Here is a 54,622-nt window from a genome sequence, read left to right as displayed (position 1 = left end):
CCTACTCAACTGTGCGGAGGTGGGACGACGAAATCGAATTCTAACGAATTACCGATTTCTGTCCCACTCTCTTTTTTCGGGCCTCTTCTTGGGAAAAATGAAAGGGATTTCTTTTTTCCACTGAAATTCAGAAAAATCGTCTAGAAATCAAAAAAGCGCTTTTCAAGCACCTATTTTTTTTGTATAATAGAGTCAGATAGTTATATATAAAAAAAGAAGTGAACCACATGATTACATTATTTTTATCGCCGAGTTGTACATCATGTCGAAAAGCTCGGGCTTGGTTAAAAAAGCACGATGTTCCATTTAAAGAACACAATATTATGACAAGTCCTTTGAGCAAACAGGAGTTGACAAGTATATTGGCCTTGACCGAAAACGGAACAGACGACATTATTTCAACTCGTTCAAAAATTTTTCAAAAATTGGATGTTGATGTTGAAGATTTATCCATCTCAGCCTTGATCCATCTGATTGAGGAAAATCCAAGTCTCTTGCGGAGACCGATTATTTTAGATAACAAACGCATGCAGATTGGCTTTAACGAAGATGAAATTCGGGCCTTCTTGCCACGGAGTTATCGCAAACAAGAGTTACGCTCTGCCACTCTAAGAGCAGAAATAAACTAAGAAGTATGTCGAATGCAAAAAAATTATAGTTACCCACTGGACTTATCGTGGAGCACTGAAGAGCTTGCTTCAGTGCTTTCTTTTTTCAATAAAGTTGAAGAAGCCTATGAAAGTAAGGTAGAAGCCAAAGAATACATGGAAGCCTACCGCGCTTTTAAGAAGGTCGTGCCTAGTATCGGAGAAGAAAAGCGTCTTGGACGGGAGTTCGAAGAAGTGAGCGGTTATTCTCTCTATCGTGCGACCCAGGCTGCAAAGCAAAAAGAGGAAGGATGGTTTTCTCTTGAAGAATAAATTAGAGTTTGCCAAACAAATCGTTTTAGAGGCTGGAGACTACTTGCGTCTTCATCTCCATGATGACTTGATGATCTCAAAAAAGACTGGGCCGACAGATTTAGTCACCCAGATGGACCAACAGGTTCAAAAGGATTTGGTTGAAAAAATCACACATCGCTACCCAGATGATCGGATTTTTGCGGAGGAAGATGGCCTTCGCTCCCCAATTTCAGAAGGATCCGTTTGGGTGATTGATCCTATTGATGGGACCAATAATTTTGTGACCCAAAAGGAAGATTTTGCGGTGATGGTGGCCTATTTTGAAGACGGAATTGGTCAGTTTGGCCTGATCTACGATGTGATGCGGGATAACCTTTTTTATGGGGGTGGAGAATTCCCTGTGTATCGCAATGAGGTTGAACTGACACCCTTTGTGGACCAACCTCTGGAAAACTTTCTGATTGCTTCAAATGTCGGCATGCTTGAGAAAAATGACTGGGGTATGGCCGATCTTGGTATGGATTCTCTTGGCATTCGGGTCTACGGAAGTGCCGGTATTAGTTTTTCAAAAATTCTCTCAGGTGGGATTCTAGCTTATTTTAGCTATATCTGGCCTTGGGATTATGCCGCAGCTGCGATCATGGGGGAACAGTTGGGCTATACCGTTTTAAATCTAAATGGAGATAAACCTAATTACCAGTCAGTGGAACCCATTATGATGGTTCCAAAAGTGAAGTTAACAGAAATTCAAACCTATCTTAAGAAAGGGAGAAGTTAAATGAATTTTCCCAATGGTTTTAAAGAAAAATACCAGCATCTTCTAGGTGAGGATGCTGCTGCTTTTTTTGCGACCTTTGAACAAGAAGCAGTATCGGCCTTTCGGACTAATCCTTTGAAAGAAGCTCAAAAAGCATTTGATGATCCGATTCCCAATACCCCTTGGGGCCATTATGGAAAGGTCTCAGGAAAATCCATCGAGCACGCGACGGGCTTGGTCTATTCGCAAGAACCAGCAGCTCAGATAGTGGCCCAAGTCGCCCAGCCTAAGCCAGGAATGAAGGTCTTAGACTTGGCCGCAGCTCCTGGTGGAAAGACCACCCAGCTCTTGTCTTATTTGGACAATCAGGGACTCTTGGTCTCCAATGAAATCCACAAGGGTCGTTCGAAAATTCTTGTAGAGAATGTAGAACGCTTTGGTGCGCGAAATGTGCTGGTGACCAATGAGTCTGCCGATCGTCTGGCCAAAGTTTTCTCAGGCTTTTTTGATCTGATTGTACTAGACGCCCCGTGTTCAGGTGAGGGGATGTTCCGTAAGCAACCAGATGCCATGGACTATTGGTCCATCGATTATCCTCGAGAGTGTAGTCTTCTTCAAAGAGAAATTCTAGAGGATGCTCTCAAGATGTTGGTTCCAGGTGGTTCCTTGGTTTATTCAACCTGTACCTGGGCTCCAGAGGAAAATGAAGAGGTCGTATCCTGGCTTTTGGAAAACTATGATCTGGAGCTGGAAACGATCGAGAAGATCAATGGTATGGCAGAAGGCATTGACCATCCAGAAACGGCGCGCATGTATCCTCATCTCTTTAAAGGGGAGGGACAATTTGTTGCTAAGTTCCGTTATCTAGGAGAGAATCGGCCTGCTAAAATCCCTTCCAAAAAGGACCAATTATCTGCTGAACAAAAAAAATTGTGGCAGGAATTTGCTAAGAAACACTTGAAGATCACTCTAGAAGGTGTCCTCGAAACCTTTGGGGACGAACTCTACTTGGTACCACTTGGTTTACCAGATTTGCGCAAAGTAAAAATCGCTCGAAATGGTTTGCATCTAGGGACCTTTAAGAAAAATCGATTTGAACCTAGTTTTGCCCTTGGTCTAGCATTGAGACCGAGTGAAGTCAAAGAGACCGTTTCGATCACGCCTGAGGACTTTGTTCATTATGTGGCGGGAGAGACGGTCCAATTGAAGGAAACGCATCCAAATGGATGGTACCAGGTCCTGGTTGAAGGCAATGGTTTGGGCTTTGCCAAAGTGACCGGACAGACCCTGAAAAATTTCTATCCAAAGGGGCTTCGTTTTAGGTAAAATGCTGGGCAAAGAACTCGTTCTATGATATAGTGGAAGTACAGGTTTTTTTGAAAAAAACTTGTCAAAATCATAAGTGAAATAGTGAAATATCAAGGAGACATGATTTGAAAAAGTCTAAAAAGCTGATCCTAGGACTAGCAACGATCGTATTAGCAGGAAGTTTATCTGCTTGTGCTTCTTGGATCAATCGCGGAGAATCCATCACTGCTGTCGGATCGACTGCCTTACAACCCTTGGTTGAAGGAGTAGTAGATCGCTACATTGAAGAACATCCTGGTAAGATTGTGAATGTACAAGGAGGAGGTTCTGGTACAGGACTTTCACAAGTTCAATCAGGCGCTGTGGACATCGGAAATAGTGACCTCTTTGCAGAGGAAAAATCTGGGATCGATGCCTCTAGTCTGGTCGACCATCAGGTAGCCGTAGCAGGAACAGCCATCATTGCCAATAAAAATATCTCAATCGACAATTTGACAACGGAGCAATTGCGAAAGATCTTTACAGGTGAATATACCAACTGGAAGCAGTTAGGTGGTCCAGATCTTGAGATCACGATTGTGAACCGTGCCGTAGGTTCTGGTAGCCGTGCTGTCTTTGATGCCATTATCATGGATGGCAAACAACCCAAGCAGGCCCAAGAGCAAGACTCTAATGGAATGGTGAAAAATATCGTTTCTCAAACGCCAGGAGCCATCTCTTATCTAGCCTTTACCTACTTGGATAGCAGTGTCAAAACTATGAAGCTCAATGGTTATCAACCAACCAAAGCCAATGTCGTCAACAATAACTGGCCCATCTGGTCTTACGAACATATGTATACCAAGGGAAAACCCAATGAGTTGTCTAAAAAATTCATTGACTACATGATGACCGATGAGATCCAGCAAAAGGTTGTTGGTAAGATGGGCTATATCCCAATCAATGATATGAAAGTCACCCGTGATTTAAAAGGGAATGTGACAAAAAAATAAAAGAATTAGGTAAAAAATGAACGAAGTAGCAAAAAAAATGCTGACGAAATCAAAAAACTCCCGCCTAGAAAAATTTGGGAAAACCATTACTTTTTTATGTATGAGTTTGATTGTTGTCGTCGTTGCCATGATTTTGATTTTCGTGGCCCAAAAAGGTTTATCGACTTTCTTTGTCAATAAAGTCAATATCTTTAGTTTTCTATTTGGGAGTACTTGGAATCCTGCTGCAAAGGAATTCGGAGCCCTACCAATGATTCTAGGTTCCTTTATTGTAACCTTGCTTTCTGCCCTCTTGGCAACGCCGTTTGCCATTGGTGCAGCAGTTTTCATGACAGAAGTCTCTCCTAAAGGAGCTCGTTTCTTGCAACCAGCCATTGAGCTCTTAGTGGGGATTCCTTCAGTTGTTTACGGATTCATTGGCCTTCAAGTGGTCGTCCCATTTACGCGTAGTCTCTTTGGTGGGACTGGTTTTGGGATTCTCTCAGGGGTCTTTGTCCTCTTTGTTATGATTCTGCCAACTGTCACCTTTATGACGACCGATAGCCTCCGAGCTGTGCCCCGTCATTACCGGGAAGCTAGTATGGCCATGGGTGCGACCCGCTGGCAAACCATTTGGCATGTCACGCTCAAGGCAGCCCGCTCAGGAATTTTTACAGCGGTTGTCTTTGGAATGGCGCGTGCCTTCGGGGAAGCCTTGGCTATCCAGATGGTGGTCGGAAACTCGGCAGTGGTACCAACCTCGCTCACAACACCAGCTTCCACCCTCACCTCTATTTTGACCATGGGAATCGGAAATACCGTCATGGGTACGGTCAATAACAATGTTCTTTGGTCACTTGCCTTGGTATTGCTCCTCATGAGTCTTGCCTTTAACAGTGTGATTAAACTGATTACGAAAGAAAGAGGTAAGAAGAACTATGCACGCTAAACGAATGGATAAAATTGCAACAGGAGTGCTGTATGCTATTTCAGGGATCATCGTTGCGATTCTTGCCTCATTGATCCTTTATATCTTGGTCCGTGGCTTGCCCCATGTATCTTGGCACTTCTTGACTGGGAAATCTTCTTCTTATCAAGCAGGAGGAGGGATCGGAATTCAATTGTATAATTCCTTCTTCCTCTTGGTCATTACCTTGGTGATTTCCTTCCCACTTTCTCTTGGAGCTGGGATTTACCTCTCTGAGTACGCTAAAAAAGGTCGCTTGACCAATTTGGTTCGTACCTGTATTGAGATCTTGTCTTCTTTGCCATCTGTCGTTGTAGGTCTCTTTGGTTACCTGGTCTTTGTTGTCCAGTTTAAATATGGATTTTCGATCATTTCAGGGGCCTTGGCCTTGACCGTCTTTAACCTGCCACAGATGACTCGCAATATCGAAGATAGCTTGCAGCACGTCCACCATACACAGCGCGAAGCAGGTCTAGCATTGGGCTTGTCTCGCTGGGAAACTGTGATTCATGTCGTGGTACCAGAAGCTCTTCCAAGTATTATCACTGGGGTCGTTTTAGCCTCAGGACGGATCTTTGGGGAAGCTGCTGCCTTGATCTATACAGCAGGTCAATCGGCTCCAGCCCTTGATTGGTCAAACTGGAATATCTTTAGTGTGACCAGTCCAATTTCGATCTTCCGTCAGGCTGAAACCTTGGCTGTCCATATCTGGAAGGTCAACAGTGAAGGAACTATCCCAGACTCGATCGAAGTCTCAGCCGGTTCTGCCGCAGTTCTTTTGATCTTTATCTTGATCTTTAACTTTGGAGCACGTAAACTCGGAAGTTACCTCCATAAAAAACTAACATCTGCTTAAAGGAGAAGAAATGTCAAAATACAATTGGGATGAGAGACACATCATTACTTTTCCTGAAGAAAAGGTGGTCCTATCGACCAAAGATTTGCATGTCTATTATGGAACGAACGAGTCCATTAAAGGCGTCGACATGCAGTTTGAAAAGAATAAGATTACAGCCTTGATCGGTCCTTCAGGATCTGGGAAATCAACCTACCTCCGTAGTTTGAACCGGATGAATGATACCATCGATATTGCGCGTGTAACGGGGGAAATTTGGTATGAAGGAATCGATGTTAATCGTCCAGATATCAATGTTTATGAAATGCGCAAGCACATTGGGATGGTTTTCCAACGGCCCAATCCTTTTGCCAAATCGATTTATAAAAACATCACCTTCCCGCATGAACGCGCTGGGGTGAAAGACAAGAAGATTTTGGACGAATTGGTCGAAACTTCTTTGAAACAGGCAGCCCTATGGGATCAGGTCAAGGATGACCTTCATAAATCAGCCCTGACCCTTTCAGGTGGTCAACAGCAACGGCTCTGTATCGCGCGGGCTATCTCTGTGAAGCCAGATATCTTACTCATGGATGAGCCTGCTTCAGCGCTTGATCCGATCGCGACAGCTCAATTAGAAGAAACCATGCTTGAGTTGAAGAAGGATTATACCATTGTCATCGTGACCCACAGCATGCAACAAGCAGCCCGTGCTAGTGATTATACCGGTTTCTTCTACCTTGGAAACCTCATCGAGTACGATAAGACTTCGAATATTTTCCAAAATGCGAAATTGCAATCGACCAACGATTATGTATCTGGTCACTTTGGATAAAGTAAAATGACAACAAAAAGGAAAATAGAATGACAGAACCAATTTTGCAAGTCAAGGACTTGTCGGTTTATTACAATAAAAAGAAGGCTCTAAATAGCGTCTCCTTGGACTTTGCTCCAAAGGAGATTACAGACTTGATTGGTCCTTCAGGATCAGGAAAATCTACCCTTTTAAAAGCTATTAACCGTATGGGCGACCTCAACCATGAGGTCACTACCACAGGAACCATCCTCTACAATGGACATAATATCTACGGACCACGGACCGATACGGTCGAATTGCGTAAGGAAATCGGAATGGTCTTCCAACAGCCCAATCCTTTCCCAATGTCCATTTATGATAATGTGACCTACGGATTGATGATTAATGGTGTCAAGGACAAGGCTGTCTTGGATGAAGCAGTTGAAACCTCTTTGAAACGCGCTTCCATCTGGGATGAAGTCAAGGATCGCCTGCATGATTCGGCTATCGGACTTTCCGGTGGTCAACAGCAGCGGGTTTGTGTGGCGCGGGTTCTTGCGACCAGTCCAAAGATTATTCTTTTGGATGAGCCAACTTCAGCGCTAGACCCGATTTCAGCTGGGAAGATTGAAGAAACCTTATATGGACTAAAAGACCGCTACACCATGCTCTTGGTGACACGCTCCATGCAGCAAGCGAGTCGGATTTCTGATAAAACAGCCTTTTTCTTGGATGGCGATTTGATTGAGTACAATGACACCAATGAAATGTTCTTGAACCCAGCTAAGAAGGAAACAGAAGACTATGTCTCTGGTAAATTTGGATAGGAAGAAAATAAAATGTTACGAGTTCAATTTGAAGAAGATTTAGAGAAGTTGCATAACCAGTTTTATGCAATGGGAAATGAAGTGTTGAGTCAGATCAACCGTACGGTCCGCGCTTTCGTTACCCATGACCGTGAATTGGCCCGCCAAGTTATCGAAGATGATGCGGAGATCAACGACTACGAAGTGAAGTTAGAGCGCAAATCCTTTGAGATTATTGCCCTTCAACAGCCCGTTTCACAAGACCTTCGTGTCGTGATGACTGTCTTAAAAGCGGTCTCTGACTTAGAGCGGATGGGGGACCACGCAGTATCAATTGCCAAGGCAACCATTCGCATGAAAGGGGAAGTCCGTATTCAATCTGTTGAGGAAGAGATCAGCAAGATGGGCCGTGAAGTCAAAGATTTTGTCGAAGCGACACTTGATGTTTACCTCAAAGGCGATGTGGATTTGGCCTATGAAGTTGCGACACGAGACGAAGTCATCAACCATTACTTCGATAGCATCCAAGAATTAGCAACAGAAGAAATTCGGAAAAATCCAGAGTCCATCGTGACTGGACGGGATTATTTCCAAGTGATCAACTTCTTGGAACGCATCGGAGATTATGCAAAAAACATCTGTGAGTGGGTGGTTTACTTTGAAACAGGTAAAATTATCGAAATGTAAGACCATGAAGTCTTTTCGATCTCAGACAGGCATTGTCATGCTTGTCTTTTCTTTTATCCCAACTTTGTGATAAAATAGTTTTATTAGGGCTTTTGATTGGAAAAGCGTGAAACATTTAAAGGAGGAAATTATGCAAGCAGTTGCACATTTTATTGATACATTTGTACCTGAGCACTACGATCTATTCTTAGATTTGAACCGCTCTAGTAAAACTTTCTCAGGGAAAGTGACCATTAGCGGAGAGGCAAAAGAGACTCGCATCTCGCTTCACCAAAAGGATTTGACCATCGAAACAGTAGAAGTAGCAGGTCAAGCCCGTCCATTTACGGTTGATGATGACAATGAAGCAGTCTATGTTGAATTGGAAGGAACAGGTCAAGTGACAGTTACTCTGACCTATTCTGGTAAGATCACAGACAATATGACAGGGATTTACCCATCTTACTACAGCATTGATGGCGTGAAGAAGGAAGTCCTCTCTACCCAGTTTGAGAGCCATTTTGCGCGTGAAGCTTTTCCAAGTGTGGACGAGCCTGAAGCCAAAGCAACTTTCGATCTTTCTTTGAAATTTGACCAAGAAGAAGGTGAAATCGCCCTTTCAAATATGCCTGAAATCGATGTGGAAAACCGCAAAGAAACAGGAATTTGGAAGTTTGATACGACTCCACGGATGTCTTCTTACCTCCTTGCCTTTGCTGCTGGAGATCTTCAAGGAGTGACAGCTAAGACCAAGAATGGAACCCTAGTCGGTGTCTACTCTACCAAAGCTCACCCATTAGAAAACTTGGACTTCTCATTGGATATTGCCGTTCGTGCTATTGAATTTTATGAAGACTACTATGGTGTGAAGTATCCAATCCCTCAATCCCTTCATATCGCCCTTCCAGACTTCTCTTCAGGAGCGATGGAAAACTGGGGCTTGGTAACCTACCGTGAAGTCTACCTTCTAGTAGATGAAAACTCTACGGCCCAAAGCCGTCAAACAGTAGCCTTGGTGGTGGCTCACGAATTGGCTCACCAATGGTTCGGAAACCTCGTGACCATGAAATGGTGGGATGATCTCTGGTTGAATGAAAGCTTTGCCAATATGATGGAATATGTCAGCTTGGATGCCATTGAACCAAGCTGGAATATCTTTGAAGACTTCCAAACAACTGGAGTGCCTGCTGCTTTGAAACGCGATGCTACAGATGGCGTTCAATCCGTCCATGTGGAAGTCAAACACCCAGACGAGATCAACACTCTTTTTGACCCAGCAATCGTTTACGCTAAGGGTAGCCGTCTTATGCACATGCTTCGTCGATGGTTAGGCGATGACGCCTTCCGCAAAGGGTTGAAGATCTACTTTGAAAAACACCAATACGGCAATACTATCGGTCGTGACCTTTGGGATGCTCTTGGGCAAGCTTCAGGTCGTGATGTCGCAGCCTTTATGGATTCTTGGTTGGAGCAACCAGGATACCCTGTTGTTTCAGCTTCTGTGGAAAACGATACCTTGATCATCCGTCAAGAGCAGTTCTTCATCGGAGATAGAGAAGAAAAAGGACGCAAGTGGGTTGTTCCGTTAAATAGCAACTGGACGGGTATTCCAGATACCTTGGAAACTGAAGTCTTAGAAATTCCAAACTACAGTGCCTTGAAAGCAGCTAACAGCGGAGCTCTTCGCTTCAATACAGAAAATACAGCTCACTATATCAGTGACTACCGTGGGGAATTGTTGGAAGACATCCTTGCTGACCTTGCTAGCTTGGATAGCACTTCAAAATTACAAGTGGTTCAAGAACGTCGTCTTTTAGCTGAAAGTGGTCAAATTTCTTATGCAAGCCTCTTGCCAGTGATTGAACACTTGACAGAAGAAAGTTCCTACTTGGTTGTTTCAGCTGTTTCGAGCGTCTTAGCTGGAATCAGTCTCTTTGTGGATGAAGGAACTGAAACAGAAGCTGCCTTCCATGAGTTGTTGAAACGCTTGAACCGTTACAACTTTGAACGCTTGGGTCTAGAAGCTAAGCCTGGTGAAACAGAAGAAGACGAAAAAGTTCGTCAGCTAATGATTGCTAATATGATCAAGGCCAATGATGAAGCTGCAAAAGCTCAAGCGAGCACTATCTTTGAAGCACATGCAGATGATTTGGAAAAACTTCCAGCTGCCATCCGCCTGCAAATCTTGGTCAACCAAATCAAGCACCAGGAAACCAAGGAGCTTAGCCAACAATACCTGGATACTTATGTTAAGACAGTAGATGGGAACTTTAAACGCCAGTTGGCGGCTGCACTTTCTTATACCAAGGATGAGGAAACTTTGGAAGCTCTATTGAAGGAGTGGAAGAACAAGGATGTGGTGAAACCTCAGGACTTGGCTATGAGTTGGTACTACAACTTCTTACACGATGACTTTACCCAAGGAAGAACTTGGACTTGGGCGCGTGAAAACTGGGATTGGGTCAAGAAAGCCCTCGGTGGTGATATGAGCTTTGATAAGTTTGTTATCTACCCAGCTAACTGTTTCAAGACCCGTGAACGGTTGAATGAATACAAGGCCTTCTTTGAACCTCAATTGGATGATATGGCGATTAGCCGCAATATCAAGATGGGAATCAAGGAAATCGCCGCTCGTATCGATCTGATCGACCGTGAGAAAGCAGCTGTTGAAGCAGCGCTTCTAGCTACAAAATAAAGAAAAAAGCTCCTAGAGAAGGCTCTGCAGATCTGCAAACTTCTCTAAGAGTCTTTTTATTTTTCTTTTTTGAAATAAGGAAGATGCTGAAGATTTCGATAAAGGATGACCGCGAAAATAGTTTATCAATATCCTAATGGAGTGGGAAAAAAGTCCGCAAAATAAAAAAGGTTGAAAAAAGCTTCCCCACACCTTTTCAATTTTTCCACCTGCGTATAGTTCCAACAGTCTGGGAGAGTGTTGGAGGATGCAGATCAAGGAAATATTGTTCTCCTTATCATTGGAGCTAAATAAGCGAACAAAGACTTGGGGAACTTGCTTCACAAGTTCTATCCTCCACCTCAAAGTAGCGGTTTAAGCAATCAACCACTGCGTCTCACTGTTACTTCTATCAAACATCAAAGTCTGGACAGATTTTGCCTAGCCTCTTTTTTATAAATTACCTGAATAAGGCCTTGAAGGAGAAGGATCATTAGTTTATTGGACTTGGTAAGAGAATCTCCGTTCGATAGCGGCCATTTTCTTTGAATCGCTTGATAGTTCCTTGGTATTCTTGTACTAGAGCATCAACGTTTCGTAAGCCCCAACCATCTCTTTGACGTGTTTTACGAGTCTCTTGTTCTTGTTCATTAAAGGTATTGTTGATCGAAATAAATAGGTTTTGTTGAAAATAACGTATATTTAGAGCCAATGTTCTCTCCGATTTATCAGTTAATCGAAGACAGGCTGAAATACTATTATCTAAACAATTTCCTAAAATAACAGCTAGAATATCAGGCTGAATAGATAATTCTTGAGGGACAAAGCAGTCAATTTCCAATTCAATTTCATCTTCCACATCGTGCAGTTTTTGATTCAGTAAAAAATTAATTGTTGGATTTTTGGAGTAAAAGGTTTGTTTTCCTGAAATACTATCGGTTAACGAGTGAAGATACTCTCTAGCCTCATCTGGATTTTCTTCTAGAAGTGCCAACAGAGTTAAATGTTTATTTTTTAAGTCATGCCGAAGACTTTGCAATCGTTGGTATTCCTCTTGAGACTGTTGTGTTTCTCTTAATTGGAATTGAAGCTGTTCTTTATCTAATTTATTTTGATAATAAGCGTGCTGTTGTTGAGAAAGATGTAGGGTAAAATAAAGCGAGGAAAACGACAATACAATAAGAGACAAGAGTGAAATGACAGAAAGATAATCTGGTCCAAATACTTGCCCTTGAATAGCTGATACAGTAAAGGCAAAAATAATCGATAAAATCGGCACGATAAATAGATACAGCCAATTTCTTTTAGATGTTGCCATGCCTAACTTTTGATGTGTTCGAAATAACTGTCGAAGAACAAGTGTTATGACGGTTGAAAAAAGAAAACTAATGGCAAGGTAACCACTAATCAGTCCTAAATTTTTCGATACTTTTGACAGTGGAAGAAAAAGTTGGATAGTTTGATTGAGGACAGCTCCTGCTAATAATGTCAGGCTTGTCTGTATGAATATCCAAAAGGAAGAATCACGAAAGGAGTAGCCAAAATAGAGTCCTACAAGAGAGGATTCTACAATACTAAGGAGGAGATTGCTCACTAAAAAAACGCGACTTTCTAAAAAAATAAACACAAGAGCCACATGAAAAAGAAAGCAACAACAAAGGACTAAAAGTGTCTCTTTTGATTGTTTACTTTTGGATATTGGCCTAAAAAATAAAACACTTGCCAGAAATAAGTCGAACAAGATACTAATGATCCGCAATCCTATTAGCATTAGAAATTCCTTTCACTTAGGTAGTTATAGTATTTTTCTTTAAAAGAAGACTGGAACTTACGACTAATTGGAAGTGAATGCTCCTCGGTTCCATTTAGCAAAATAGTCACTGTTTTCGTATCAAAATCTTTGATATATTTAGGATTTACAATATAAGAAGCATGTATTTGAATAAAATAATCAGGTAGTTTATCTAGAATGTCTTGGGTTTTCAGTAAGGACTTATAGGTATCTGCTAGTGTGTAAATAAAAACGGAACGCTTATCTTTCTCAAAATAGGTAATGTCACTTAAAGGAATAGAGTAACTTTGTTTTCCAAATGAGAAGTTAAAGATGGTTTGTCCTAAATCTAAATAACGTAAAATTCTATCTACTACCTTATTTAGCCTTTGAGGTTCAATTGGTTTTACTAAGTAATCAAAAGTCTGTACTTCAAAAACTTGTTCCATATAATCACGATAGCTAGTCACAAAAATAATGGGGATAAAAGGATTGAACTGCCGAATTTCACGAGCAAGGTCAATTCCAGTAATTTTTGGCATATCAATATCCAAAAAAACACAATGAGTATCCCTTGTTAATTGTTCTAGCATTTTTTGTGGATTGGTATATAGTTTTGTTTCTACAGGAACCTTGTCGTAAGAAAGTAAATACTGTTCTAACTGACTAGCATCTCTAGTTGAGTCATCACAAATAACGACGTTTAACATAAGTCCCCCTTATCAAATTGAGTTGGCTAATTATGACACTAAAATGGTAAATCATGACGTAAACCTTGGAAAGTCATATGTTTATTATACAATAATCTTATCAAAAATGAAGGAAGCTGGGAAAATCTTCTCAGTCTTGAGTGATGAGATGAAGACATTTGCGACACTGACTATTAGAGATTTGACAAAATCATTCGATAAGCAACATTTTGCTAATAATCATATTTCCTTAGAAATAGAAGCTGCTAAAATTACAGCTTTTTTAGGACACAATGGCGCTGGTAAGTCCACCCTCTTAAATCAAATGATTGGTTTTACCAAACCTGATCAAGGAGACGTTTGCTATGGAGATATTTCTTTTGTTCAAAATCGTAAACGAGCTCGCTCAATGATGAGCTATATGTCTCAACAGTATGCGCCACTTGAGAAATTGACGGTGGAACAAAACATAGAAATGCTTGGAAGAATGAGAGGGTTAAACACCTTGGATTTGCAAAAAGAAATGGATCAGCTCTTAACCGAGTTGGAAATTAAGGAGTACCGGGCAAAACAAGGAAAGGACCTTTCAGGTGGTTTAAAGCGTCTGACCTCTTTTGCAATGGCTTTAATCGGATCTCCGACCATCATTCTTCTTGATGAGCCGACGAACGATGTTGATCCAATACGTCGTGAAAAACAATGGCAATTATTACAGAAGCTAGCGCATAAAGGTCATACCATTATTATCGTGACGCATAATCTCTTAGAAGTTGAAAAATATGCTGACAACTATGCCTTATTTAACCATGGGAAGTTAATCAAATCAGGACCAGTTCAGCAAATAACCTATCAAAAACAGTATCAAATATCTTTTGAGTTTAGGAATAAAGATAGCTTAGCTCTATTTCAAGATTACACCATTATCAATGGTTCGATCTGCCAGATTGAAATAGAAGAGAAGGAGTTAACGAGACTGCTACCAAAAATCACACAGGAATTGGATAGAAAGAATATTTTCAATCTGTCACTTACTCAGAAAAACATATCCATTTCAGATCTTTATAGAGAGGAGTTGACAAACTGATATGACTCAATTTTTTTACTTACTTCGTTGGAACTATCTTCGTCAAAAAGATCTATTTCTACTCTTTACGCTAGCTCAGGTTCTGTTATCTATTTCACTTCTTTTTGGTTATCCACTGGTGATAGGTAAAATTGATACGACAGCTGCCTACTATCTCTCTTCTGGTTCAGTTCTGATAGGAATTATTTCTATTGGCTGTACTATCTCATCACCTGTTATAGCAAATGCGAAGTCAGAAGGACATGTAGACTATGTACGGGCTCTTCCAATACCTCGAATTCTGATTTCCTTAGCAGATCTTTGGATGTGGATGATTGCTATTTTACCTGGAGTGTTCCTTTCTGTTATACTGGGCTATTTTCGTTTTTCTGTCCGCTTAAATGTATCTATTCTGGCTGTTTTCATCCTATTTATAATCTGTCTTACAATGATCAGTCTTGGATTTGCCATTGCGTATACTTTTTCTCCCAATATTGTCACGTTGATGTCTCAGTTAATTCTTATGATCGGTTTGATGTTTTCTCCAATCATGTACCCAGCAAGTCGTCTTCCAGATTGGATAAACGATCTCTACCATGTTCTTCCTTTTGTCCCTTCTGTCAATCTCCTACGAGCTAGTGTCTATGGCCATGACTGCATCTCATTGTTTGACTTCACTATTCTGATTATTTGGATTTTGCTAACACAGCTACTGATCTTGAGAGTTCTTTATAAGGAAAAATAAAGGAAGGAGAGTAGATAGAAGGTTCTTCTACGAAACAGTAATCCATTTAAAAGTAGTTCAATTGAAGAGATATTCCTACAACAAAAAGCAACAACTGTGTTCAGATGTTGCTTATTTTAGTATGTTTGTACCCTTTGTATCTTATTTGAAATACCAGTGGTGTTTGAGGCTGGCAAAAATTGCTTTGCTAGTGATCGTGATGATGATCAGTTTAATGAGGTCGGCAAGGATAAAGGGAGCAACGACCAAAGCAAATGCTTTTTGGATATCGGTATGCGTGACCAGCATAAAGCCGATAGCTCCAGCTACAAAGAGGAGAGCACTACTGAACAAATTTGCAAGGAAAATGGTCAGCACGCTGGATTTAGCATTTGTAAATAGAGACGTGATCCATGCTCGGAATGGGAAGAAGAGGAGGAAACCAGCAGTAGGGCCAAGGAAATGCGAAGCACCGCTAGCACCACCTGCAAATACTGGGAAACCTAAGAAACCAAGAAGTAGGTAGAGGAAGACTGTGACAAAAGCATGACTGGGTTTATAGATGGTCCCGATAATCCCGATCATGAGTGTTTGCAGGGTTAAAGGAATTGGACCAAATGGAAGGGTAAATTGAGATAGGACGGAGATCATAGCTACTCCAATGGAGATGAGCACTAAAGGAAAGATTTTCTTCATAACAGTTAACCTCTATTTTATTTTATGGTAACTATTCTACAATATCGGTTTCATCCTGTCAATAGTCCCAGTCGTTTTAGGTTGTTTTAAGTAAAAATTTAGGCCTGTTTAAGACTTCTAAAGTATAATCGCCTTACTTAAAGGATCGAGCTCCCTTTAAAATTTAAAAGACAAGTACTTGTAAAAAAGATAAAAGGTAAAAAGATGAATCAAAAAGAAACAAAACAAGTAGTCGAAACGCAAGAATCCAAAGAAAAAATGGTTGTCCTCAAACGAAGCCCTAAGTGGTGGATTAGCATGGCAGCAGTTGGTGGATTGTTGGTTGGTGCTGGAAGTGGCTTTGGTGTCGGTGTCATCGCCTCTCAATCCTCCAATAACCAACAATTTTCTCAACCGGTCCAAACGGGTCAGAACCAAGGATCTAATCAGCAACAAAATAGTCAAACTGGCCATCCTTCACAAGAAAACCAGCAAAATGGTGGCCCACAGGATGGCGGTCCTCAAGGCGGTGGTCCTCAAGGTGGTGGTCAAGGACAAGGCGGTCCACAAGGTGGCGGTCCTGGTCAGATGCCACAAGAAGGCAATGGTGGCCCACAAGGGAATGGTCCAGATAATGGCATGAACCAATCTGGAGGACAAGAAGGGAACCAGGGTTCCTCTAAAAAGTCCAATAAGAAGAATTCAAAAAATAAAAATAAGACGAGTGATAGTCAAAGTAAGAAAGAAAACACGACAAACTCATAGGATTAGCCTTCCTCAGGCAGGCTGAATTTGATCATAAAACCAAGTTCTAAACTATAGGAAATGAAGGGAAGTCGTGTTATAATGGTTAAGAATAGATTAGAAAGACTCACTCACGAAAGAGAAGAGGATACGACAATGATTAAAATTCTATTGGTCGAAGATGACCTTGGTTTGTCAAATTCAGTATTTGATTTTTTAGATGATTTTGCGGATGTCATGCAGGTCTTTGACGGAGAAGAAGGTCTTTACGAAGCAGAAAGCGGGATCTATGATTTGATTTTGCTGGACCTGATGCTTCCTGAAAAAGACGGTTTCCATGTCTTGAAAGAATTGCGTGAAAAAGGCGTGACAACCCCTGTTTTGATCATGACAGCCAAAGAAAGTCTGGATGACAAAGGACACGGCTTTGAGCTGGGGGCAGACGATTACCTCACCAAGCCTTTCTACCTAGAAGAGCTCAAGATGCGGATTCAAGCCCTCTTGAAGCGCTCAGGAAAGGTCAATGAAAACACCCTTAATTATGGCAATTTGAAGGTCAATTTATCTACCAATTCGACTTATGTGGATGGGAAAGAAGTGGAACTTCTTGGGAAGGAATTTGATCTCTTGGTCTACTTCCTTCAAAACCAAAATGTCATCCTTCCAAAGACACAGATCTTCGATCGTCTTTGGGGCTTTGATAGTGACACAACCATCTCTGTTGTTGAGGTCTATGTTTCAAAAATTCGTAAGAAATTAAAAGGTACTGATTTCGTTGAGAGCTTGCAAACATTGCGCAGTGTGGGGTATATCTTAAAAGATGTTAACAAGGATTAAGAAAACCGTCGGGGAAGATGATTTTTCCTACTTCATCCGATATTTTGGTCTCTTCACCTTGATATTCTCAGCCATGACCTTGATAATCATCCAGGTCATGCGCTCGAGTCTCTATACAACGGTCGATGAGAATCTCAAGACTCTCAGTCAGGATCCCTACTCGCTTGTAGCGATTGCTTATCGAGACCAGCGACAGTCAAATACCAAAGGAGATGATAATGATCATGAGATGATGATCCCAGATCATGATAAATCAGAACCTAAAGGAGATGTCACATCCAATACCACTGTTGTTTTGCTCAATAAAAAATATGAAAACTTGACAACCGGTAATGGGTTTTTAAACTTCAAAACGGTGACGTTTGGTCGAAAGCTCCTCAACAAGGTTTCCCAGCTCCAAATTACAAACAGCTATGGGAAAAAAGAAAGTTACCGGGCCTATATGGCAGAGTTGAGTTTATCTGATGATGAAAGTGATAGTGACATCAAGTATGCGGTTGTCATGACCAATATCAGTCAACTAGAGCAGACCAGTGAAGAGCACGAAAGTCAAATCGCCCTCATCATGATCTGCTTCTGGGGAATCTCCTTATTCGCTAGCCTCTTCTTAGCACGTCTCAGCGTCAAGCCCCTTCTTGAGAGTATGCAAAAGCAAAAGGCTTTCGTGGAAAATGCTTCCCATGAGTTGCGGACGCCTTTAGCAGTTCTGCAAAATCGCCTCGAAACGCTTTTTAGAAAGCCTGAAGCGACCATTATGGAATCGAGTGAGAATATTGCATCCAGCTTGGATGAAGTTCGAAATATGAAGCTCTTGACCACCAACCTTCTTAACATTGCCCGAAGAGATGACGGCTTGAAACCAGAGATGGAAGATATCGAACCAAGCTTTTTCGATCAGACCTTCTCGAATTTTGAGATCATTGCGGAAGAAAATGACAAACTCTTCCGAGGAGATAATCAGGTGGACAAAGTCATTTGTTCTGACAAGACACTCCTCAAGCAATTGATGACCATTCTCTATGACAATGCCTTGAAATATACCGATGAAGATGGCGAGATCCAGTTTGAAGTCCAGTTGAAGGATAAAAATCTTCTTTTGAGAGTATTGGATAATGGTCCAGGGATTCGAGATGAGGATAAGAAACGGATTTTTGATCGTTTTTACCGGGTCGACAAGGCCAGAACCCGTCAAAAAGGTGGATTTGGCTTGGGGTTATCCCTCGCTAAGCAGATCGTAGAAGCCTTTAAAGGGACCATTCAAGTCAAAGATAATAAACCAAAAGGGACCATCTTTGAAGTGAAATTATCCATTAAGACGGAAAGTCGTAAAAAAAATCGTTCATAATCTTTAAAAAATAGAAAAGAGGAAAACCTATGAGTTCAAAAATGTTGCACACTTGCCTTCGTGTGGAAAACTTAGAAAAATCAATCGCTTTTTACCAAGATGCTTTTGGTTTTGAAGAAAAACGTCGGAAAGATTTCCCAGACTACAAGTTCACGATTGTTTATTTGGCCTTGCCTGGAGATGACTATGAGCTGGAATTGACTTACAATTATGATCATGGTCCATATGTCATCGGAGATGGCTATGCTCACGTTGCTTTGAGTACTCCTGATTTGGAAGGTTTGAATGCTGAACACAAGGCTAAAGGCTATGAAGTGACGGAACCAAAAGGTCTTCCAGGAACGCAACCGAATTACTATTTTGTTGTAGATCCGGATGGATATAAAGTAGAAGTCATTCGCGAAAAATAAGAGGGACTAAAAACAGGGGCCGCTGTCGGCGACGACAGTCGCCCTCTTTTTATGAAACCATTTACAAAAAAGGAATGTTTTTTCGAGAGAAATTTGCTATAATAAAGTTATGAGATTCAAACACACGAAAACTATTTTATTAATCATTACAAATCTCCTTTTATTGAGTCTTTTGTATATCGGCTATCAAAAGATTCAAAGGGTTCGTGAACAAAAAGCCTATCAGGATCAGTTTGCCAAGGTCACCCAACTCGAGAAAAGCTCTGAAAAAGGGAAAGATGTTCAAGTTCAGGAAGGGATTTTAGGAACTTCTTATGTGACGGCTTATTATCCTACTAAAGATGGACAGCCTGTTGAGATTGTGAAAGAGAAGATCCAAGAAGACCTTCAGCGTCTAGGATCGGATGAGAAAACCAAGGAGCCAAAGCATTTGACCTTCTACCATAGTGAAGAAGCAGAAGCGCCTTTTGTTGGTTATCACCCTATCCAAATCAAACGGGCTGAATACCAGTACAAAAAAGGGAAATTCATCAAAGATGAGACGGTGAAGTTGCCCCTCTTTTACTTGGATGATGATAGTAACCCTTTGACCCTCAGCCAGGTTTTTGCGGATCCAGATGGAGCCAAACAGATCTTTTTGGAGGAATTACGGGGGAATCTAGCCTTTCGTCAGCTGGACGAGGAAAGCATTGATCAAATGGTTGCCCACTTCTCAGAGTTGGATTTGAGCCAATGGGAATTCCAATATGAAAAAGGAAATTTCACCATTCCATTTCCAACCAAGGTTAAAGGAGACGATACCTTCACTGTTCCCTTGTCTAAATTCTACGACGTGATTGATACAGAGCGCTTACTTCCTGATGATCTAGCTTCTTATGAATCCTATATTGAAGAACGCCACCGTAAGATGATTGCCCTGACCTTTGATGATGGACCAGATCCAACCACGACTCCTCAGGCGCTGGCCATCTTAAAGAAATACAATGCCAAAGCTACCTTCTTTATGGTCGGAAAAAATGTCAGTGCGAATCCGGATATTGCTAAGCAAGTCCGCAAAGAAGGTCATCAAATCGGGAACCATACCTGGGATCACCCTCAATTGCCAAAATTGAGCTTGGATAATGCCAAAAAAGAGATCTTGGATACCCAAGAAGCTATTCAAAAAGCGACAGGTGTGCAGACCAAGATTACCCGTCCTCCGTATGGGGCCATCAATAACGCTATCCAATACGGTGTCGACCAATCCTTCATCATGTGGGATGTAGATAGCCTAGATTGGAAGACACATAATACGACGGCTATTCTCAATGAAGTGAAAAAAGAAGTCAAACCGGGTTCGATTATCCTCATGCATGATATCCATCAAACCACGATTGACGCTCTACCGACCGTCCTTGACTACCTCAAATCACAAGGCTATACCTTTGTAACGGTGGATGAATTGTTGGATTATCAACTTGAAAGTCATCGCATTTATTACAATGGAAATTAACATAAAAATCCTCTGCAGTTCATTCACTAGCAGAGGATTTTCTTATTCATTTAAAAAGAGTTCGGAATTTTTTAAAACCAGTTCACGGACAGAAGCGTATTTTTTTAAGGATTTGAGTTCTTCTGGGTGGGTGATAAAGGTGATTACATAGCCCTCCCGCCCCATTCGTCCTGTTCGACCGGCACGGTGGGTATAGGTCTCCACATCACGAGGAATATCGTAGTTAATCACACACTCAAGATGTTCAATATCGATTCCACGAGCGACCAAATCGGTGGCCAGCAAGAGGGTCAGCTGATGGTCTTTGAAGCGTTCCAGAATGACCTTGCGGTATTTGACATTGACATCACTGGCGAGCGAAACGGCCTCAACACCCCGGTATTGTAGTTTTTCTTCAGCACTACCTAGATCAGACAGGCTGTTGAAAAAAGCCAGACCACGAAAATCTTCGACGTAGGCGAGTTTGCGGAGCAATTCGACCTTGTCTCGCTTATCCACTTGCATATAAAAATGTTGGATATTGTCCAAAGAAACTCCATCAACCGAAATGCGAAGAGTATTTTCTTCTAGCTGGTCTGGATCGACCTTGGCTGTGGCGCTCATGTAGACATATTGGTGGTCACGGGGAGCATAGTGGCTGATCTTGTCGATGAAGTGGTACTGAGAATCGCTCAGTAATTGGTCGAATTCATCTAAAATGATGGTTTCTACATTCATCATTTTGATCTTTTTCAGCTTGATCAGCTCAAAGATCCGACCAGGCGTCCCAACCAGGATTTCGGGTCCTTTTTTGAGGCGTTCGATTTGCCGTTTTTGACTAGATCCTGAAAGGAAGAGTTGTGTCTGGAGACCGAGAGGCTCTGCCCATTGTTTGGTGACATCAAAAATTTGTCCTGCTAATTCTGTATTAGGAGCCAAAATCAAGAGTTGTTGGGCCTTCTTCGGTTTGAGTTTGAGCAAGCTCGGAAAGAGATAGGCGAGTGTCTTACCTGTACCGGTAGGACTGATCCCGAGGACATTTTCTCCTTCATAGATAGGGGAGAAGATCTGTTCCTGAATTTCAGTGAATGTATCAAATCCAAGTGTTTCTAACTGGTCTTTCCAGCTTTGTGGAAATTGTTCTTTCATTCTTTTTCATCCTTAAATTGTATTCCAGCGCTTTGACGCATCTGGTAGAGGGTTTCATGGACCTGCTCAGCTGTTTGTAACCATTCAAGATAAGCAGCTGGCTTTTGATGAGCGATGGCAAGGGCAAAGGCTTCCGCCTCATCTTGCATTTGGTGTGGGCAGGACTGGATCGGAAGGTCGATGACTTCCCCAGAATGGCTGACAAATTGGGCCTGGTTGATAGCTTCTACAGCATTTAGAGTCAGAGTTCCAGTCTTGGTATAGATTTCAGCAGGTAGATGGCTGGTGATATTTTTCCCCGCCTGAATGGCAACCTGAAACTCTGGATAAATCAAGACACCTTGACCATAGAGATCAACCAAATTGGGTAATTGCTGAGCGGTGTAGTGGCTGGAGATTGGAACTCCAAAGAAGCCAATGGCCAGGTAGAGGCAGTAGACACCCAGATCCATCAAGGCCCCACCTGCATAGACATCTGAGAAAATATTGGGCATCTCACCTGCAAGAAGAGCCGGCAATTTGGAAGAATATTTGGCAAAGGTGAAGTTGGCGCCCAGTATTTCCTGATTAGAGAGGAAGTTTTTAACTACTTGAAAGGCTGCTTCTTGGTAATTTCTGGCAGCTTCAAAGAGATAGACCTGGTGCTCATTAGCAAGCTTGACCAGTTCCTTCCATTCAGAAGGCTTGGTCACAGCCGGTTTTTCAATGATGACATGCTTCTTTGCTAAAATAGCAAGCTTGGCCTGAGCGAAATGAAGAGAATTGGGGCTGGCAATGTAGACCACATCCAGCTCACTGTCTAAAAAGTCGATGAAATCCGTGTAGCAAGAGATCGCTCCATAAGGCTCACAAAACTCTTGAGCAGTCTTCATCTTTCTCGAATACACAGCCTGCAAGTGATAGTGGCCTGTCTGATAAGCAGCTGTAATAAATTCATGTGAAATCCAACTCGTACCAATAATTCCCAGCTTTAACATAAGGTGTCCTTCCGTAATCGATTCACTCTATTATACCATGAAAAGGGGGAGGGGCGGGGTGAAAAATACTAGGGTTTACGAGAGTTTTTTGTTACAATAGAAAGTGAATAAGTCAAGGAGTAAGAGATGACCATATCAGTTGTAGTCCCATGTTTTAACGAAGAAGAATCGATTCCATTGTTTTATCGAGAAATGGAACGTGTTCGGATGAAGATGGGAGAAAAGTTTGAATATATTTTTATAAATGATGGCTCTTCAGATGGTACACTATCCGTTCTTCGAAAGTTACATGTTACAGATTCAAATGTGCACTACCTTTCTTTTTCTCGAAATTTCGGGAAAGAGGCCGCACTATATGCTGGACTTGAGCGTGCTAGTGGTGAATATGTGACGGTCATGGATGTAGATCTGCAGGACCCTCCGGAGTTATTGATTGAAATGAAGCAGAAGTTGGAGGAACAGCCGAATTTAGACTGTGTCGGAACGAGACGCGTAACCCGTGATGGGGAACCACCGATCCGCTCTTTCTTTGCACGGATGTTTTATAAATTGATCAATCATATTAGTCAGGTGGAAATGGTTGACGGGGCGCGTGATTTCCGTTTGATGCGCCGTCCCATGGTCGATGCTATCATGGAGTTATCGGAGTACAATCGTTTCTCAAAAGGAATTTTTGCTTGGGTAGGATTTGAGACAGAATACCTGGAATATAAAAATGTCGAGCGCGTGGCAGGAGAGACGTCTTGGAATTTTTGGTCCCTTTTTAAGTACTCGATTGAAGGGATTGTCAATTTCTCGGATGCCCCATTAAACATTGCCTTTATTGGTGGACTTTTATCTTGGATCTTGGCCTTTATCATGGTGATTCTGATTGTGATCCGTACCTTAGTCTTTGGAGATCCTACTTCAGGTTGGCCATCCCTCATGACAGTGATTCTTTTCCTAGGAGGGTTCCAATTACTAACCATTGGGATTTTAGGGAAATATATCGGTAAGATCTTTATGGAAACTAAGAAACGTCCAATCTATGTCATCAAAGAGAAAAGTGAGTAAAAAGCAGAAAACTTCTGCTTTTTTTGCTATAATGATAGGGATAAAGCATTTGAAAGGAACGTAACATGATTTTAATTACAGGTGCAAATGGTCAACTTGGAACGGAGCTTCGCCATTTGTTAGACGAACGAAATGAAGAATATGTAGCTGTTGATGTGGCTGAGATGGATATCACAAATGCAGAAAAAGTAGATGAGGTATTCGCAGAAGTAAAACCAACCCTAGTCTACCACTGTGCTGCCTATACAGCTGTTGATGCGGCTGAAGACGAAGGAAAAGAGTTGGACTATGCTATCAACGTGACTGGTACGGAAAATGTAGCAAAAGCATCTGAAAAGCATGGTGCAACCTTGGTTTATATTTCAACAGACTACGTTTTTGATGGTGAAAAACCAGTAGGTCAAGAGTGGGAAGTAGACGATCAACCAGATCCTCAAACAGAGTACGGTCGTACCAAACGTATGGGGGAAGAATTGGTTGAGAAGCATGTGTCTAACTTCTATATCATCCGTACAGCTTGGGTCTTTGGGAACTACGGTAAGAACTTTGTCTTCACCATGCAAAACTTAGCTAAGACTCACAAGACTTTGACGGTCGTCAATGACCAACATGGTCGTCCAACCTGGACACGTACATTGGCTGAGTTTATGACTTATTTAGCTGAAAACCGTAAAGAATATGGTTATTACCATCTATCAAATGATGCTGAAGAAGATACAACTTGGTATGACTTTGCAGTTGAAATCCTCAAAGATACGGATGTAGAAGTGAAGCCAGTGGATTCCAGCCAATTCCCAGCTAAGGCGAAACGCCCACTGAACTCAACAATGAGTTTGGCAAAAGCGAAAGCAACAGGATTTGTTATTCCAACCTGGAAGGATGCCTTGAAAGAGTTCTATAAACAAGAAGTGAAATAATTAAAGTGAAAAAGATGGTAGTAAGCCATCTTTTCATTTGATTGAAAGGAGTGTTATGAAAAAGAGGAATATCAATATTGATGTTTTAAAATGTATTGCTGTAATGTTTGTATTATGTGTTCATTTTTTTCTTCATACTAGTTATTATGGACGTTCTTTCAGCTTTAAAAGTGTTTTCTATTCTTCTTTCATTTGGATAATTTTTATGACTTGTGTTCCATTGTTTATCATGGTCACAGGTAGTTTAATGAAAGATAAGACCTATAGTAAAGTATATTTTCTAAAATTACTCCCAGTACTTGGTATATATGTCTTAACAGCTTCAGTTTATACATTATTTGATAATAAGGCTTTTAATATAGAATATTTGGAAAAATTAGTTGTTAATATAGTTACATTCAGTCATTACGCCTGGTATGTAAATATGTATATTGGTTTGTATCTATTGATTCCATTATTAAATAGTGGTTATAAATCATTAAAAAATCAAAGAGCTCAAGGTTTAGTGATATTAATTCTGATTATTCTAACTGTTTTACCACCTACACTCTCATTAATAGACAATAATCAAAAGTTCATCGTTATTCAACATCTAGTTCCCGACTATTGGAAGGGGATTTGGCCTATTACTTATTACTTTCTTGGGATATTTCTTGCTTCATTAACTAAAAAATGGAATATGAAGATGGTGTTTTTATCTATCATTATAGTTGATATTTTAAGCATAGTTGGAATCGCAGGGGTGTCAGAAAAGAGTTTAGGTATTGAATTCTCAGTTCTTCCTGTATTGTTTTTGTCTTCTTTAATTTATTATTTAGTATTACATCTACATATTGATATAAAAAAAATATGGCTTCAAAAGATTATTTATTTTATCTCAAATAATACGCTATCAATCTATCTGTTGTCTGTAATCGGAGATTACTACTGGTATCCTAAGATTATTGAAAGATGGGGAGATTTTTCAAACATATTGCCGAAGTTTCCTTTGATTGTATTTTTATTATTCTTGCAATCTATATTGATTACTTTTGTTTTGGTGCTTGGAACAAAAACTTCTCGGCATATTGTTGCTAAACTTTCAAAATGAACTATTGGTAGAATTTTTTGATAAATGAAATAGATACTTATAAATTGATTTTAAAAATGGATTAAGAGTTATCTTTTGAATGATTTTTTTTAATATTGTTTATGATATAATAAAAGCAATATACTGATTGAAAGTGAGTTGTAATACTTGGAAAATGTAACTCCCCAAAAGGTTTTTTTCTGGAATATTTTAGGAAGTATGTCTTCGGCAGTTGTTTCAGTTATTCTTCTTTTTATTGTTACACGTACTTTGAATAGTACTTCAGCAGATATTTACAGTTTTGCCTATGCGATTGCAAACCTATTTGTTATTCTTGCTAGTTTTCAGGTCAGAGATTTTCAGGCAACAGATATAAGAGAAAAGTATTCTTTTGATACCTATTTTGTTACGAGGATCATTTCAAACATTGCAATGGTTCTTCTTTTAGTGACGTATCTCATTTTTAATCCGAATACGCATTCAAATGTTGGAATCATATTTTGGGTCTCTTTTTTCAGAGTCAGTGAGGCTTTATCAGATGTTTTTCAAGGATTATTTCAGCAGAAGGAACGTTTGGATATTGCTGGAAAGTCTCTCTTTCTGAGAAATACCTTATCAACAATTGTATTTGCTCTAACTTTAGTTATCTCTAAAAATCTATTGTGGTCTGTGATCGCACAAACCATCAGTTCATTTGTTTTTATTGGTCTATTTGATTATCCTAATTCAAAAGTCTTCCATCGCTTAAATCTTAAGAGTGTTAGGTTGAGTAATATTATCAATGTATTGAAAGATTGTTTGCCTTTATTTATTAATGCTTTTTTGTTGGTCTCAATTTATAATCAGCCTAAATATGCTTTGAATGATATTTTTAATCAAGGTTTGATTGGAAATGGTGTTCAGAGGGATTTTAGTATTTTGTTTACACCAATTTTTGCCATGAATCTTATGATTGTATTTCTTAGACCAATGATTACACAACTTGCAGTCTTTTTAGAAGAAAAGAAGATTTCTCATTTTGTCACTTACAAGAATAATCTCTTCAAGATTTTACTTGGTACGTGTACCTTCATTTTCCTTTTAGGTTTCTTTCTTGCAATTCCAGTTTTAAATATTGTATATGGGACAGATCTAGGGCAATATAAAACAAGCTTTATAGTATTGCTACTTGGGGGGATAGCAAGTACATTTTCAACTGTGTGTGATAACATTTTAACAGTATTTCGAAAGCAGCGCTATTTGGTAATTTCTTTTATTGTAGGATATATTGTGTCTCTCTTAACTGCTAAACCCTTAGTATCGAAATTTGAAATCTTTGGAGCCTCTCTATCATTTCTTTGTTCAATGGTAGCTTGGTTAGTAGCTTCATTAGTCATTTATTTTATAACGAATCCATACACTTTTATTAGAAAGAATAAGTAAAATGAAATTTTCAATTGTGGTAGCTGCATATAATGTGGCAGAGTATTTAGAAGAATGTGTAGATAGTCTTGCAGATCAAAATTTCCCTAATTCTGAATATGAAGTTGTTATTGTTGATGATGGTTCTACAGATGGTCAAACAAGTAAACTTTGTGATGAACTATCATATAAATATGAAGTTGTTAGAACCATTCACCAAGAAAATGGTGGATTATCTTCAGCGAGAAATACAGGAATAAAGCATTCTAAAGGTGAGTATTTGCTCTTTGTCGATGGTGATGATTTTTGGAGTAATAAGAATTTTCTTGAAAAGTTGTCCTTTAATATTGAAAAATATTGTAGTGATGTGGTGATTTTTTCATATGAAAAATATTATTCGAAAGCAGAAACTATTGAAGTAAGGTTTGATAAAGCTCCGGTTTATGGAAAAATAGATTCAAATATTTCCCAAATAGTCTCTACGGGACTTTTTACTGCACCTGCTTGGAATAAATGTGTAAAGAGGATTTTATTTGAAAATGGGTTGGATTTTCCTGTAGGATTACTTTCTGAAGATTGTTTATATTGTGCCGATGTATTAAAGAATATCAAATCCTATTCCATTTTGAACGAAATGTGCTATATGTATAGACAAAATAGACTAGGAAGCATCACAAATATTGTGAAAGAAAAAAATGTTCATGATATTTTAAAAAGTATCCACCTCGGCCTTATAGATATCGAAAAGTATAATAAAGATATACGGAAAGGTTTGGAAGTTTATTTTTCAATTTCGTATATTTCTATTTTGCCATATGTGAATCAATACCTTTCAAATCCAGAAATCAAACGATTATTATTTAAGTATCGTTACTTGTTAAAATATTCTAGAATATTAACTAACAAAGAATTTAAATTAACAGGGTTGATTAGTCAAATGTTTGGTCTGAAAGTTTCAACTAAGTTATTTGCTTATTTATTAAAATTCTATAAGAAGTATCGAGGATAAATTGAATTTTATAATTTTATTAAGAGATTGATTGTGATAAAGAAATGTGCGAAAGGAGAAGTAGTTGAGAGTTTTAATGATAATTCCTGCCTACAATGAGGAGGAAAGTATTTTTGACACGGTAACAAGTATCTTGAATTACCGCAAGAAAGTTGATTTTGATTTGGACTATGTTGTGATCAATGACGGATCAACAGATAAGACAAAAGAAATTTTGGAAGATAATCATTTTAACGCTGTTCATCTTGTGATGAATCTTGGGATTGGCGGTGCGGTTCAAACAGGATATAAATATGCACTAGAGCATGATTATGATGTAGCGGTGCAATTTGATGGCGATGGTCAGCATGATATTGAATCCTTATCAGATTTGCTAGAACCAATTCGAAAAAATGAAGCAGACCTAGTAATTGGTTCTCGCTTTGTTGGTGATGTTAAGTCGGAATTTCAAACGACTTTTATGAGACGTTTTGGTATTGGCGTTATTTCCAATCTGATTCATTGGACAACTGGACAAAGAGTTTTAGATACGACATCAGGCTATCGTTTAGCTGATAAAGCTGTTATCAAACAATTTGCTAGACGTTACCCAATCAAGTATCCAGAGCCTGAAACAATTGTTCACATTTTGAAACGTAAATATAAGGTTGTGGAAAAACCTGCTAATATGTTTGAACGTACAGGTGGAGTATCCTCCATCACCCCTATCAAGTCTATTCGTTACATGATAGAAGTATGTTCATCAATTCTTATCGCAGCCTTTATGAAGGAGAGTGAATAATGTCAGTTTTATCTATTGTGATGTTGATAGCTTCAATCTTTTTCCTTTATTTAGTCATTAGAAATATCAACAAAAATAATATCTTATTTGAACAGGCATTCATATGGATTGTTATCAGTCTTGTCATGATTGTAATTTCAGTGTTTGATTCTATTCCTGGATACTTTGCTAAATTACTTGGATTTGAATTGACCTCCAATTTTCTATTGTCTCTTACTATTTTTTTCCTGTTGGTCATTGGATTTTTGCAAACCATGACTTTGTCAAAACAAAAAGAACAGATAAAGCATTTAGTTCAAGAATTATCTATTTTAAAAAGTCAAGTAGAAACGAAAGAGGAGAATGATGAACAGTAATCATACTTGGGTGATCTGTGCTTATGGTGAGAGCGAATACTTGGAAGCTTGTATTCAATCCTTGAAGAATCAAACTTTCCAATCACAGATTATCTGTTATAGTTCAACACCACTGAACTCGATCAAAGAACTTTGTCAGCGTTATGCTATTCCATTTTACACCAAGCAAGGTGGTGGGATTGGTAAGGATTGGAACAATGCCATGTCTTTTGTAGAGACGAAGTATGCTACCATAGCCCATCAGGATGATTATTATGAGCCGGACTATGCTGAGAAAGTTTTGGCTAAGATGGAAAAAAATCAAGATGTGTTGATTGGGTATTCTGATTATTTTGAAGAAAAAGATGGCCATAAAATTCCTGCGAATACAAATCTGAAGATCAAAACCTTGATGTTAAAAACTATGAATCTTTTTCCTGCTAGTCACTTTTGGCGAAACCGTGTGATGGCTTTTGGGAATCCGATTTGTTGTCCAGCTGTCTCCTATAATCGTGAAAATTTGAAGAATTTCTATTTTGATGAAGGAATGAGAGTGAGTTTGGATTGGTACGCATGGTATAAGATCAGCGAGTATAAAGGTCGTTTTGCTTATGTATCTGACAAGCTCATGTGCCACCGTATTCATGGAGAGTCTGAAACATCAAAAACGATTGCAGACAATACGCGTAGTAAAGAAGATCTATACATGTATGAACTCTTTTGGCCTAAATGGATTGCCAAGTTGTTGATGAGACAATATGTGAAGAGTCAGAAGACGAATAATTAGGAGAAAATGATGGATTATATTTTTGATAGTTATGGTCGAAATAAAAAGTATCTATTTACTTTTCTTGTTCTATCAATTTGTACAGTAGTTATATATACTGGACGTTTAATTGATTTTCCTAAAATTGGTGTACTATTTTTTGTTGTATTTGCTTTTTCCATTTTTCTTTTGCCCAAGAGAAATGTTGGGACCTTTCTTGCTATGCTTATTAGCGGCCTTTCATTTGCTTTCATTACACCGGTTTTGAATACGCCAGATGAACATGTTCACCTTTCAAGAACCATTCATATCGTGGAAGGTAATGTCAATATGGGGAATAAAAACATCCATATTACGGAAGATTACTTTGATGTTTATAAAAATTTCAAAAAAACATTTACCAAATCTTCTTTGTTTGAAGAAGGGCAGACGACCAAACAAGTGAAGTTTGGCAAAGAAACGGATTACAGGGCAACCAACTCATATTGGTTTATTGGTTATATCCCTCAGGCTTTGGGATTCGGGATTGGAAAATTTTTGAACTTGAGTGTCGGAGTCTCCTATTATTTGGGTCGAATTTTTAATGTCATATCTTATTGCATTTTAGCAATGATAGCAATAAGGCTAAGTGGTAAATCAAAACAATTAATGACAATGGTTGTCATGATTCCAATGAATCTTGTTTTAGCTGCGTCCTATAATCAAGATGCAATGGCTATTGGATTAACTTATATAATTATCAGTTTATTCTTAAATTTTGTAACCAATAAAGATAAAATTGTTAAATTTAAAGATTTATTAGTCTATTGTTTATTGTGTATCGTACTTGTAACGATGAAATTGCCATATGGTTTTCTGGTAGGGTTATTGTTATTTATACCTAGGAAGAAAACAAATTGTAAAAAGTATTATTTAGTAGTACTGTCTCTAATTGCTGCAGTGTTCCTTTCTATTGTATTATGGTATTTTCTTTCTAAAGAAGTTAGAGTTGATACATTAAGTCTTGATGGTGTTGACTTCGGAAAACAATTAAAAAATATTTTAACCTATCCAAAATTGTATATTCCAGTTATTTTGAGAGAGATGTTATTATCAGTTAATCATTTAAATCAATTATTTGTGTTTGGCTGGTTAGATCTCTCTATGACAGAAGTTGTTTTACCAATCTTTACTTTTTATTTGATTATTATATTTTCAAACTTAGGAAGAATTAATGTTCCAAAATTATCTATAATTGGTGCTAGTTTAGTTACATTCTCAATTATTGGTATAGTTTCTCTCACACTATATTTAACATGGACACCGATTGGAAAATTTGAAGTTTTGGGTGTTCAGGGAAGATATTATTTGGGAGTTATATCCCTGATGATTCCGGTCATATCTAGTCTCTTTAAAAGAAAAGTAGATGAAGAGAATAGAGTATCTGATTCATTTATAGTGCAAGGTAGCTTTATTATTTTGTCATTAACGGTATTGCAAATTATTTCAGTATTATATTCTGTTGTTTAGTTTTAAGTTGAAATAAGAGAAAATTGAAGCGGCCCTTGTGGTCGCTTTTCTGTTTGCATTAGGCAAAAGGCCTAGAAAATGGTATAATTGAATAGACTGTGAATGATTTGAAAGGGAACTCTATGCAACATGTTTTTATTATCGGAAGTCGTGGGCTTCCGGCTCAATATGGCGGTTTTGAGACTTTTGTGGATCAATTGGTTTCGCATCAAGTGTCTCCAGATATCCAGTACCATGTTGCTTGCCTTTCTAATGATCAAGCTTATCAACATTTTGACTACAAGGGTGTGGATTGTTTTACGATTAAAGCCCCTAAGCTTGGGCCTGCGCGTGTCATCGCCTATGATATGATGGCCATCAACTATGCCTTGAAGCTTATTAAGAAACAAGGAATTGAACAGCCGATTTTTTACGTCTTGGGCAATACAATCGGAGCCTTTGTGGCGCCTTTTGCGAGCAAGATCCATAAGATAGGCGGACGATTTTATATCAATCCAGATGGACTGGAGTGGAAGCGGGCCAAGTGGGCCAAGCCGATCCAAGCCTATCTCAAGTATTCTGAAAAGATCATGACGCGCCATGCTGACTTGGTGATTTCTGACAACCCTGGTATTGAGTCCTATATCAAGGAAGCCTATCCTTGGTCCAAGACGACCTATATTGCCTACGGAACGGACTTGTCTCCGACTAGCCTAAATAGTCAGGATAATAAGGTCCGAGAATTCTATCAGAAATGGCAGACACAGGAGAAGAACTATTATTTGATCTTGGGCCGCTTTGTCCCAGAAAATAATTATGAGACCGCCATTCGTGAATTTATGGCCTCTTCCACCAAACGGGATTTGGTGATCATTTGTAACCAGGAAGGCAATCCTTATTTTGAGGAGCTCCGAGCTCGAACTGGATTTGATCAGGATCCTCGTGTTAAGTTTGTAGGAACGGTCTATGATCAAGACCTATTGAAGTATATCCGTAAAGAAGCCTTTGCCTATATCCATGGTCATGAAGTGGGTGGAACCAATCCTGGTCTCCTAGAGGCTCTTGCTCAGACGGATCTGAATTTAGTTTTAGGGGTCTCCTTTAACCAAACGGTCGCTAAGGATTCGGCTCAATATTGGACTAAAGAAACTGGGAATTTAGCGCATTTGATTGACCAGGTGGATCCTTTGGAAGATGTATCTGAATGGGGTCAACGAGCCAAGGCTAATATGAAGCAAAACTTTACCTGGGAAAAAATTGTAGGTGAGTACGAGGAATTATTCTTATCATGAAAGTAAATATCTTGTTGTCCACCTATAATGGTGAACAGTATCTAAAAGAGCAGGTCAAAAGTATCCAAGACCAGACTTATCAAGACTGGCAACTCTTGATCCGAGATGATGGATCGACAGATGGTACGGTGGAGATCATTCAAGAGTTGGTGGCCAAGGATGAGCGCATTCGCTTTATCAACCAAGGAGCTATCGAAAATCTTGGTGTTATCAAGAGCTTCCATGCCCTTCTGAAATATGAAAAAGCTGATCTTTATTGCTTCAGTGACCAAGATGATGTTTGGCTACCAGAAAAGATTGCCCTTCAAGTAGCAGAAGCAGAGAAGCATCCTCAAGAAGTGCCTTTGCTGGTCTACACAGATTTAAAAGTGGTCGATGAAAATTTGAATGTGCAGCATGAGAGTATGATTCGCACCCAGTCTGATCATGCCAATACAGAATTGATTCAAGAGTTGACGGAAAATACGGTAACTGGTGGGGTAGCCATGATTAACCACGCGCTGGCTGACTTATGGACGGGTCAAGAAAAACATGCACTTCTTATGCATGATTGGTATTTGGCCTTGTTGGCAACTGCATTTGGGAAGCTCATCTATATCGATCGGCCAACAGAATTGTACCGTCAGCACAGTAGCAATGTTCTGGGGGCTCGTACCCTTAGAAAACGGGTTAAAAATTGGGTTCGCCCTCATATTCTTTTTGCTAAATATTGGAATCTCATTGAGTCCAGTCAAGAACAAGCAAAAAATCTATTGGATCTGCCTGTCAGTTCCCAAACTAAAGAAATCATTGAAAACTTTGTCACCATTATGGATGTTTCACTAAAAGAACGTTTGAGACGGATTCGTCAGTACGGTTACCGGAAGAACCGGGCTTTTCATACGGTTGTGTTTACCAGCTTGATTCTGACAAAGTTTGCATATCGAGGTAAAAAATAATGTTTGACGTTTTTAGTCAGAAAAATCGAATTTTATTAAGAGAATTAATCAAAACAGACTTTAAATTACGTTACCAAGGATCAGCAATCGGTTATCTTTGGTCGATTTTAAAGCCCCTGATGACCTTTACGATCATGTATATTGTCTTCATCCGATTCTTACGCTTGGGTGGAGATGTGCCCCATTTCCCAGTTGCCCTCTTGTTGGCCAATGTAATCTGGGGCTTCTTCTCAGAAGCCACATCTATGGGGATGGTGTCGATCGTTAGTCGAGGCGACCTATTGCGGAAGTTGAATTTCTCCAAACATATCATCGTCTTGTCTGCGATTTCAGGAGCAGCCATCAACTTTGTCATTAACCTGGTTGTTGTCTTAATTTTTTCATTCTTTAATGGGGTGACATTCTCTTGGACAGCTTTGATGGTGATTCCGCTATTCTTTGAGTTGTTCTTGATGGCGACAGGGTGTGCATTGATCTTAGCGACATTTTTTGTTCGTTTCCGTGACCTAGGTCAAGTCTGGGAAGTACTCCTGCAAGCCGGCCTGTATGCGACGCCAATTATCTATCCGATTACCTTTATTGCAGACCGCAATCCATGGGCTGCTAAGTTGGTCATGATGAATCCTTTGGCTCAAATTATTCAAGATATGCGTTATTTCTTGATTGATAAGGCCAATACCCCTGTCTGGCTTTTGGTGGAAAATAAGTTCTTGGTTTTGATTCCTTATGTTTTACCAATTCTTATTTTTGTTGCTGGCTTTGCTTACTTTAACAAACATGCTAAGAAATTTGCGGAGATTCTCTAATGACAGATAAACAAATTGCAGTAAAAGTAGACCATGTCAGCAAGTACTTTAAGTTGCCAACAGAGGCAACCAATAGTCTTCGAACTGCCCTGGTCAATCGCTTCAAAGGAATCAAAGGATACAAAGAACAACATGTGCTTAAGAATATTTCTTTTGAAGTAGAAAAAGGAGACTTTTTCGGGATCCTCGGAAGAAATGGTTCTGGAAAATCGACTCTCTTGAAAATTATTTCTGAAATCTATGTGCCAGAAAAAGGTACCGTCACTATTGATGGGAAACTGGTGTCTTTTATCGAGCTTGGAGTGGGCTTTAACCCAGAACTGACAGGTCGAGAAAATGTCTATATGAACGGGGCTATGCTAGGCTTCTCAACAGCTGAAATTGATGCCATGTATGATGATATCGTAGACTTTGCCGAGTTGCATGAATTCATGAACCAAAAGCTTAAGAACTACTCATCAGGCATGCAGGTTCGTCTGGCCTTTTCGGTTGCCATTAAGGCCCAAGGGGATATCTTGATTTTGGACGAGGTCCTCGCAGTAGGAGATGAAGCCTTCCAGCGCAAGTGTAACGATTACTTCCAAGAACGCAAGAAATCAGGGAAAACCACGATCCTCGTTACCCATGATATGGGAGCCGTCAAGAAATATTGTAACAAGGCTGTTTTGATTGAAAATGGATTGGTGAAGGCTTTAGGGAGTCCAGAAAATGTTGCCAATCAGTACAGTTTTGATAATACAGCTCCTTTGCAACAGGGAGGAGAAGCTAATGGAGCAGGCAATTCCAACCAGGAAGAAAAAGTCTTGGTAGAAAATTTTCAGCTTCAGTTGTTAAGCTCAAACAAATTACGTCCTCAAGATCCTATTCAGTTCCAGATTGATTTTGATGTTCGTGAAGATATCAGGACCTATATCGCTCTGTCTTTAACGGATATTGATCGGAACATTTGGATCTACAATGATAATTCTATGAATCAACTGATGAGTGGAGCTGGACATAAAACAGTTCATTATACTTGTTCACTGCCAACTGTAAATGACTTAAAAATGAAATTGGAAGTGACAGTAAGGGATGAGGAAGGGCAGATGTTGGCCTTTTCAGATGCCACCCAGACTCCACTGATCTTTATCAATCGAGATGATATTGCTTTGGATGATAAATCAGCAATGGATTCGGCAAGTGGCTTAATCCAACGCAATGGAACATGGTCAATGACTGACTAGACTGAGGGAAATATGGAAACGACGCCTTTTGTTTCGATTATTTGTACGGTTTTTAATAAAGAGCCCTGGCTAAAGAAGACGATTGATAGCTTCTTAGCCCAACAAACAGAGTTTGATTATGAGATTATCTTAGTGGATGATGCTTCAAGCGATGGATCTCGTTCTATCATTCATGATTATCAAGCCAACTACCCTGATCTGATTCGTGCCTTTTATCAGGATGAGAATCAGGGAATTTCTAAAACCTGGGTCTCTATCTGTAAAGAAGCACGTGGAAAGTATATTGCCCGCTGTGATGGAGATGATTTTTGGTTAGACCCTTTAAAACTTCAGAAACAGGTTGATTTATTAGAAAGTGAACCTGATTGCAAATGGTCCAATACAGATTTTGATATTTATGATGAACAAGGAACCCTCGTTTCTAAGGCCGGCTTTGCCAAACATACGATTCCATTAGCAGATACCTATGAAAAGATGCTTGCAACAAGAGGGTTTACCATGGCCTCTACATGGCTAGTTGATAGAGATCTGATGTTAGAAGTCAATCAAGAGTTAGACTTAACAACATCAGATGATACTTTCAACCTTCAATTGGAACTCTTTCAACGGACTTCTTTAGCCTATCTGGATGAAGCGACAGTTGCTTATACCATTAATCAAGGATCGGATTCTCGTCCAACTGATTTCAGAAAACTAGAACGCCGATTTCATAAGTTGTTGAAAACACAACTTGAGTATCTTGATAAATATCCAAATGCCGATTATAAAGAGATGACGAAGATCCTTTTAGATCGTAATAATACTTATGAGATTCGTCTTTCCAAACCAATGGATTCTCTTTCACACATCGGAATGGAGTCTGTTACCATTTATTTTGGTGACGAAGAAAATACTTATTCGGAAGATCGTACCATGACCAAACTTCTTCAAAAAGAAGATAGTCTGGCAATCGAAATTCCGAAGGGAACTTCTGTTATCCGAGTTGATCTGTCTGAAAGTCCAAGTTATTACTCTGATGTTGAATTGAGAGATTCTAACGGAAAGATTTGTTCGCCAGTTTATAGTAATGGTATCGTTACAGATAATTTGTTTCTTTTTAGTGAACCAGATCCTCAATTGATTTATGAAGTTGAAGAAGAAGGTGTGTATCAGCTGAGCTATAAAATGATTTCTATAGATAATCCCTCTGCACCGGATTATATTGGAAAAGTTTTTGCTGCCGAAATGTTAGATTATCAAAATAGTTTGAAAAATCTTGAGGCAGAGTTACAAGCTACGAAAGAAGCATATAATACAGTCATCCATTCTCGTCGTTGGACCATTCCAACAAAGATCTTGAAATTCTTTAGAATAAGGAAATAATATGCAACGTTTACTTTTATATGTTCACTACAATAAGTTTAATTTTATTAGTGGACATGTACTTTACCAATTAGAAAACATTCGTCCCTTGTATTCACGGGTGGTCTTTATCTCTAATAGTCAGCTACCAGAAGATGTGAAGTCTAATTTAGTAGCACAGCATCTGGTAGACGATATTCTAGAGCGACAAAATAGTGGCTTTGACTTTGCGGCTTGGCGGGATGGAATGAAGACAGTTGGCTTTGACCAACTGGCTCATTTTGATTCGGTTACGCTCATGAATGATACCTGCTTTGGACCGCTTTGGGATCTAGAACCCATTTATCAGCAGTTTGAACATGATGATGAAGTGGATTTCTGGGGAATGACCAATTACCGGAAAGACAAGGATTTTAACGAGCATATTCAGAGTTATTATCTCAGTTTTAAAAAACAGGTGTTGACATCAAGCGCCTTCCTAGAATTTTGGCAGGGTGTTCAAGACTTCACCAATGTTCAAGATGTGATTGATAACTATGAAACCAAGGTCACAACGAATTTCTTGGATGCTGGTTTTCGCTATAAGACGGTCTTTGATACCATTCATGAAGACACCACAGGGATGCTCTATCCGGACTTTTCTTACTACAATCCTACAGCGATTCTCCGTCATAAGGTTCCTTTTATCAAAGTCAAAACCATTGCAAACAATGAAGGAATTATGCCTTATATTTTTGACGAGTTGGAGCGTGTATCGGACTATCCATTAGACTTGATTCTCAACCACATGTCTATGATCGATCGTCCGGACTATCCTTATCTCTTGTCTCGTAAGTACTTAAAAAAACAGGAATTAGCTGGAGAGTTCGGTAAAAAAGTTGCAGTTCATCTTCATGTCTTTTATGTGGACCTCTTGGAAGAATTTCTAGATGCTTTTCAAGCCCTTCATTTCGCTTATGACTTATGGATCACGACAGATGTAGAAGAGAAGAAGCAGGCTATTGAGCAAATTCTTTCTAATCGGGCACAAGATGCGACGGTTGTGGTGACTGGAAACATTGGACGAGATGTGTTGCCAATGCTGCTCTTAAAAGAGCAACTTTCTCAATATGATTATGTAGGTCATTTCCATACCAAAAAATCAAAAGAAGCAGATTTTTGGGCAGGTGAATCTTGGCGCAAAGAATTGATTGAGATGCTAGTGAAGCCAGCGGATCAAATCCTTGCCAACATGGAAGCCAATCCAAAAGTCGGAATCACTATCGCAGATATTCCAACTTTCTTCCGTTACAATCGAATAGTGGTTGCCTGGAATGAGGCTCTTATTTCACCAGAGATGAACAAGCTCTGGGAACGGATGGGAGCGACCAAAACAATTGATTTCAAAAATCTCAATACCTTCGTTATGAGTTATGGGACTTTTGTTTGGTTTAAGTATGATGCTTTGAAACCACTCTTTGATTTGAATTTGACAGCAGCAGATGTTCCAGCTGAACCTCTTCCTCAAAATTCAATCCTTCATGCGATTGAACGCTTATTAGTCTACATTGCCTGGGATCAAAAATATGACTTTAGGATTTCTCAAAATCCTCATGTTCTGACACCATTTATTGATAATAAGCAATTGAACAATCGTGAGGATCTCCAACCGCATACCTTCGTGGACTTTAATCAAATCGGTGGGATCAAAGGAGCCTTGAAGTATATCGTGATAGGGCCTGCAAGAGCTGTGAAATATATACTAAAAAGAATGATAAAGAAAGTGAAATAATGAAACGGAAAAAAGAGTTTAATTTTAAAGAATTTATCCTCTCAGCATTATCGAAAGTCTCGAGAACTCAGTGGTATTATGGGGTTACTTTCGTTCTATTTTCTTTTTTTAATTTTTACCTAGCTCAGAACAATCTTGCAGTACATAACAAAGCAACAGGAACTGTCCTACAATATGTTAATTTTTTAGGAATTCTATTTGGAATTAGTTTCTTGCTATTAATTCCAATATTATCCCAGTTCAATTTTAAAAAATGGTTTCCTTTAAAGCTGATTGTCAGTTATTTGGTCTACAATACCCTTTCTTATTTGACAGAAATCACGATTTATTTGAATAATCCAAAATACAAGGTTTGGAATTTTGATCAGAATCCATTCTTTAGAACGGACTCCTTCCTTGTCATTTTCCTTCTGTTTGCTTCTACAGGTGGTTTGGTTCTATTACGACAGCATTATGATAAGCTGCCAAGTCGGAAAAAAGGAGGAGAAGAGATAGGCGAGAACTACCAGTATTTGGTCTTGTCGCAACTCTTGATCACCTTCATCGTAACAGACAAAAATTTTTCGACCCTTATTTACAGGACAGATAATTTTTTGTATAAGGCCTTTGAAATTGGCAAATACTCAACTCAACAATTCTGGTTGACAAATGAGTTTTTATATTTTCTATTTCCTTTGATTTCCTTGCTTGGATTCTTGTATACAAAAGGGCAGCGAGATTTCGTCAAGAACAAACCGAGTTTCTCTTTAGTGTTCTTCTCTAGTACCACTATTGCAATTGTATTGAATTATTTTATCCAATTCAGTTTAGGTCGAACAGAACCCTTCTTAGGCGTTCATTACACGATTCCAGATGCTATCTTATTTCAAATTCTTATTCTGACAGCGGTCCTCATTTTTGTTTATATTTGTATTAATCAATATTGGATTGCTACTTTCCTTATTTCATGTGTCTCGGTTTCGTTTGTTTTTGCAAATTTTGTTAAATTTAGTATGAGAAAGGAACCGGTTTTACCAAGTGATTTAACCTGGTTATCTAAACCTTTAACTTTACTTGGTTATATTGAGAAATCTCAGATTTTCATAATTATATTTTCACTGATATTGATGCTTGCTGTATTAATTTTGGGGAAAAGATATTTATTTAAGGGTAGAATTATTCGTTCATGGAAAATACAAATTGGAGCTATTGCATTGATGCTCCTATGTTTTAAGAGTGTCAATGGGATATTCAGTGATAAAGAAAACGGAAAGATCAAGGCCAATGTTCCAATCATTAGCACGTTAAATAATTATCAAGATATTAATTGGTTAGGTAATACGACTAATGCCCGTTATAAAGGGTTATCTTACGTTTGGATGAATCAATTGACGACGGAAGTTATTCCAAAACCAGATGGTTATTCCAAAGAACGTCTCGAGAAAATAGCTCAAAAATATACTAACTTATCGAATGAGATTAATAGGGAGAGAAGTAACTACTTAAATGATCAAACGGTTATCTATATTCTGAGCGAAAGTTTTTCTGATCCTAGAAAGGTTGAAGGTGTTGAGCTCACGGAAAACCCGATTCCAAATATTGAAAACATTATGAAAACCCACACGAGTGGTCAAATGCATTCAGATGGCTATGGTGGTGGAACAGCAAATATGGAGTTTCAAACTTTAACAAGTTTGCCATTCTATAATATATCACCAACTGTTTCGGTATTGTATACAGAGGTATTCCCTAAAATTCATGATGTTCCTTCTATAAGTAATACTTATTCTAGCAAAAATAAAATAGCTATTCATTTAGCTGGTGGAGCAAATTATTCTAGGGACATTGTATATTCAAGGCTGAATTTTAGCGACTTTATCACGATTAATACTAAGGGGATAACTGTTAGAAAAGAAGGAATCAGTCCGAGTGATGAATCCACCTATAATATTGTGTTGGATAACTTAAACGACAAAACCGGACAGTTCTTCTCAGTTATGACGATGCAAAATCATACCCCATGGTTAGAAGCAAACCCAGAAACCTTGGATGCCAAAGGAAAAGGTTTTAGTGATGAAGAAAATTCAAAACTGACTTTCTACAGTCGTTTACTTTCACAAACTGACACCGCCACCCAATCCTTCCTTGAAAGTCTTTCTAAAATAGATAAGAAGATTACAGTGGTATTCTATGGGGATCACTTGCCAGGACTTTATCCTGAGTCCGCTTTTAAGAATAATCCAGAGAGTCAGTATCAGACAGACTACTTCATTTGGAGTAATTTTGATGCACCGAAATTGAACTATCCTTTGGTCAATTCAAGTGATTTCTCTGCTATGGTTTTTGAACAGACCAATTCAAAAGTTTCACCTTACTATGCTTTGTTGACGGAAGTATTGAAAAAAGCAAGTGTTGATAAAAAGGCCTTAGAAGGGGAAGCACAAGAGATTGCAGAGGATTTGAAAATGGTTGAATACGACCTGATTAGTGGGAAAGGTTACCTTTCTAAAGACTTCTTTAAAGTCCCAACCAACAAATCCAATTAAGAAGGAGAGCTAGCAGTTAAAAATCTTTTTGATTTTGGCTGTCTGGCTCCCTTTTTTTTGTTTTTTATGCTAAACTATTAGATGGGGGTATGCTCATGATTAAGATATTCGGAAAGGTCCATTATCATTGGCAACCGGACTTATCCATTCTTGTGACTTATTGGTCCATTGCAGTGATTCCAGTCTTTATTGGACTAGCCTTGATGTATGAGAGTTCTAGTGTGCCAACGCTAGTTTTGTTTTCGTTCTTTTTATTTATGGCCTTGCTCGCGATTGGGGTCCACCGGTACTTCACGATTTATGAGGATGGGATCTTGCGGATTATTACTGCCAATCCTTTTACTCCAATCAAGGTGAAGATTGACTCGATCGAAAAGGTCGAAGTAAATAAGAAGTCGATTAAGCTCATTTTTAATGATGGTTCGCGCAGTCGAACATTCTGTATGCGCAAATGGCCGAAAAAATACTTTATCAATGCACTTGCCTTAAATCCCTATTTTAAGGGAGAAGTAATCTTGACGGATAATTTTATCCATGTGGATTACTATGAGATGTATTATGCAGACAAATAAAAAGCCCTCTTAATCTTTTAAGAGAGCATGAGTGGGGCATTCTTTAATAGCCTCGAGAACATCGTTTGTGACAGGGACTTCCTTTTCAAGGAGGTCGTCGTCTTCAGTAGCAAATTTAACGATGCCATTGTCATGGTAATCAAATAATTCAGAATAGGTCTGACAGAGACCGCAAGCGATGCAACGATCTGGTATTAACGTAACTTTCATACTTCTATTGTAATGATTTTTACGAGAAAAAACAAGGAGGAAGTCATGGCAAAAGAACCATGGGAAGAAGATATTTACGATGATGGAGAAGAAACATTGAAAAGAACGAGTAAGTTAAATGGAATAAAGGCAGATCGTCTGTTGACGATTTTAGCCATTATTTTCTTTGTAGTAGTAGTGGCAATGGTCTGTTTGTTGATTTTCCTTTCAACAGGTGGCAGCAATAAATCAAAACAAATGTCTGGTTTCTACAATGGTGAGACTAAGGTTGAACAGAAAACATCGGCTCCTGCAGCACAAACTGACCAAGCAGCTAAAGACGATGGTTCAAAAGATGAGAACTCTGAAGAAGGTACGATCACTGTTCAAGCAGGTGAAGGGGAAGCAGCGATTGCTGCGCGTGCGGGTATTTCCATTGCCCAATTGGAACAGTTAAATCCTTCTCATATGTCTACAGGATCATGGTATGCGAATCCTGGTGATGTCGTTAAGATTCAGTAGGAGTTGAAGACAGCATGAAACAAATTCAAATTGCCATTGATGGACCAGCTTCTAGTGGAAAATCCACGGTTGCAAAGATCATTGCCAAGGATCTAGACTATACGTATCTAGACACAGGAGCTATGTACCGTGCGGCGACTTATCTAGCTTTGCAAAATAATCTGACAGCTGAACAGGTTGATGACCTCTTAGCCCTTTTAGATCAGTATCCAATTAGTTTCGGTCGATCGGAAGAAGGAGAGCAGCTTGTCTTTGTAGCAGACGTGGATATTACCCACCCAATTCGCGATAACCAAGTGACCAACAATGTTTCATGGGTTGCAGCGCTTGCGCCAGTCCGTGAAAAACTTGTCGCTCTACAGCAAGAAATTGCAGCAGAGGGGGGCATCGTTATGGATGGACGCGATATTGGGACGGTCGTCCTTCCACATGCAGAGTTGAAGATCTTTTTGGTTGCTTCGGTTGAGGAGCGGGCAGAACGTCGTTATAAGGAGAATGTTGAAAAGGGCATCACAGCGGATCTTGAATTGTTGAAAAAAGAAATCGCTGAGCGGGACTATAAGGACAGCCACCGTGCCGTTTCTCCTTTGAAACCTGCAGCTGATGCCATTCATTTTGACACAACGGGTGTTGGAATTGCAGATGTTGTTGCCTTTATTGAAGAAAAAGCAAAAAAACTTCTTGACAAAGAATAAAAAACTTGATATCATATAAAAGTTGAGAAAAGCAGAAGTGAGAACTTCTCGCCTTGTGACGCAAGTTGCCTGGCCCCTACGGATCAAGTTTCAGTAATGAAATACATCATGTAGTTCGGGCCTGTTTTGCAGGTCCGTTCTTTGTTTTTCTCGAATAATAAAAAAGAGGTGAAAACCATAGCAAAGCAAGACTTATTCATCAATGATGAAATTCGTGTACGTGAAGTTCGCTTAATCGGTCTTGAAGGTGAGCAATTGGGTATCAAACCACTTAGCGAAGCGCAAGCACTTGCGGACGACGCTAATGTTGACTTGGTTCTCATTCAACCTCAAGCTAAACCTCCTGTTGCGAAAATTATGGACTACGGTAAGTTCAAATTTGAGTACCAGAAGAAGCAAAAAGAACAACGCAAAAAACAAAGCGTTGTGACCGTGAAAGAAGTTCGTTTGAGCCCAGTGATTGATAAGGGTGATTTCGATACAAAACTTCGCAATGCTCGCAAATTCCTTGAAAAAGGAAATAAAGTGAAGGTATCCATTCGCTTTAAGGGTCGTATGATTACCCACAAAGAGATTGGTGCTAAAGTTTTAGCCGACTTCGCTGAAGCGACACAAGATGTGGCGATCATCGAACAACGAGCTAAGATGGATGGACGTCAAATGTTCATGCAATTGGCGCCAGCAACTGACAAGAAATAATCTGTCAGAAAGTTAAAAAAAGGAGAAAATATCATGCCAAAACAAAAAACACACCGCGCATCAGCTAAACGTTTCAAACGTACAGGTTCTGGTGGACTTAAACGTTTCCGTGCTTACACTTCTCACCGTTTCCACGGAAAAACTAAGAAACAACGTCGTCATCTTCGTAAAGCATCTATGGTGCATGCAGGAGATTTCAAACGTATCAAAGCAATGCTTACTCGCTTGAAATAATTGCGTATTCGTAAGTAAAGAATTCTAGGAAATATTGGAGGAAATATAAATGGCACGTGTTAAAGGTGGCGTTGTATCACGCAAACGTCGTAAACGTATTCTTAAATTAGCTAAAGGTTACTATGGAGCTAAACATATCTTGTTCCGTACTGCAAAAGAACAAGTAATGAACTCTTACTACTATGCATACCGTGACCGTCGTCAAAAGAAACGTGACTTCCGTAAATTGTGGATCACACGTATCAATGCGGCAGCTCGTTTGAACGGACTTTCATACTCACAATTGATGCATGGTTTGAAATTGGCTGAGATCGAAGTTAACCGTAAAATGCTTGCTGACTTGGCTGTTAACGATGCAGCAGCTTTCACAGCTCTTGCAGATGCAGCTAAAGCAAAACTTGGTAAATAATGTTTATAATAGGCTGGGCAGAAGTTGTCCAGCCTTTGATGTATGATAGAAATAACTGTATGACGCAGTGATTGATTGGCTTCTTTGTTCGCCTTATAAGCTCCAAAGATAGCCTAATCAACTGTGCGGGGGTGGGAAAACGAACTCTTTTTTACTAGTCAGAGTTCTTTCCCACTCCCTTTTTTTCTTGTTGATTTCATGCTATAATGAAAATAATCGTAACCGATATGAGGAGGATATAAAGGTGACACATAATCGACTAGCATGGGATGAATATTTTGCAGCACAGGCCTTACTGATTTCGAATCGAGCGACATGTAATCGAGCGAAAGTAGGCGCTGTTCTGGTTAAGGATAATAAGGTCATTGCAACAGGGTATAATGGATCCGTTTCTGGGACAGATCATTGTCTAGAGGATGGCTGCCTCATGGTCGAGGGACACTGTGTCCGGACGATTCATGCGGAAGTCAATGCTATTTTGCAAGGAGCTGAACGTGGAATTCCAAAAGGCTTTACAGCTTATGTGACGCATTTTCCTTGCCTCAATTGCACCAAGCAGTTGCTTCAAGTCGGTTGCAAGCGGGTAGTATATATTCATCAATACCGCATAGATGAATATGCCGAATACCTCTACCGTGAAAAAGAAGTAGAACTGGTCAATTTACCAATTGAAGAAGTGAAAAGAGCTATTGCAGAGGCTGATTTTATTTAGGGAAGATTTCCAGCCTATTTCATGATATGTTAGCAATCTAATTGGAAACCTGTCCAAATTAATGTTTAAGAGATAGCATTGAATAGATGGCTATCATGAAAAGAATAATGGAATCAAGTATAATGGTGTTAAAGGAAAAACATAAAAATATAAGAAAGGAAGGAGAAAATGATGACAAACCAAGAGAAACATTTTGAGGGAAATAAAGAACATAGTAAGATCAGTGAAGATCATCCCAATTCTATATTTGTTCAGAATCCTCCAAAAGAAAATAGCTTACATTCTATTCTTCTTTCAGTAACCTTTTACCTATCCATTATCTATCTTGTATTGTTTGTCTTTTTCTTTAATATTTTGGGATTTTTCATGTTGTTGATTTTTCTAACACCAAACTTCTTAGGTGTTGCTATTGGAACCATTTTACTTGGACTAGGGATGAAGAAGGGGAATAAAAGCCTCCTCTATACGAGTGTTGGACTCTATCTGCTGTCTATCATCTTGGGTTTTGAACTAGATTGGGAAATTTTTCGAATCGCTCCGTTACTGCTAGGTATTCTGGTTTTAATTGGAACACTCTTAGTTGAAGAAGAGAAAAGCTCTTAATCAAAAAATGGGTATGGTCAACTCTACTCAATAAAAAGTATTCGGGTCGATCAAAGAGATAGTTAAATCAGTTCTTCCTCTCTATTTTTAAGCGCTATTATTTGAAAGAATAACTAAAAATGTTAGGAGAAAGTTATGACAGATCAACAAAAAAATCCTGAAGTAGATAAAGAAAAAGAGGCATTTGTTTCAGATGAAAGTCTTCTTCCTAACGATGAAATGAAGCTAGAAAAGAGAGTTGGGACTTCTGCAATACTTTCTTTTGCCCTGTTCATAGCCATTGCTTATATAGTTTTACTTTTATTAGGTCTCTTTGCAATGGGAACGTGGGCTGGTGGATTTTTGTACTTTTTGGGAATCCATATGATTAGCTTTTTTATTGCAACTATCCTGCTTTGGAATGGATATGTGAATGGCAATAAAGCAACTCTTTTTATAGCAGTAGCTATTTATGTTTTTTCATTTATTGCTGCGGGTGATCCGGATTGGGTGATTAATCATATACCACCGCTTGTAGTAGGAGTGCTGGTTTTGATTGGAACTGTATTGTTAAAAAATGAAGAGTGATGATAGCAGGTAGGGTGTTCAATCCTATCTTTTTTATTAATTCCTGAGAGCAAGCGAAGAAAACGATTACAAACTATGTTATAATTTAAATAAATGAATCGTTAAATACTTTTCTTAGAAAGCGGAGGAGAATCTATGTCTAGAAAAAAATGGTATGGTATACTGCTAATTCTTGAAGCAATTCTTTATCTTGTTTCTTATGGTAGTAGTCTAGTAGAGAGCTATAATGTCCAAAATTTAAATGGAAATACACCACTGATCACTACCTCTAGTATTTTTTCTATATGGAATGGAATGATTATTTGCTGGGTAATTTGGAGAATTATGAAGCAACGTTTAAATGTTGAAGGATTGATAGCTGTTCTTCTCCTCTCAATTACTCAACAACTTATGTTTGTTTTACCCCCTTTTTCCCCAACAAATCTGATGAACATTTCCTTTGTGCTAAATATCATTTGTTTAATATGGATTTGCTTGCTTATAAAGAATGTAGAAATGAGGGAGCTTTTAAACGATTGGAAAAGTAAAGATGGTTGGAAATCAACGATAACTTATTTAGTACTATTTGTTGCCTCAACCAATATATCTCCATTATTTATATTGTTTGGTATGGATAGAACGAGTGTAATTTACGCTTTTACACTGCGATACACTGTAATGGAGTTAATGTTTCTACTTCTGATTAATGTTATGATCACAAGTACAAGTGATAAACTTCAGAAAGTATTTTCTCTTTTGATAATTTTATCTTCTCTTGTTGAGATAGGTGTAGTATACTCTTTCATCTCTCGTATAAGCTTCTACGGTCTCTTTTATCTTCTCTTATCGATTTATATTGTTTGTCGTGTTTTTGGTTTGTTTGATAAAGTTGCAGATAGCTGGGAGTCCAAGGTGAAAGTACAAGATGTATCATCTATTGAAACTAAACCAGAGATGGAATACCCTCAAGTAGAAGGAGAGATAGATGTAAACGATCAGTTGAATGCTGATATACAATCAAACAATGATAAAGAGAATTCGCCAAAGAGGATCATTCTTCATTCGTCTTGGTTATGGAGCGCCCTTATAATAGCAGTCTGCCACCTTGGTATTATGATTTTTCCTTTATTTTTAGGAAACCCCATGTATCTACTGATCTTATATATTGGTGCCATCCATTATATTTGTTTTATGATTGCGACTATATTACTTTTCATAGGTATGAGGAATGGAAATGTGGGTCTCTTAAATACATCAGCCGTCTTATTTATTGTTTCCATCATAGGTACGCTAGATCCTTATTGGACAGGTCCAAATATTTTATCCTTGGTTTTAGGAGTCCTGGTATTTATTGGAGGTATATTTCCTAAAAATCTAAATAAAGAATAGGAAAATTTGGAGTATTCTACTAAATGTGGCAACTGTTATATCATTCGCGTTCAACTTTCTACTTTAAACAACTTGAAATTTCCTATTAGGGATTAAGGAAAAAGATATAGTTTTAAACTATATCTTTTTCTTTTTAGAAATAAAGAAGTTATGAGAGAAATTGTGTTATAATTAGATGTTATATGGTCCCGATAAGGTGGTAGAAATCTTCTATCAGTACTTTGTAACTCTATAACAATATTTTTTAAGGGGGGACATTTTTATGTCAGAACGTAAACTTTTCACGTCTGAATCAGTATCTGAGGGGCATCCAGATAAGATTGCAGACCAAATTTCAGATGCTATTTTAGATGCTATTTTAGAGCAAGATCCAGAAGCTCACGTGGCTGCCGAAACAGCTGTTTATACTGGTTCCGTGCATGTCTTTGGCGAGATTTCAACGACTGCTTATGTGGATATTAATCGTGTGGTTCGTGATACCATTGCAGAGATTGGTTATACTAATACGGAATATGGATTCTCAGCTGAAACTGTAGGAGTACACCCATCTTTGGTGGAACAATCTCCTGATATTGCCCAAGGGGTTAATGAAGCCTTGGAAGTTCGTGGGAATGCGGATCAAGATCCACTTGATTTGATCGGAGCAGGAGACCAAGGTCTCATGTTTGGTTTTGCAGTGGATGAAACAGAAGAACTCATGCCATTACCGATTTCACTCAGCCACAAGTTGGTTCGTCGTTTGGCAGAGCTTCGTAAGTCTGGGGAAATTAGCTATCTTCGTCCAGATGCCAAGTCACAGGTCACTGTCGAGTACGATGAAAATGACCAGCCAGTGCGCGTGGATACAGTGGTTATTTCAACTCAACACGATCCAGATGTCAGCAATGAACAAATCCACGAAGATGTGATTAACAAGGTCATCAAGGAAGTGATTCCAGCTTCTTATCTAGATGAGGAGACCAAATTCTTCATCAACCCAACTGGTCGCTTTGTTATCGGTGGACCTCAAGGGGATTCCGGTTTGACAGGTCGTAAGATCATCGTGGATACTTATGGTGGTTATTCACGTCACGGTGGTGGTGCCTTCTCTGGTAAAGATGCCACTAAGGTGGACCGTTCTGCTTCTTATGCAGCTCGCTACATTGCCAAAAACATCGTAGCGGCAGGTCTTGCTAAGAAAGCAGAAGTGCAATTGGCTTATGCCATTGGGGTTGCTCAACCTGTCTCTGTTCGTATTGATACCTTCGGTACTGGAACAGTCGCTGAAAGCAAATTAGAAGCAGCAGCGCGTCAAATCTTTGACCTTCGCCCAGCAGGAATCATCCAAATGCTTGACCTCAAACGTCCAATTTACCGTCAAACAGCGGCTTATGGCCATATGGGACGGACAGATATCGACCTTCCATGGGAACGTTTGGACAAGGTTGAAGCCTTGAAAGAAGCTGTAAAATAATTAGTTGAAATGGAAAAGTTAGGGTCAAGTTGATCCTAGCTTTTTTTCGTTTTGAAAATTCCTACAGATGGAAAAATAGGTCGATCTGTGGTATAATAGATGCAGTATTTTGAATACGTTGTCCCTTTTATTTCCGTTGCAAAAAACGATAGTAAAAGGAAAAAGACTTGAAAGAGCTAATAAATTATTAAGATGAAAAAAATTGTAATAAATGGTGGTCGCCCTCTAAAAGGAGAGGTGACCATTAGTGGTGCAAAAAATAGTGTAGTAGCCCTGATTCCGGCGACCATTCTGGCGGATGATATCGTGACCCTTGATGGGGTACCGGATATCTCCGACGTGGCGAGTCTGATTGAAATCATGACCATCATGGGGGCTAAGATCGAGCGCAAAGAAGACAGTTTGATCATTGATCCACGTGGGGTGAAGAATATGCCCATGCCATTTGGAAAGATCAACAGTTTACGAGCTTCCTATTATTTCTATGGCAGCTTATTAGGACGCTATGGTCAAGCAACGGTTGGGCTTCCTGGTGGGTGTGACCTTGGACCACGTCCTATCGATTTGCATTTGAAGGCCTTTGAAGCGATGGGAGCCGCTATGACCATGGATGGCTCTAGTATGAAACTTGCGACTGATGGCAAGCCTCTTCAAGGAGCTAACATCTATATGGATACTGTTAGTGTCGGTGCAACGATCAATACGATTTTGGCAGCGGTCAAAGCTAAAGGTCGGACAGTGATCGAAAATGCTGCGCGGGAACCTGAGATTATCGATGTGGTGACCTTGCTCAACAACATGGGAGCCCATATTCGTGGAGCAGGAACGGATATCATTATCATTGATGGTGTTCAGAATTTGCATGGAACGAGACATCAGGTGATTCCGGATCGCATCGAAGCAGGAACTTATATTGCTCTTGCAGCTGCTATTGGAGAAGGTATCCAGATCAACAATGTCCTGTATGAGCATTTAGAGAGTTATATTGCCAAGTTAGAGGAAATGGGTGTGCGTATGACCATTTCTGAAGATAGTATCTTTGTAGAAAAGCAGACGGGCTTGAAGGCCATCCAGATCAAAACGTCTCCTTATCCTGGTTTTGCGACTGATTTGCAACAACCGATCACACCTTTGCTCCTAACGGCTGCTGGACGTGGACGAATCGTTGATACGATTTATGAAAAACGGGTCAACCATGTACCAGAATTGGCTAAAATGGGGGCCACTATTTCGACCTTGAACGACCACATTATCTATGAAGGGCCAAATCAATTGGCAGGATCCAGTGTGAAAGCGACGGATCTTCGAGCTGGTGCGGCTTTAGTGATTGCAGGTCTCATGGCTTCTGGAACAACAGAAATTACAAATGTGGAATACATCCTTCGCGGGTATTCAGATATTATTCATAAATTGACCCAACTTGGAGCAGATATCCAGTTGGTAGAGGAATAGTGACAGAACTAGGGATCTGATAGTGGCGGCTGGATACACGAACAATGGAGTTTGAAATGAATATTTGGACGCACTTAGCTGCCTATTCACTAATTGAAACACAAAGGTTGTATTTACGACCTTTTCTCTTTGAGGATGCGGAAGATTTTTATAAGATTGCTTCGAATCCTGATAACCTACAATTTATCTTTCCTGCACAAGCCGATCTTGCTGAAACTCAATATGTACTAGCCAACTATTTCATGAAAAATCCCTTGGGGGTTTGGGCGATCTGTGATAAGGAAACTAATCAGATGATCGGCTCCATCAAGTTTGAAAAGTTGGATGAAATCAAGGGTGAGGCTGAGTTAGGCTACTTTTTACGCAAGGATTTTTGGGGAAAGGGTCTGATGACAGAAGCGGTCAAAGAGTTGGTTTATCTATCATTTGAGAAATTTCAACTGAAGGAGCTTAAGATTATTACCCATGTTGAAAATGCAGGGAGTCAAAAGGTCGCTTTAAAGGCTGGCTTTCGTCTCTTTCGTCAATTCAAAGGGAGTGACCGCTATACGCGTAAAATGCGCGATTATTATGATTTCCGCCTAGGTAGAGGGGACTTCTATGAGTAAACACCAAGAGATTTTAGACTATCTCGAAAAATTACCGATTGGAAAACGGGTCAGTGTCCGCAGTATCTCCAATTTTTTGAATGTCAGTGATGGGACGGCCTATCGTGCCATTAAAGAAGCTGAAAATCAAGGAATTGTCGAAACGCGTCCTAGAAGCGGGACCATCCGTGTCAAATCGCAAAAAGCTGTACTAGAGCACCTGACTTATCGGGAAATTTTAGAAATCACCGGTTCTGAAATATTAGCTGGTGAAGAGGGACTCGAAAAAGAATTTAATAAATTTTATATCGGTGCCATGACAGAAAAGCACGTCCTTGACTATGTGTCTGAAGGGGGGCTTTTGATCGTGGGTGACCGCACTAGCATCCAACGATTGGCTCTTAAGCATGACAACGCGGTCTTAGTGACAGGTGGCTTTGAGGTGAGTGAAGATGTGATTGATCTGGCCAATCAGGTGCAAATCCCAGTCATCCGAACTTCACACGATACCTATACCGTCGCGACCATGATCAATAAGGCCTTGTCTAACATGCAGATCAAGACGGATATCTTGACAGTAGAACAGGTCTATCGGCCCTTCCATGAGTACGGCTATCTTTCTGAGACGGATACGGTCCGGGATTATTTAGATTTGGTTCGAAAGAATCGCTTTAGTCGTTTTCCGGTTGTCAATCAGCACCAGATGGTAGTGGGCGTCGTGACCATGAGAGATGCCGGAGATAAGGCGCCTCAGACGACCCTTGATAAGGTGATGTCACGGACCATTTTTACCACTAATTTGTCCACCAGCATTGCGACGATTAGCCAACGGATGATCGCTGAAGATTATGAAATGATTCCTGTTGTTCGTAATAACCAGACCTTGCTGGGTGTTATTACGCGTCGGGATGTCATGGATCGGATTAGCAAGGTGCAGTTTTCGAGCTTACCAACCTTTAGTGAGCAAATTGGTCAAAAGATTCAAACAGAGAACGACCATTACCAATTCACAGTGGAGCCAAGTATGCTGGAGAAAAGCGGTGTTTTGGCCAATGGAGTCATGATCGAAGTGCTGATGAAGGTTATTCGCAAGATGATGCAACACAGTGGGCGTAGCTTGATTGTCGAACAGTTGATCATCAATTTTTTACAGGCTGTGCAGGTGGATGATGTGATCCGCATTGAACCACAACTAGTTCGACGAACCAGACGTTCGGCCTTGGTTGATTTTAGCTTGTATTTAGATCTGCAGCTGGTCGCGAAAGCAACCATTACCATTAAGATTAATTAAACAAAAGAAATGAGGAGACAATGATTACATTAAAATCACAACGTGAAATTGAAGCCATGGATCGTGCAGGAGATTTCCTTGCCAGCATCCATATTGGATTGCGTGACTTGATCAAGCCAGGGCTCGACCTTTGGGAAGTAGAAGAATATGTCCGCCGTCGCTGTAAAGAAGTCAATGTCTTACCACTTCAAATCGGAGTAGAAGGCAGTCTCATGGACTATCCTTACGCGACTTGTTGCGGTTTAAATGATGAAGTTGCCCATGCCTTTCCCCGTCATGTTATCCTGAAAGATGGTGATCTCCTCAAGGTAGATATGGTCTTATCTGAGCCACTCGACAAGTCTGTTCTGGATGTTTCAAAATTAGATTTTGATAATGTAGCCCAAGTGAAGAAATACACGGAGTCCTATACTGGTGGCTTGGCGGACTCTTGCTGGGCTTATGCGGTTGGAAATGTTACGCAAGAAGTCAAAGATTTGATGGACGTGACTAAAGAATGTCTTTACAAAGGAATTGAGAAAGCAGTCGTAGGCAATCGCTTGGGAGATATTGGCGCAGCGATTCAAGAGTATGCAGAAAGCAAAGGCTATGGCGTGGTGCGTGACTTGGTCGGCCACGGTGTCGGCCCTACCATGCATGAAGAACCAATGGTACCGCATTACGGTCGTGCTGGACGCGGTCTTCGTTTGCGTGAAGGGATGGTCTTGACGATTGAGCCAATGATCAATACCGGTACTTGGGAGATTGATACTGATATGGAAACTGGTTGGGCCCACAAGACCCTCGACGGTGGCCTTTCTTGTCAATACGAGCATCAATTTGTGATTACAAAAGATGGTCCAGTGATCCTAACTAGTCAAGGTGAAGAAGGAACTTACTAAAAGATTGAGAGGAAAGAATGGAGCTGAAGGCACGTGTCTGGTTTCGCTCTTTGCTCTTTTTTAGTAAAAATGGGGAGGTGACGAATGAAAAAGGTCCTACAAAAAGTACTGGCTCAGCCATTTATAAAGGGCTTCGTGCGGTTTTATCAGAGTGCAGAGTCTGATATCACCAGTATTGCAGTTGCCTATTATTTGCTGATCTCCATTTTCCCTTTGATGCTGATTGCAGCCAATATTCTGCCTTACTTTCATATTCGTCCTACCCAGATTCTTTTGAGCTTACAAAAAGTCTTGCCAGCCTCCTTATATCGAATAGTGGCACAGATGATTTCGAGTGTCTTGACCAAACCTTCGACAGGCTTACTGAGTTTCTCGATTATTTCTGCTTTGTGGATCTTCTCTCAGAGCATTGCCTACCTCCAAAAAGCCTATAACAAGAGTTATGGGGTGGAAAAGGAGCGTGGTATTATCTGGGGGCGACTCTTTAGCTTTCTGATCAGTTTTGCCTTGCAGGGTTTGTTTGGACTCTCGCTGATCCTTTCCATGTTTGGGAAAATGATCGTTCGTTATCTCTATCAGACCTTTTCATTTGATCGGACGATTTATGTGCGCTTACTGAATTTGACAGAGCCGACCATCTATCTCTTGCTTTTTGTTAGTCTGGTCTTGCTCTATTACACCCTTCCAAATGTCAAAATTCCAAAATTTAGATATGTTCTTCCAGGAGCGACCTTCGTTGTTGCTGTCCTGTATGCGATCTTGAATATCTTTTGGAAATATGTGGATCGTTATGTGAGTCATTTTTTAGATGCTCGTTTCTTCGGTTCGGTCGTCCTAGCGGTCATCATGTTTTGGTTCATCTTGGTGGCAAAAATCATGATTATTGGTTGTATTTTAAACGCCAGTATCCAATTTGCCAGAGAAGCCAAGTTCCAAACGCGCAGTGGAGAAATTGTCTCTAAGTTAAAATCAGAAGAAGTGGACTTTCGGCATAGAGAAGTTTCACAAAAATTAAAGCGTCGGTTACGCTTGATAAAAAAAGAAAAAACGGAATAAGGAAGAGTGGGACAGAAATCGGTCATTCGTTAGAATTCGATTTCGTCGTCCCACCTCCGCACAGTTGAGTAGGGCTGTAA

General features: G+C 39.6%; 56 protein-coding genes and 1 other annotated feature. Of the genes, 50 read left to right on the top strand and 6 right to left on the bottom strand.

Annotated elements, in window-relative coordinates:
• The first annotated feature begins 227 nt into the window (after positions 1–227).
• The 11 genes from K1I56_RS08400 (at position 228) to K1I56_RS08350 (ending at position 10,703) form a co-directional block, all read left to right on the top strand.
• On the top strand, positions 228–629 hold the full coding sequence (locus tag K1I56_RS08400) for a Spx/MgsR family RNA polymerase-binding regulatory protein (RefSeq protein ID WP_009732658.1): 402 nt from the start codon (positions 228–230) through the stop codon (positions 627–629).
• A gap of 12 nt (positions 630–641) precedes the next feature.
• Complete coding sequence (locus K1I56_RS08395) at positions 642–920, top strand: UPF0223 family protein (protein WP_003003480.1); 279 nt, start codon at positions 642–644, stop codon at positions 918–920.
• Entirely contained in the window at positions 910–1,680 is a 771-nt protein-coding gene (locus K1I56_RS08390; RefSeq protein WP_155199461.1) for an inositol monophosphatase family protein, read from the top strand. Before K1I56_RS08395 ends, K1I56_RS08390 begins: the two co-directional genes overlap by 11 nt.
• Positions 1,681–2,985, top strand: a complete 1,305-nt coding sequence (locus K1I56_RS08385) for an RsmF rRNA methyltransferase first C-terminal domain-containing protein (RefSeq protein ID WP_223325753.1) — start codon at positions 1,681–1,683, stop codon at positions 2,983–2,985.
• Positions 2,986–3,092: 107 nt separating this feature from the next.
• Complete coding sequence (locus K1I56_RS08380; protein WP_003006593.1) at positions 3,093–3,959, top strand: phosphate ABC transporter substrate-binding protein PstS family protein; 867 nt, start codon at positions 3,093–3,095, stop codon at positions 3,957–3,959.
• Positions 3,960–3,975: 16 nt separating this feature from the next.
• Positions 3,976–4,887 carry a phosphate ABC transporter permease subunit PstC gene (gene pstC / locus K1I56_RS08375; RefSeq protein WP_003003307.1) on the top strand — a complete coding sequence of 304 codons (912 nt, stop codon included), beginning with the start codon at positions 3,976–3,978 and terminating at the stop codon, positions 4,885–4,887.
• Positions 4,877–5,761, top strand: a complete 885-nt coding sequence (gene pstA / locus K1I56_RS08370) for a phosphate ABC transporter permease PstA (protein WP_003006597.1) — start codon at positions 4,877–4,879, stop codon at positions 5,759–5,761. The genes pstC and pstA overlap by 11 nt, the downstream gene beginning before the upstream one ends.
• Positions 5,762–5,771: 10 nt before the next feature.
• A complete protein-coding gene (gene pstB, locus K1I56_RS08365) occupies positions 5,772–6,575 on the top strand; it encodes a phosphate ABC transporter ATP-binding protein PstB (RefSeq protein WP_003006600.1) in 804 nt (267 codons plus the stop codon).
• Between the two features lie 29 nt (positions 6,576–6,604).
• Positions 6,605–7,363, top strand: a complete 759-nt coding sequence (gene pstB / locus K1I56_RS08360) for a phosphate ABC transporter ATP-binding protein PstB (protein WP_223325752.1) — start codon at positions 6,605–6,607, stop codon at positions 7,361–7,363.
• Between the two features lie 12 nt (positions 7,364–7,375).
• The gene (phoU, locus tag K1I56_RS08355) at positions 7,376–8,029 is read left to right on the top strand and encodes a phosphate signaling complex protein PhoU (protein ID WP_003003266.1); all 654 of its coding nucleotides are present in this window, start codon (positions 7,376–7,378) and stop codon (positions 8,027–8,029) included.
• A gap of 130 nt (positions 8,030–8,159) precedes the next feature.
• Entirely contained in the window at positions 8,160–10,703 is a 2,544-nt protein-coding gene (locus K1I56_RS08350; protein ID WP_223325751.1) for a M1 family metallopeptidase, read from the top strand.
• Positions 10,704–11,175: 472 nt separating this feature from the next.
• On the opposite strand, the gene K1I56_RS08345 is transcribed toward K1I56_RS08350, so the two are convergent.
• Positions 11,176–12,453, bottom strand: coding sequence for a sensor histidine kinase (locus K1I56_RS08345; RefSeq protein ID WP_223325750.1), 1,278 nt, complete (start codon positions 12,451–12,453; stop codon positions 11,176–11,178).
• Complete coding sequence (locus K1I56_RS08340; protein WP_049490908.1) at positions 12,453–13,163, bottom strand: LytR/AlgR family response regulator transcription factor; 711 nt, start codon at positions 13,161–13,163, stop codon at positions 12,453–12,455. Before K1I56_RS08340 ends, K1I56_RS08345 begins: the two co-directional genes overlap by 1 nt.
• A 106-nt stretch (positions 13,164–13,269) precedes the next feature.
• On the opposite strand from K1I56_RS08340, the gene K1I56_RS08335 reads away from it, so the two are divergent.
• Together K1I56_RS08335 and K1I56_RS08330 are read left to right on the top strand one after the other, a co-directional pair.
• Entirely contained in the window at positions 13,270–14,226 is a 957-nt protein-coding gene (locus K1I56_RS08335; protein ID WP_214259819.1) for an ABC transporter ATP-binding protein, read from the top strand.
• Between the two features lies 1 nt (position 14,227).
• Complete coding sequence (locus tag K1I56_RS08330; protein ID WP_223325749.1) at positions 14,228–14,950, top strand: ABC transporter permease; 723 nt, start codon at positions 14,228–14,230, stop codon at positions 14,948–14,950.
• 141 nt (positions 14,951–15,091) lie between these two features.
• On the opposite strand, the gene K1I56_RS08325 is transcribed toward K1I56_RS08330, so the two are convergent.
• Positions 15,092–15,625, bottom strand: a complete 534-nt coding sequence (locus K1I56_RS08325) for a biotin transporter BioY (RefSeq protein ID WP_223325748.1) — start codon at positions 15,623–15,625, stop codon at positions 15,092–15,094.
• 204 nt (positions 15,626–15,829) lie between these two features.
• On the opposite strand from K1I56_RS08325, the gene K1I56_RS08320 reads away from it, so the two are divergent.
• From K1I56_RS08320 to K1I56_RS08300, 5 genes are all read left to right on the top strand, one after another.
• Complete coding sequence (locus tag K1I56_RS08320; RefSeq protein WP_223325747.1) at positions 15,830–16,369, top strand: hypothetical protein; 540 nt, start codon at positions 15,830–15,832, stop codon at positions 16,367–16,369.
• 135 nt (positions 16,370–16,504) lie between these two features.
• On the top strand, positions 16,505–17,185 hold the full coding sequence (locus K1I56_RS08315) for a response regulator transcription factor (RefSeq protein ID WP_049472012.1): 681 nt from the start codon (positions 16,505–16,507) through the stop codon (positions 17,183–17,185).
• Positions 17,169–18,530 (top strand): sensor histidine kinase, encoded by a 1,362-nt coding sequence (locus K1I56_RS08310; protein ID WP_049472011.1) that lies wholly within the window; start codon positions 17,169–17,171, stop codon positions 18,528–18,530. The genes K1I56_RS08315 and K1I56_RS08310 overlap by 17 nt, the downstream gene beginning before the upstream one ends.
• 29 nt (positions 18,531–18,559) lie before the next feature.
• Entirely contained in the window at positions 18,560–18,940 is a 381-nt protein-coding gene (gloA, locus tag K1I56_RS08305; protein ID WP_003006623.1) for a lactoylglutathione lyase, read from the top strand.
• Between the two features lie 109 nt (positions 18,941–19,049).
• Positions 19,050–20,432 carry a polysaccharide deacetylase family protein gene (locus tag K1I56_RS08300; RefSeq protein WP_223325746.1) on the top strand — a complete coding sequence of 461 codons (1,383 nt, stop codon included), beginning with the start codon at positions 19,050–19,052 and terminating at the stop codon, positions 20,430–20,432.
• 42 nt (positions 20,433–20,474) lie between these two features.
• On the opposite strand, the gene K1I56_RS08295 is transcribed toward K1I56_RS08300, so the two are convergent.
• Both K1I56_RS08295 and K1I56_RS08290 read right to left on the bottom strand, forming a co-directional pair.
• Positions 20,475–21,560: a DEAD/DEAH box helicase gene (locus tag K1I56_RS08295; RefSeq protein ID WP_223325745.1), complete on the bottom strand. Its 1,086-nt coding sequence runs from the start codon at positions 21,558–21,560 to the stop codon at positions 20,475–20,477.
• Positions 21,557–22,537, bottom strand: coding sequence for a Gfo/Idh/MocA family protein (locus K1I56_RS08290; RefSeq protein WP_223325744.1), 981 nt, complete (start codon positions 22,535–22,537; stop codon positions 21,557–21,559). Before K1I56_RS08290 ends, K1I56_RS08295 begins: the two co-directional genes overlap by 4 nt.
• 126 nt (positions 22,538–22,663) lie before the next feature.
• On the opposite strand from K1I56_RS08290, the gene K1I56_RS08285 reads away from it, so the two are divergent.
• From K1I56_RS08285 to K1I56_RS08205, 17 genes are all read left to right on the top strand, one after another.
• On the top strand, positions 22,664–23,590 hold the full coding sequence (locus tag K1I56_RS08285; protein WP_223325743.1) for a glycosyltransferase family 2 protein: 927 nt from the start codon (positions 22,664–22,666) through the stop codon (positions 23,588–23,590).
• 65 nt (positions 23,591–23,655) lie between these two features.
• Positions 23,656–24,507 carry a dTDP-4-dehydrorhamnose reductase gene (gene rfbD, locus K1I56_RS08280; RefSeq protein ID WP_223325742.1) on the top strand — a complete coding sequence of 284 codons (852 nt, stop codon included), beginning with the start codon at positions 23,656–23,658 and terminating at the stop codon, positions 24,505–24,507.
• Between the two features lie 55 nt (positions 24,508–24,562).
• A complete protein-coding gene (locus tag K1I56_RS08275) occupies positions 24,563–25,597 on the top strand; it encodes an acyltransferase family protein (protein ID WP_223325741.1) in 1,035 nt (344 codons plus the stop codon).
• Between the two features lie 147 nt (positions 25,598–25,744).
• A complete protein-coding gene (locus K1I56_RS08270; protein ID WP_223325740.1) occupies positions 25,745–26,998 on the top strand; it encodes an oligosaccharide flippase family protein in 1,254 nt (417 codons plus the stop codon).
• A gap of 1 nt (position 26,999) precedes the next feature.
• The gene (locus K1I56_RS08265) at positions 27,000–27,986 is read left to right on the top strand and encodes a glycosyltransferase family 2 protein (protein ID WP_223325739.1); all 987 of its coding nucleotides are present in this window, start codon (positions 27,000–27,002) and stop codon (positions 27,984–27,986) included.
• A gap of 64 nt (positions 27,987–28,050) precedes the next feature.
• Positions 28,051–28,767, top strand: a complete 717-nt coding sequence (locus K1I56_RS08260; RefSeq protein WP_223325738.1) for a glycosyltransferase family 2 protein — start codon at positions 28,051–28,053, stop codon at positions 28,765–28,767.
• Positions 28,767–29,123, top strand: coding sequence for a DUF2304 domain-containing protein (locus K1I56_RS08255; RefSeq protein ID WP_223325737.1), 357 nt, complete (start codon positions 28,767–28,769; stop codon positions 29,121–29,123). Before K1I56_RS08260 ends, K1I56_RS08255 begins: the two co-directional genes overlap by 1 nt.
• Positions 29,113–29,889, top strand: coding sequence for a glycosyltransferase family 2 protein (locus K1I56_RS08250; RefSeq protein ID WP_223325736.1), 777 nt, complete (start codon positions 29,113–29,115; stop codon positions 29,887–29,889). The genes K1I56_RS08255 and K1I56_RS08250 overlap by 11 nt, the downstream gene beginning before the upstream one ends.
• 9 nt (positions 29,890–29,898) lie before the next feature.
• Positions 29,899–31,377, top strand: coding sequence for a DUF2142 domain-containing protein (locus K1I56_RS08245; protein ID WP_223325735.1), 1,479 nt, complete (start codon positions 29,899–29,901; stop codon positions 31,375–31,377).
• A 122-nt stretch (positions 31,378–31,499) separates the two neighbouring features.
• Entirely contained in the window at positions 31,500–32,648 is a 1,149-nt protein-coding gene (gene cps2T / locus K1I56_RS08240; RefSeq protein ID WP_223325734.1) for a beta 1-4 rhamnosyltransferase Cps2T, read from the top strand.
• A complete protein-coding gene (locus K1I56_RS08235; RefSeq protein ID WP_223325733.1) occupies positions 32,645–33,586 on the top strand; it encodes a glycosyltransferase family 2 protein in 942 nt (313 codons plus the stop codon). Before cps2T ends, K1I56_RS08235 begins: the two co-directional genes overlap by 4 nt.
• On the top strand, positions 33,586–34,392 hold the full coding sequence (locus tag K1I56_RS08230; protein WP_003003247.1) for an ABC transporter permease: 807 nt from the start codon (positions 33,586–33,588) through the stop codon (positions 34,390–34,392). The genes K1I56_RS08235 and K1I56_RS08230 overlap by 1 nt, the downstream gene beginning before the upstream one ends.
• On the top strand, positions 34,392–35,615 hold the full coding sequence (locus tag K1I56_RS08225) for an ABC transporter ATP-binding protein (protein ID WP_223325732.1): 1,224 nt from the start codon (positions 34,392–34,394) through the stop codon (positions 35,613–35,615). The genes K1I56_RS08230 and K1I56_RS08225 overlap by 1 nt, the downstream gene beginning before the upstream one ends.
• Positions 35,616–35,627: 12 nt before the next feature.
• Positions 35,628–36,977, top strand: a complete 1,350-nt coding sequence (locus K1I56_RS08220; protein WP_223325731.1) for a glycosyltransferase — start codon at positions 35,628–35,630, stop codon at positions 36,975–36,977.
• Between the two features lies 1 nt (position 36,978).
• Complete coding sequence (locus K1I56_RS08215) at positions 36,979–38,727, top strand: rhamnan synthesis F family protein (RefSeq protein WP_223325730.1); 1,749 nt, start codon at positions 36,979–36,981, stop codon at positions 38,725–38,727.
• Positions 38,727–41,252: an LTA synthase family protein gene (locus K1I56_RS08210; RefSeq protein WP_223325729.1), complete on the top strand. Its 2,526-nt coding sequence runs from the start codon at positions 38,727–38,729 to the stop codon at positions 41,250–41,252. The genes K1I56_RS08215 and K1I56_RS08210 overlap by 1 nt, the downstream gene beginning before the upstream one ends.
• A 95-nt stretch (positions 41,253–41,347) precedes the next feature.
• The gene (locus K1I56_RS08205; RefSeq protein WP_223325728.1) at positions 41,348–41,824 is read left to right on the top strand and encodes an EbsA family protein; all 477 of its coding nucleotides are present in this window, start codon (positions 41,348–41,350) and stop codon (positions 41,822–41,824) included.
• A 9-nt stretch (positions 41,825–41,833) separates the two neighbouring features.
• Here K1I56_RS08205 and K1I56_RS08200 read toward each other — a convergent pair whose 3' ends face one another.
• Positions 41,834–42,034, bottom strand: a complete 201-nt coding sequence (locus K1I56_RS08200) for a ferredoxin (protein WP_155169015.1) — start codon at positions 42,032–42,034, stop codon at positions 41,834–41,836.
• Between the two features lie 45 nt (positions 42,035–42,079).
• On the opposite strand from K1I56_RS08200, the gene K1I56_RS08195 reads away from it, so the two are divergent.
• The 15 genes from K1I56_RS08195 (at position 42,080) to K1I56_RS08125 (ending at position 54,542) form a co-directional block, all read left to right on the top strand.
• Positions 42,080–42,535 carry an SAG1386/EF1546 family surface-associated protein gene (locus K1I56_RS08195; protein WP_223325727.1) on the top strand — a complete coding sequence of 152 codons (456 nt, stop codon included), beginning with the start codon at positions 42,080–42,082 and terminating at the stop codon, positions 42,533–42,535.
• A gap of 14 nt (positions 42,536–42,549) precedes the next feature.
• Positions 42,550–43,230 carry a (d)CMP kinase gene (gene cmk / locus K1I56_RS08190; RefSeq protein ID WP_031574170.1) on the top strand — a complete coding sequence of 227 codons (681 nt, stop codon included), beginning with the start codon at positions 42,550–42,552 and terminating at the stop codon, positions 43,228–43,230.
• 23 nt (positions 43,231–43,253) lie between these two features.
• Positions 43,254–43,382: a sequence feature (ribosomal protein L20 leader region), on the top strand.
• A gap of 16 nt (positions 43,383–43,398) precedes the next feature.
• Positions 43,399–43,929 carry a translation initiation factor IF-3 gene (infC, locus tag K1I56_RS08185; protein ID WP_003003721.1) on the top strand — a complete coding sequence of 177 codons (531 nt, stop codon included), beginning with the start codon at positions 43,399–43,401 and terminating at the stop codon, positions 43,927–43,929.
• A gap of 33 nt (positions 43,930–43,962) precedes the next feature.
• Positions 43,963–44,163: a 50S ribosomal protein L35 gene (rpmI, locus tag K1I56_RS08180; protein WP_003003453.1), complete on the top strand. Its 201-nt coding sequence runs from the start codon at positions 43,963–43,965 to the stop codon at positions 44,161–44,163.
• Positions 44,164–44,212: 49 nt separating this feature from the next.
• Positions 44,213–44,572: a 50S ribosomal protein L20 gene (gene rplT / locus K1I56_RS08175; protein WP_000124830.1), complete on the top strand. Its 360-nt coding sequence runs from the start codon at positions 44,213–44,215 to the stop codon at positions 44,570–44,572.
• A 244-nt stretch (positions 44,573–44,816) separates the two neighbouring features.
• Positions 44,817–45,284, top strand: a complete 468-nt coding sequence (locus K1I56_RS08170; RefSeq protein ID WP_049490930.1) for a deoxycytidylate deaminase — start codon at positions 44,817–44,819, stop codon at positions 45,282–45,284.
• A 168-nt stretch (positions 45,285–45,452) separates the two neighbouring features.
• Positions 45,453–45,887: a hypothetical protein gene (locus K1I56_RS08165; RefSeq protein WP_223325726.1), complete on the top strand. Its 435-nt coding sequence runs from the start codon at positions 45,453–45,455 to the stop codon at positions 45,885–45,887.
• A 135-nt stretch (positions 45,888–46,022) separates the two neighbouring features.
• Positions 46,023–46,454 carry a hypothetical protein gene (locus K1I56_RS08160; protein ID WP_223325725.1) on the top strand — a complete coding sequence of 144 codons (432 nt, stop codon included), beginning with the start codon at positions 46,023–46,025 and terminating at the stop codon, positions 46,452–46,454.
• Positions 46,455–46,589: 135 nt separating this feature from the next.
• Entirely contained in the window at positions 46,590–47,822 is a 1,233-nt protein-coding gene (locus K1I56_RS08155; protein ID WP_223325724.1) for an ABC transporter permease, read from the top strand.
• A gap of 262 nt (positions 47,823–48,084) precedes the next feature.
• The gene (metK, locus tag K1I56_RS08150; protein ID WP_049474766.1) at positions 48,085–49,275 is read left to right on the top strand and encodes a methionine adenosyltransferase; all 1,191 of its coding nucleotides are present in this window, start codon (positions 48,085–48,087) and stop codon (positions 49,273–49,275) included.
• A 192-nt stretch (positions 49,276–49,467) separates the two neighbouring features.
• A complete protein-coding gene (locus tag K1I56_RS08145; protein ID WP_223325723.1) occupies positions 49,468–50,727 on the top strand; it encodes a UDP-N-acetylglucosamine 1-carboxyvinyltransferase in 1,260 nt (419 codons plus the stop codon).
• 56 nt (positions 50,728–50,783) lie between these two features.
• Complete coding sequence (locus K1I56_RS08140; RefSeq protein ID WP_223325722.1) at positions 50,784–51,335, top strand: GNAT family N-acetyltransferase; 552 nt, start codon at positions 50,784–50,786, stop codon at positions 51,333–51,335.
• Positions 51,328–52,605 (top strand): CBS-HotDog domain-containing transcription factor SpxR, encoded by a 1,278-nt coding sequence (spxR, locus tag K1I56_RS08135; protein ID WP_049515543.1) that lies wholly within the window; start codon positions 51,328–51,330, stop codon positions 52,603–52,605. Before K1I56_RS08140 ends, spxR begins: the two co-directional genes overlap by 8 nt.
• Before the next feature lie 20 nt (positions 52,606–52,625).
• Entirely contained in the window at positions 52,626–53,486 is an 861-nt protein-coding gene (locus tag K1I56_RS08130; RefSeq protein ID WP_223325721.1) for a methionyl aminopeptidase, read from the top strand.
• A gap of 84 nt (positions 53,487–53,570) precedes the next feature.
• The gene (locus K1I56_RS08125) at positions 53,571–54,542 is read left to right on the top strand and encodes a YihY/virulence factor BrkB family protein (protein ID WP_049471986.1); all 972 of its coding nucleotides are present in this window, start codon (positions 53,571–53,573) and stop codon (positions 54,540–54,542) included.
• Positions 54,543–54,622 lie beyond the last annotated feature (80 nt).

Source organism: Streptococcus parasanguinis (assembly GCF_019929185.1).
GTDB classification, from domain to species: Bacteria; Bacillota; Bacilli; order Lactobacillales; family Streptococcaceae; genus Streptococcus; species Streptococcus parasanguinis_O.
The sequence above is the reverse complement of the archived record's forward strand: the minus strand, read 5'-3'. Positions and strand labels throughout refer to the sequence as shown.

Bases quoted from the DNA above. Each gene is read 5' to 3' on its own strand.
- K1I56_RS08400 (WP_009732658.1), top strand. From the start codon at position 228: ATGATTACATTATTTTTATCGCCGAGTTGTACATCATGTCGAAAAGCT.
- K1I56_RS08395 (WP_003003480.1), top strand. From the start codon at position 642: ATGCAAAAAAATTATAGTTACCCACTGGACTTATCGTGGAGCACTGAA.
- K1I56_RS08385 (WP_223325753.1), top strand. From the start codon at position 1,681: ATGAATTTTCCCAATGGTTTTAAAGAAAAATACCAGCATCTTCTAGGT.
- pstC (WP_003003307.1), top strand. From the start codon at position 3,976: ATGAACGAAGTAGCAAAAAAAATGCTGACGAAATCAAAAAACTCCCGC.
- pstA (WP_003006597.1), top strand. From the start codon at position 4,877: ATGCACGCTAAACGAATGGATAAAATTGCAACAGGAGTGCTGTATGCT.
- pstB (WP_003006600.1), top strand. From the start codon at position 5,772: ATGTCAAAATACAATTGGGATGAGAGACACATCATTACTTTTCCTGAA.
- pstB (WP_223325752.1), top strand. From the start codon at position 6,605: ATGACAGAACCAATTTTGCAAGTCAAGGACTTGTCGGTTTATTACAAT.
- phoU (WP_003003266.1), top strand. From the start codon at position 7,376: ATGTTACGAGTTCAATTTGAAGAAGATTTAGAGAAGTTGCATAACCAG.
- K1I56_RS08350 (WP_223325751.1), top strand. From the start codon at position 8,160: ATGCAAGCAGTTGCACATTTTATTGATACATTTGTACCTGAGCACTAC.
- K1I56_RS08345 (WP_223325750.1), bottom strand. From the start codon at position 12,453: ATGCTAATAGGATTGCGGATCATTAGTATCTTGTTCGACTTATTTCTG.
- K1I56_RS08340 (WP_049490908.1), bottom strand. From the start codon at position 13,163: ATGTTAAACGTCGTTATTTGTGATGACTCAACTAGAGATGCTAGTCAG.
- K1I56_RS08335 (WP_214259819.1), top strand. From the start codon at position 13,270: ATGAAGGAAGCTGGGAAAATCTTCTCAGTCTTGAGTGATGAGATGAAG.
- K1I56_RS08330 (WP_223325749.1), top strand. From the start codon at position 14,228: ATGACTCAATTTTTTTACTTACTTCGTTGGAACTATCTTCGTCAAAAA.
- K1I56_RS08325 (WP_223325748.1), bottom strand. From the start codon at position 15,625: ATGAAGAAAATCTTTCCTTTAGTGCTCATCTCCATTGGAGTAGCTATG.
- K1I56_RS08320 (WP_223325747.1), top strand. From the start codon at position 15,830: ATGAATCAAAAAGAAACAAAACAAGTAGTCGAAACGCAAGAATCCAAA.
- K1I56_RS08315 (WP_049472012.1), top strand. From the start codon at position 16,505: ATGATTAAAATTCTATTGGTCGAAGATGACCTTGGTTTGTCAAATTCA.
- K1I56_RS08310 (WP_049472011.1), top strand. From the start codon at position 17,169: ATGTTAACAAGGATTAAGAAAACCGTCGGGGAAGATGATTTTTCCTAC.
- gloA (WP_003006623.1), top strand. From the start codon at position 18,560: ATGAGTTCAAAAATGTTGCACACTTGCCTTCGTGTGGAAAACTTAGAA.
- K1I56_RS08300 (WP_223325746.1), top strand. From the start codon at position 19,050: ATGAGATTCAAACACACGAAAACTATTTTATTAATCATTACAAATCTC.
- K1I56_RS08295 (WP_223325745.1), bottom strand. From the start codon at position 21,560: ATGAAAGAACAATTTCCACAAAGCTGGAAAGACCAGTTAGAAACACTT.
- K1I56_RS08290 (WP_223325744.1), bottom strand. From the start codon at position 22,537: ATGTTAAAGCTGGGAATTATTGGTACGAGTTGGATTTCACATGAATTT.
- K1I56_RS08285 (WP_223325743.1), top strand. From the start codon at position 22,664: ATGACCATATCAGTTGTAGTCCCATGTTTTAACGAAGAAGAATCGATT.
- rfbD (WP_223325742.1), top strand. From the start codon at position 23,656: ATGATTTTAATTACAGGTGCAAATGGTCAACTTGGAACGGAGCTTCGC.
- K1I56_RS08275 (WP_223325741.1), top strand. From the start codon at position 24,563: ATGAAAAAGAGGAATATCAATATTGATGTTTTAAAATGTATTGCTGTA.
- K1I56_RS08265 (WP_223325739.1), top strand. From the start codon at position 27,000: ATGAAATTTTCAATTGTGGTAGCTGCATATAATGTGGCAGAGTATTTA.
- K1I56_RS08255 (WP_223325737.1), top strand. From the start codon at position 28,767: ATGTCAGTTTTATCTATTGTGATGTTGATAGCTTCAATCTTTTTCCTT.
- K1I56_RS08250 (WP_223325736.1), top strand. From the start codon at position 29,113: ATGAACAGTAATCATACTTGGGTGATCTGTGCTTATGGTGAGAGCGAA.
- K1I56_RS08245 (WP_223325735.1), top strand. From the start codon at position 29,899: ATGGATTATATTTTTGATAGTTATGGTCGAAATAAAAAGTATCTATTT.
- cps2T (WP_223325734.1), top strand. From the start codon at position 31,500: ATGCAACATGTTTTTATTATCGGAAGTCGTGGGCTTCCGGCTCAATAT.
- K1I56_RS08235 (WP_223325733.1), top strand. From the start codon at position 32,645: ATGAAAGTAAATATCTTGTTGTCCACCTATAATGGTGAACAGTATCTA.
- K1I56_RS08230 (WP_003003247.1), top strand. From the start codon at position 33,586: ATGTTTGACGTTTTTAGTCAGAAAAATCGAATTTTATTAAGAGAATTA.
- K1I56_RS08225 (WP_223325732.1), top strand. From the start codon at position 34,392: ATGACAGATAAACAAATTGCAGTAAAAGTAGACCATGTCAGCAAGTAC.
- K1I56_RS08220 (WP_223325731.1), top strand. From the start codon at position 35,628: ATGGAAACGACGCCTTTTGTTTCGATTATTTGTACGGTTTTTAATAAA.
- K1I56_RS08215 (WP_223325730.1), top strand. From the start codon at position 36,979: ATGCAACGTTTACTTTTATATGTTCACTACAATAAGTTTAATTTTATT.
- K1I56_RS08210 (WP_223325729.1), top strand. From the start codon at position 38,727: ATGAAACGGAAAAAAGAGTTTAATTTTAAAGAATTTATCCTCTCAGCA.
- K1I56_RS08205 (WP_223325728.1), top strand. From the start codon at position 41,348: ATGATTAAGATATTCGGAAAGGTCCATTATCATTGGCAACCGGACTTA.
- K1I56_RS08200 (WP_155169015.1), bottom strand. From the start codon at position 42,034: ATGAAAGTTACGTTAATACCAGATCGTTGCATCGCTTGCGGTCTCTGT.
- K1I56_RS08195 (WP_223325727.1), top strand. From the start codon at position 42,080: ATGGCAAAAGAACCATGGGAAGAAGATATTTACGATGATGGAGAAGAA.
- cmk (WP_031574170.1), top strand. From the start codon at position 42,550: ATGAAACAAATTCAAATTGCCATTGATGGACCAGCTTCTAGTGGAAAA.
- rpmI (WP_003003453.1), top strand. From the start codon at position 43,963: ATGCCAAAACAAAAAACACACCGCGCATCAGCTAAACGTTTCAAACGT.
- rplT (WP_000124830.1), top strand. From the start codon at position 44,213: ATGGCACGTGTTAAAGGTGGCGTTGTATCACGCAAACGTCGTAAACGT.
- K1I56_RS08165 (WP_223325726.1), top strand. From the start codon at position 45,453: ATGATGACAAACCAAGAGAAACATTTTGAGGGAAATAAAGAACATAGT.
- K1I56_RS08160 (WP_223325725.1), top strand. From the start codon at position 46,023: ATGACAGATCAACAAAAAAATCCTGAAGTAGATAAAGAAAAAGAGGCA.
- K1I56_RS08155 (WP_223325724.1), top strand. From the start codon at position 46,590: ATGTCTAGAAAAAAATGGTATGGTATACTGCTAATTCTTGAAGCAATT.
- metK (WP_049474766.1), top strand. From the start codon at position 48,085: ATGTCAGAACGTAAACTTTTCACGTCTGAATCAGTATCTGAGGGGCAT.
- K1I56_RS08145 (WP_223325723.1), top strand. From the start codon at position 49,468: ATGAAAAAAATTGTAATAAATGGTGGTCGCCCTCTAAAAGGAGAGGTG.
- K1I56_RS08140 (WP_223325722.1), top strand. From the start codon at position 50,784: ATGAATATTTGGACGCACTTAGCTGCCTATTCACTAATTGAAACACAA.
- spxR (WP_049515543.1), top strand. From the start codon at position 51,328: ATGAGTAAACACCAAGAGATTTTAGACTATCTCGAAAAATTACCGATT.
- K1I56_RS08130 (WP_223325721.1), top strand. From the start codon at position 52,626: ATGATTACATTAAAATCACAACGTGAAATTGAAGCCATGGATCGTGCA.
- K1I56_RS08125 (WP_049471986.1), top strand. From the start codon at position 53,571: ATGAAAAAGGTCCTACAAAAAGTACTGGCTCAGCCATTTATAAAGGGC.